Here is a 56841-nt window from a genome sequence, read left to right as displayed (position 1 = left end):
ACGTCGGCGGCGGTGATCGCCTTGAGCTGCCAGCCGTCCTCGGCGTGCTTGTTGAGCGTCTTCTCCAGCTTGTCGCTGTCGATCGCGTCCCCTATGAGCGACTCACGGAAGTTGACGACCTTGTACTCGTACATCGGTCAGGACCCCTCGTCGTGGCGGTGGTTGCCTTGCGGACGCAGGTTAACCCGCCACCGGGCGCACTGGTCCGGCCACCCGGTCGATCAGCGGGCCGTGTTCCACGTCGGCGGAGAGCAGGACCAGTTCCGCGCCCTCGAAGGGCGCCCCGAACAGCAGCGTGTCGCGCAGCCGGCTGTCGCCGGGCGCGTGGTCGTCGTCGGGGATCGCCGAACCGGGCCGCACGGGACAGGAGAAGACCGGCACGCGGCCCGCGGTGTCGTCGGCGGCGTAGACCCACACGCGGGTGTCCTCGTCCTCGCGGGACAGCACCCGCAGCACCGGCAGTTCGTCCCGGCGCAGTGCCGCGGCCCGCCGCATCGCCCGCAGCCCGGTGACCAGGAGGGTGAACCCGGCCAGGGCGACCGGGAGCAGGAACGGTACGGCGGCGGCCGCGCACAACGGCAGCCCGACGGCGGCCGGCACGAGCCCGCGGCGGCGCAGCGCGGGCACCGGCGCGGGCAGCCGAAGGCGTACGTCACCGGCGGCGTTGGCCGCGAGCAGCCGCCGGCGGCGCCGGACCGCGAGACGGTGGCGGGCGCCGGCCCAGCACACGGCGAGCGCCGCGCAGACCGGCAGGGCGGCCATGGGCTCCGCGAGCCACACCAGCAGCGCCACGGACAAGGGCGCCGACACCAAGGTGAGCTGAGGCAGCCGGAACAGCCAGTACACCTGGGCGGCCGCCAGCCAGCAGTGCGGTGCCGCGAGGGCCCCGGGGGCGAGGACGAGGACGGCGCCGACGGCCATGGCAAGCGCCAGGGCGCCCCACCACGGACGGGACCACACGGCCGGCCGGCAGGCCGCCCAGCGCCTGGTGTCGCGGGCACGCCACAAGGGCAGTTCGCCGGGGGCTCTGCGGTCACTCACGCCTGGAGTATGGACCGGCCGTCCGTGCGGCCGGTTACCAAAAGGTCAACGCGCCCCCGCGCCCAGCGGCACGGGGGCGCGTCGTCGGCGCCGTGCGATCAGCCCAGCAGGGCCGGGATCGTGTCCTCGTGCGCCGTGCGCAGTTCGTCCAGCCCGATCGTGAACTGGCCCTGCACCTCGACCGATTCGCCGTCCACGACACCGATGCGCGTCGCGGGCAGACCCCGCGCGCCGCACATGTCGGTGAAGCGGAGCTCCTCGCTGCGCGGGACCGAGACGACCGCCCGTCCGGCCGACTCGGAGAACAGGAACACGAACGGGTCCAGGCCGTCCGGCACCACGAGCCGCGCGCCGTTCCCGCCGCGCAGGCAGGACTCGACCACGGCCTGCACCAGACCGCCGTCCGACAGGTCGTGGGCGGCGTCGATCATGCCGTCCCGGGAGCCCGAGATCAGGATCTCGCCGAGCAGCCGCTCGCGCTCCAGGTCCACCTTCGGGGGCAGCCCGCCGAGGTGGTCGTGGACGACCTGGGACCAGGCCGAGCCGCCGAACTCCTCACGGGTGTCGCCGAGGAGGTAGAGCAGCTGCCCCGTCTCCGCGAACGCCACCGGCGTGCGGCGGGCGACGTCGTCGATGACACCGAGCACGGCGACCACCGGCGTCGGGTGGATGGCGACGTCCCCGGTCTGGTTGTACAGCGAGACGTTGCCGCCGGTCACCGGCGTGCCCAGCTGAAGGCAGCCGTCCGCGAGGCCGCGGACGGCCTCCGCGAACTGCCACATGACGGCGGGGTCCTCGGGCGAGCCGAAGTTCAGGCAGTCGGAGACGGCGAGCGGCTTGGCGCCGGTCGTCGCGACGTTGCGGTAGGCCTCGGCGAGCGCGAGCTGCGCGCCCGTGTACGGGTCGAGCTTCGCGTAGCGGCCGTTGCCGTCCGTGGCGATGGCGACGCCGAGCCCGGTCTCCTCGTCGACGCGGATCATGCCCGAGTCCTCGGGCATCGCCAGCACGGTGTTGCCCTGCACGAAGTGGTCGTACTGGGAGGTGATCCAGGACTTGGAGGCCTGGTTCGGGGAGGCGACCAGCCGCATGACCTGGTCGCGCAGCTCCTCGGCCGTCTCCGGGCGGGGCAGCTTGTTCGCGTCGTCGGCCTGGAGCGCGTCCTGCCACGACGGGCGGGCGTAGGGGCGCTCGTAGACCGGGCCCTCGTGGGCGACGGTGCGCGGGTCGACGTCGACGATCTTGCCGCCGTGCCAGAAGATCTCCAGCCGGTCGCCGTCGGTGACCTCACCGATGACGGTCGCGATGACGTCCCACTTCTCGCAGATCTCCAGGAACCGGGCGACCTTCTCCGGCTCGACGACCGCGCACATGCGCTCCTGCGACTCGCTCATGAGGATCTCCTCGGGCGAGAGCGTGGAGTCGCGCAGCGGTACGTCGTCGAGGGTGACGCGCATGCCGCCGGAGCCGTTGGAGGCGAGCTCGGAGGTGGCGCAGGACAGTCCGGCCGCGCCGAGGTCCTGGATGCCGACGACGAGCTTCTCCCGGAAGGCCTCCAGGGTGCACTCGATGAGCAGCTTCTCCTGGAAGGGGTCGCCGACCTGGACGGCGGGGCGCTTCGACGGCTTGGCGTCGTCGAAGGTCTCGGAGGCCAGGATCGAGGCACCGCCGATGCCGTCGCCGCCCGTGCGGGCACCGTAGAGGATGACCTTGTTGCCGGCGCCGGAGGCCTTCGCGAGGTGGATGTCCTCGTGCCGCATGACGCCGATCGCACCGGCGTTGACCAGCGGGTTGCCCTGGTAGCAGGCGTCGAAGACGACCTCGCCGCCGATGTTGGGCAGGCCCAGGCAGTTGCCGTAGCCGCCGATGCCCGCGACGACACCGGGCAGCACGCGCTTGGTGTCGGGGTGGTCGGCGGCGCCGAAGCGCAGCGGGTCGACGACCGCCACCGGCCGCGCGCCCATCGCGATGATGTCGCGCACGATGCCGCCCACGCCGGTGGCCGCGCCCTGGTAGGGCTCGACGTACGAGGGGTGGTTGTGCGACTCGACCTTGAAGGTGACCGCGTAGCCCTGGCCGACGTCGACGACACCGGCGTTCTCACCGATGCCGACGAGGAGGGCGTCCGACTGCGGGGCCTTCTCTCCGAACTGGCGGAGGTGGACCTTCGAGGACTTGTACGAGCAGTGCTCGGACCACATCACCGAGTACATGGCGAGTTCGGCGCCCGTGGGACGGCGGCCGAGGATCTCGACCACGCGCTCGTACTCGTCCTTCTTCAGTCCGAGTTCGGCCCAGGGCAGTTCGACGTCGGGGGTCACGGCCGCGTGCTCGACCGTGTCCAGAGGCGTGCGGCTCATGCGGTGACCAGCTTCTTGAGGATCGAGGTGAAGAATCCGAGGCCGTCGGTGCGCCCCGTCCCGATGAGGGACTCCACCGCGTGCTCGGGGTGCGGCATCAGGCCGACGACATTGCCTGCGGCGTTGGTGACGCCGGCGATGTCGCGCAGCGAGCCGTTGGGATTCAGGCCGGCGTAGCGGAACACCACGCGGCCTTCCGCCTCCAGCTCGTCCAGGACGTGCTCGTCGGCGACGTAGCGGCCGTCGATGTTCTTCAGCGGGATGCTGATCTCCTGGCCCTGCTCGTAATCCGCCGTCCAGGACGTCGTGTTGTTCTCGACGACCAGCTTCTGGTCCCGGCAGATGAAGTGCAGGTGATTGTTGCGCAACATCGCGCCCGGCAGGAGATGGGTCTCGGTGAGCACCTGGAAGCCGTTGCAGATACCCAGGACCGGAAGGCCGTCCTTGGCGCCCGCGATGATCGAGTCCATGACGGGCGAGAAGCGGGAAATCGCCCCCGCGCGCAGATAGTCGCCGTAACTGAATCCGCCCGGCAGGACGACGGCGTCGACCTGGTGCAGATCCTTGTCCCGGTGCCAGAGCGGGACCGCCTCGGCGCCGGCCAGGCGCACGGCGCGCTGCGTGTCCCGGTCGTCCAGCGTGCCGGGGAAGGTGACGACGCCGATGCGCGCCGTCACGACTCCACCTTCACGACGAAGTCCTCGATGACGGTGTTGGCGAGGAAGGTCTCGGCCATCTCGCGGATACGGGCGAGGGCGGCGTCGTCGACCGGACCCTCCAGTTCGAGCTCAAAACGCTTGCCCTGGCGGACGTCGGCGATTCCCTCGAACCCCAGGCGCGGCAGTGCACGCTGCACCGCCTGGCCCTGCGGGTCGAGGATCTCCGGCTTGAGCATGACGTCGACTACGACGCGTGCCACGGTCACTCCCGGTGGTGTGCTGCGGTGATGTCCCCAACCGTACCCTGCCAGAAAGTCTACGCGGGTAGATAAGCCGGAATGGTCCCGGAATATCGGGTGACCTGATTGCCCGGGCACAGCCGGAGAAATTCTCCGGGCGCGCTCCCGGGAAAAGATTTCCGCATATAAAAAGGGAAAGCATTGACCCCGGGCCGCCGACTTCGGTAGAACAACGGGGCCGAGGCAGGCTCCCAGCCTTCTCCACGAAAGGACCGGCATCCATGGCGCAGCGCGTAGTGGTCACCCTCTCCGACGACCTCGACGGCGGTGAAGCAGCGGAAACGGTCACTTTCGGCCTCGACGGGAAGTCGTACGAGATCGACCTCTCTTCCGGGAACGCCGAGGCGCTGCGCACCGCACTCGCGCCGTACGTCGAGGCCGGACGCCGCCACAGCCGGCTCGGCAAGACCTACAAGCACACCGCGCTGACCTCCGACCCGGCCACCGTCCGCGCCTGGGCGCGCTCCAACGGCTTCGACGTGCCGCCGCGCGGCCGCATTCCGAAGAAGGTCTACGAGGCGCACGCCGCCGCCAACTGATGTCCGCGAGCCGGCTCCCGGCTGAACGGATTGGACAGCCACCCCCGTTGATCCGCTAGAGTCAGAGGCGCGCCGAGGGCAGGGCCGAAAGGCCGGGCCCACGGATCACGCGGGTGTAGTTCAGTAGTAGAACATCCCTCTTCCAGGGGGAAGGCGCAGTGTGCGATCCCTGTCACCCGCTCTGACTGCTCGACCGGTCCTCACGATCGGGTAGAGTGGTCGCGTCCTGCGGACGTGGCTCAGTTGGTAGAGCATCACCTTGCCAAGGTGAGGGTCGCGAGTTCGAATCTCGTCGTCCGCTCAAGAAAAGAAGGCCCCGGTCATTCGACCGGGGCCTTCTTCGTGTGCGTTCGCCTTTTCCGTCGGCCGCGGCTTTGTGACCGTCCCCACATCGCGGCGGGCCTGGGCGCCGGTGCCGGGCCGCCGTCGCCGTGGCGGATCGCTCCCGTAACGGACCGAGACCGGTGCCGCGCCGGGGAATTGGGCTCCCGAGGCCGCGCGCGGGGCGGCGCCGCACCGGGCGCGCGGGCCGCTTGGACGGCCCGCGGCCCACGCCACGGCGAAAGGACAGGGCGTGGTGTGTGCCGAGCACTCCCCGGGTTGGCTATAGTGGATGACGCACCGCACGGGAACGCGCGGCGCATGCGGACGTAGCTCAGTTGGTAGAGCGCAACCTTGCCAAGGTTGAGGTCGCGAGTTCGAGCCTCGTCGTCCGCTCGTGAAAGAAGGCCCCGGTCGATCGACCGGGGTCTTCGGCGTTCCCGGGGCGATCCGGGAGGGGGACGCGGCGCCCCGCCCGAGCGTGTCGCCGCGCGGGCACCGGGGCGCGGCGCCGATCCTGACGGCACCACGCGGCGCGCGCCGCCCGCCCCGGCCGGGGTGCCCCATCAGGAGGTCCCCCATGCGCAAGTCCCTCCGGGCGGCTGCCCGCGAGGCCGTACGGGCCATGGGACGGATCCTCACCAGGGAACTGGTCGCGCTGGGCGAGCTGTACTTCGCGATCGACGGGCCGCAGCCCGTCCCGCCTGCCGCCCGCCGGGACGGGCTGCCGCCGGGGCATCCGGAACGCCTGTGCCCCGAGGTGCCGCTGAGTCCCCTGGAGCGGTCGCTCGCCCGCGAACTGCGGCTCGGACCGGCCCGCTGACACCCCACCCACCCGCGAAGGATGTACCGCTGACGCCGCGTCGGCCGCGCCCCGGCCCGCTGTCCACAGGCTGTGGACGGCGAATCGGCCCGGCCGGCGGAAGGACGGGGGAACGGCAGCGGGCCCCGGCCGGGAACGACCGGGGCCCGCGACGCAGCGAGGCAGGGACTACCAGCTCAGTCCCGTGAGGCGCTCGTAGGCCTCCAGGTACCGGGTGCGCGTGCGCTCCACGACGTGCGACGGCAGGGCCGGCGGGGGCTGCTCGCTGCGCCGGTCCCAGCCGGACTCGGCGGAGGTCAGCCAGTCGCGCACGATCTGCTTGTCGTAGCTGGGCTGGGCCCGGCCCGGCTCCCACTCCTCGGCGGGCCAGAAGCGGGACGAGTCGGGGGTCAGCACCTCGTCGGCGATGGTCAGCGTCTCGCCGTCGAAGCCGAACTCGAACTTGGTGTCGGCCAGGATGATGCCGCGCTCCCGGGCGATGTCGCGGGCCCGCGAGTAGACCGCGAGGGTCGCCTGGCGCAGCGCGGCGGCGGTGTCGGCGCCGACCTGGCGGGCGACCTCCTCGTAGCTGACGTTCTCGTCGTGCTCGCCGACCGCGGCCTTGGTGGCCGGGGTGAAGATCGCCGCGGGCAGCTCGGAGCCGTCGGTCAGGCCCTCGGGCAGCGCCAGCCCGCACACCGTGCGGTCGGCCCGGTACTCCAGCAGACCGGAACCGGTCAGGTAGCCGCGCGCGACGCACTCGACCGGGACCATGCTGAGCGACCTGCAGATCGTGGTGCGGCCCTCCCACTCGGCCGGGGCGCCCGCGGGGAGTTCGGTGGACAGCACATGGTTCGGGAGGAGGTCGGCGATCTTGTCGAACCACCACAGGGACAGCTGGGTCAGGACCCGGCCCTTGTCCGGGATCTCGGTGGGCAGCACCCAGTCGTACGCGGAGAGCCGGTCGCTGGCGACCATCACCAGCTCACCGGCCTCGTTCTGGTAGAGATCGCGCACCTTGCCGGTGTGCAGGTGCACGAGTCCCGGTACCTGCACGGGCTCGGGCTTCTCGACGAATCCGGACATGGGGGCCTCCCCGATCGGTGGTTCGGCTCCCGATTCTCCCGCACGCCACCCCGACGGGCGCGAGGCGGGGTGTCAGCCGTGTTTGCAGATGCGGTCCAGCAGATTGGCGGTGGCGCGCTGCACGCGCTCGTCGACATGGCCGGGGCGGTCCAGCGCGGGCGACCAGGCGAAGGTGCCGGAGGCGAAGACGTACGCCCCGGACGGCGCCCGGTACAGCGAGGTCTCCTGGTGCGCCCGGCGGCCGGCGGAGTCCTCGTACGGGGAGTGCGCGAGCAGGATGCGCTCGGAGTAGCCGGGCAGCGGGGTGCGCGGGAAGTAGCGGTCCGCCTCGCCCGCCACCAGGTCCTCGATCTCGTCGCCCTCGCCGGCCCCCGCGGCCTCCCACAGCCAGTGGTCGGCGTTGCGCACCACCAGCGGGGACGGCTCCGGCACCCGGCCGGCGTACTGCACGCCGATCACCACCTGCTCGGGCTCGCCCATGTCGCGCCACAGCGCGCTGCGGCCGGGCGGCGCATCCCTGCGCTTGCGGCAGCTGAGCAGCCGGTCGGGGTCACCGGCCGGGGACGGGCCCAGCTCGGTCTGCCAGTACATGGTGTTGGCGGAGAGGAAGACCAGCGAGGTGCCGCCGTCCCGGGCGGCCTCGACGGCGCGCCGCATGGGGACGGTCCAGTACTCGTCGTGGCCGGGGAAGACCATGCCCCGGTAGCGGGAAGGATCGATCCTGCCGGCGTGCAGGTCGCGGGCGTCGCCGTAGGCCAGGTCGTAGCCGTAGCGCTCGGCCCAGCGGATGAAGTCGTAGGCGTGGCCCACGTGCAGCGGGAGCCCGGCGCCCGCGAACGGCCGGTCGAAGGAGACCGTGACCGCGGCCTCCTCCTCGCCGAGCAGCCGGCCCTGCTCGTCCCAGGCGTGGTACAGGCTGGCGCCGGTCCTGCCGTTCTCGGGATAGAGGTTGTACGCCTGCCAGGTCACGTCCGGCAGCAGCAGGAGCAGATCGGCCGGGCGGTCGTCGCGCACGGTGAAGGGGATGTGGCTGCGGTAGCCGTCCTGCGTCGTCAGCACGGCGACATAGGCGCCGGGATTCCAGTAGGAGGGGACCTGCAGCCGCCAGGACTGCCACCAGTGATGGCAGGAGACCGTGCGGCCGGCGGTGAGCGGCGCCGGCTGCACGATGCCGGACAGCCGCGGGCTGGTGCCCACCTGGGCCGCGCCGTCGCCGCCGTAGTGGCCGATGCGGTAGACGTCGACGTTGTAGCTCTGCGGCGGGTCGACGGTGACGCGGAAGTCGATCGCGTCGCCCGGGGCCACGGAGGCGCCGGTGGCGAAGCCCTTGATCTGGCAGCGCACGTCGTCCGCGGAACGGGGTCCCGGGACGCGCGGCGCGCCGTGCGACTCGCCGCGGGAGGCCGTCAGATCGACGTACCAGGGAACGACCTGGCCGGTGTCGTCCAGATACTGCTCGGCCCCGCGCAGCCAGGGCACCGGGCCCTGCCCGAACGGGTCGGTGACGCCGTGCGCCAGCGCTCCGGACTGCCACCGGTGGACCTGCTCCCTCACCACGATTCTTCCCCTCCTCGCCGTCCCCCGAGGTGGTGTACGCGTGCCCAGGTCCAGGACATCACACAATGCGCTGTCCCGGTCACTGTTCGTGGCGTTTTATTGGAAGGGATTCACGCCGACGGGACATATCCGGTCAAGTTCCGGTCAGACGAGGCGTATCGGCTTCTCGGGGCGTACGCCCACCGCCGTGAGCCAGGAGCGCAGCGGTGCCGCGTCCCCGTTCTCCACGAGCCGGAGCACCGGCCAGGACAGGTCGCCCCGGCGCACCCCGCCGACCAGCAGGGCCGGGCCGTCCAGCCAGTCCAGGCCGGGGGCCGCGCCCGCGGTGTCCACGGCGGCGCAGCAGACCATCGCCGTGACGTGGTCGGTGAGCAGTTCCCGGCCGGTGCGGGGCGGCAGCAGGTGGTAGACGGGGGCGAACGCGCCGTCCACGGCGGCCTGGGCGGCGGCCTCCTCGCGGGTGGTCTCCTCCCGCTCGGCCTCCTCACGGGCGACGTGCCGGGTGATCCGGGCGGCCAGCTCCTCGCTGCCGCCCGCCGACAGCCGGTCCAGCACCCGGGCCAGGGTCGCGCGGCCGGGCTGGTCGGGGGTGCCGGACAGGCCCGCGGCCGCGCCCGTGGGGACGGACACACGACGGGGACCGAGCGCCCCGGCCGGTTCGTGCGCCTCGTCGAGAACGGTGATCAGGCGGGCCGCGTCGCTGCGCCAGATCCGGTCCACGACCTCTTCGGGATAGGTGTCCCACGCGACCGGCGACCAGTCGGGGCCCTGCTGCCGCGGGCCGCCGTGGAACAGCCGCGCCGCCAGCAGCGAGGCGGCCTCGTCGACCGTGCCCGGCTCCTCCAGCAGGTCGCAGGCGGGGCGCTCGCCCAGCCGCGACTCGAATCCCTCGGCCAGCCGGTCCCGCCGCGACAGCTCGGTCAGCGCCGCCACCACGCCCGCGTCCAGCCGGGACGGCCAGCGCCCCATCCGCCAGGCCGGCAGCGCCACCCGGGTCAGCAGCCGGTCCCAGCCCGCGTAGGCGAGGCCCACCTGCTCCTGGGCCACGATCCGCAGTCCGTAGTCGACCGCCTGGGCCCGCTCCGAGGCGGCGCCGGCCACCGCGCGCTCCATCTCGGCGGCATGCACGCGGCAGGCGCGGAGCAGCAGCTTGGCGACCCAGCCGAGGAAGGCGTAGGCGGGCCGGCGTATCCATCCGGTGAGCGAGGGCTCGTGGGCCGCGGTGGCCACACCGGCCGCCGCGTCCAGCCCGCGTACGAAGCGGCGGGCCGCGGCGATGTCCGGATCGGCCGCGGGACCCGTGCCCGCCACGACCGGGGCGAGCAGCGCCCGCAGCTCGGCGACCCGCATCCACCACATGAAGGGCGAGCCGATCACCAGGGCCGGGGCCTGCGGCGGTGCCTTGCGGCGCGTGCCGTGGGTGCGGTCCTCCAGCCAGCTGTCGCAGTCCGGGGTCAGTTCTATCGCGGAGGGCACGGGCACCTGGAGGCGCACCGCGAGGTCCCGGACCATGCGGTAGAGGTCCGGGGCGGACTTCTCGGCGACCGGGACCGTGGGGCTCACGGCCGGTCGCGCCCGGACGACGACGGCCGCGACGCCGCCCGCGAGCAGCAGCACCAGCAGCGCGCCCCCGACCACCAGCCAGCGCAGGATCTCCGAGGTCTCGCCGACGATCCGGCCCGTCGCGCCGCCGACCAGCAGCACGACCGCCAGCGCGGCGGGCAGCAGCACCACCGCCAGCGCGATGCTGCGAATCCGCAGGACGGCCAGCGCGCGTGCCCGCGCGGCTCCTTCACCTGCTTCCCCGGCCAACGGTGTGCTCACCCCCAAGCTGCTGACGCGACTGCATGCCCCCACTGTCGCACCGCCCACGGACACCGCAATGCCGGTAGGGCCGATTGTGCGGTGGTCGTGCGCTCTCGCAGTGCGCTTGCGCCGCACCCTAGTTGGGCCCCGGGCTCACGTCAGCAGGATGGGCAAGCCATCACCCCTTGGAGTGGCCTTGCCCAGGGTTCAGCCCCTGGCGGCCTTTTCCGCGATATCCGAACGATGGTGCGAGCCCTTCAGGCCGATCCGGGCCACCGCCCGGTACGCGCGCTCACGGGCCTTGGTGAGGTCCGCCCCGGTCGCGGTGACCGACAGGACGCGGCCCCCCGCGCTCACCACCCGCCCGTCGGCGTCCGCCTTGGTGCCCGCGTGCAGCACGTAGGCGTGCTCGTCCTCGGCGGCGACCTCGTCCAGACCGGTGATCGGGTCACCGGTCCGCGGCGTACCGGGGTAGTTCTCGGACGCGACCACGACGGTGACCGCGGCGCCCTCGCTCCAGCGCAGCGCGGGGAAGGCGGCCAGCCGGCCGGCCGCCGCGGCGCGCAGCAGCCCCGCCAGCGGGGTCTTGAGGCGGGCCAGCACGACCTGCGTCTCCGGGTCGCCGAAGCGCGCGTTGAACTCGATGACCCGCACACCGCGCGAGGTGATGGCCAGGCCCGCGTACAGCAGCCCGGAGAAGGGCGTGCCGCGGCGGCGCAGTTCGTCGACGGTCGGCTGGAGCACCGTGCGCTCCACCTCCTCGACCAGTCGCGGATCGGCCCACGGCAGCGGGCTGTACGCGCCCATGCCGCCGGTGTTGGGGCCCTCGTCCGCGTCGTGGGCGCGCTTGAAGTCCTGCGCGGGCTGGAGCGGCACGACGGTCTCGCCGTCGGTGACGGCGAAGAGCGAGACCTCCGGGCCGTCCAGGTACTCCTCGATCACGACCCGCTCGCAGGCGTTGGCGTGCGCCCGGGCGGCCTCCAGGTCGTCGGTCACCACGACGCCCTTGCCCGCGGCCAGGCCGTCGTCCTTGACGACGTACGGGGCGCCGAAGGCGTCCAGCGCCTCGTCGACCTCGGCGGGGGTGGTGCACACGTACGCGCGCGCGGTGGGCACCGCGGCCGCCGCCATCACGTCCTTGGCGAACGCCTTGGAGCCCTCCAGGGCCGCCGCCTCCCGCGAGGGGCCGAAGCAGTCGATGCCGCGGGCGCGCACCGCGTCCGCGACGCCCGCCACGAGCGGGGCCTCGGGGCCGACGATCACGAGGTCGGCCCCCAGCCGGGCCGCGAGGTCCGCGACCGCGTCCCCGTCCAGGGGATCCACCGCGTGCAGCCGCGCCACCTCGGCGATGCCGGCGTTCCCGGGGGCGCAGTGCAGCGCCGCCACGTCGGGGTCGAGGGACAGAGCGCGGCACAGGGCATGTTCGCGGGCACCGCCGCCGATGACAAGGACGTTCACGGCGCCAAGGGTATCGGCTGGCCACCGGCTCCCCCGTGCCCCTCCCGGCGCCTGCGGGCGTCACTCGTTCGGGTGCTGCCTGCGGGAGCCCATACCTGATCAAGCACCCCGTAAGGGCGGAATTACCGTCATCCACTTCGCAAGCTCAGCCGTTCGGCGGTAAGAAGGGGGCTCCGTCATCGACGTCACGAGGGAGCGTGCAGGTGAGCCAGCCGGACATGTATCCCGAGGAAGTACCTCGGGAGGAACCGAAACGGCGGGCGCTCCACCGGCAGCGGGAGGACCTGCGGGCACCCTCGTTCCCGCTGGGCGACTGGGGCGAGCCGGCGGAACGGCTGGAGGAGCTCTACCGCTGGGCCGAGGCGGAGGCGCTGCGCACGGTCGAGTGGTACCTCGCCGACCGCGTGCGCAAGCGGCTGTGGGCCAGGGGGCTGCGCGTCGCGGCCGCGCTGGCCGCGACCTCCGGCGCAGTCCTCGCCGTGACCGGCGCGGGGGTGCGCGACCGCTGGGCGTACGCCGCGCTGCTGCTGGCCGTCGTCTGCGTCGGCCTGGACCGCCATCTCGGCCTGACCGCCGGGTGGATGCGGGACGTGGCGACCGCCCAGGCCGTGCAGCGCCGTCTGGAGGCGCTGCGCTACGACTGGGCCTCGGAGTCCGTGCGCGAGGTGCTCGGCCCCACCGAGGGCACCGCGGCCGAGGCGGCCGAGCGCTGCCTGACGGTGCTGCGCCGCTTCTCCGAGGACGTCTCGGAGCTCGTACGGTCCGAGACCGCCGACTGGATGCTGGACTTCCGGGCCGGCGGCGCCCCCCTGCGCACGCAGTCCCTGACCTGGGGATGGGGCGCGCGGAGCCCGGAGGGCGGTACGCCCGGCACCGGCGGGCGGTTCCCGCTGCTGCCGGGCGGCCGGCCGAACATGCCGCGCCAGCGGCCCCCGGAGGGGCCGCGCGCCGGCTGAACCGCAGCCCTGGAACGGCTAACTGAAGACGATCATCGAGCCCTGGCCGAGCGACCGGGTGGCCGCCGCGTGCAGCCCCAGCCACACGTGCCGCTCCCGAGCGAAGGGGCCGCCGTCGCCGGAAGCGGGCGCGGCGGCCGGCTCCTCCAGCTCGGTGGGCCCGGCCGGCGGCAGGGGCGGGGGCGGCGGGTTGAGCGGGTCGATCCCGATGACCGGCGCGACGAAGTCCAGCTCGCGCAGCAGCCCGTGGGCCGAGCCCAAGGGGCCGCCGCCCTCCAGCAGTTCGTCGTTGACCAGCGGGAAGGGGAAGTCCAGCGGCACATAGGCGCCGGCGTGGTCGTAGTGCCACACCAGGTGCGACTGCTGGGCGGTGGTCTCGAACATCTCCAGCAACTGCTCGTAGTCCCCGCCGAGTTCGTCGACGGGCGTGACGGCCAGGCCCTGGATCTGCAGCAGGTACGCCCTGCGCAGGAAGTGCAGCGCGTCGTAGTCGAAACCGGCGACCGGCGCGACGTCGCCGGACAGGCCGGGCATGTAGCTGTAGACGGGCACCGGTGGCAGACCGGCGTCGCTCAGTGCCTTGTCGTAGCGGGCGATTTCCTCGGCGAACGGGTTGTCCGGGCTGTGGCAGAGCACGTCCACCAGGGGAACCAGCCACAAGTCGCAGGCCACAGGCGCTCCAAGTCCTTCCGTGCGTGGTCGGGCCAGCGTAGTCGGCTAGGGGGCGGGGGGCCGACGCATCAGCGCGAGAGAGTGGTCGTTGAATTCCTCCATGATCCGCTGGGCGGTCTCCGGATCGCGCTTCTCGACCGCGCCCACCAGCTCCACGTGGTCCGCCCAGCACACCCCCTCCAGGGAGGTGCGGGCGCGCAGGAAGGGCACCTCGTACGCCCAGGTCTGCATGCGGATGCGGTCCAGGAACTCGGCGACATGGGCGTTGCCGGCCAGCGCGGTCAGCTCGCGCCAGAAACGGATGTCGTGGCCGATGAGCACGTCCAGCTCACCGGCGCGGGCCGCCGGTGCGGCGGCCTCCGCGCGGCGGCGGACGGAGGCGAGCGCGGCCGGTTCGACCTCCCGCATGCCGCGTGTGGCGATCCGCCGGAAGATCCCCTCCACGACCAGGGTGCGGGCTCCCACCATGGAGCGGAACTCGGATTCGGTGAAGCGGCGCACCTGGAAGCCGCGATGGTGCTCGACCTCGAGCAGTCCCTGCGCGGCGAGGTCGACCAGCGCCTCGCGCACGGGCGTCGCGGAGACCCCGTACAGCTCGGCGATCTCCTTCACGGTGAAGTGGCGTCCGGCGACCATGCGGCCGGTGAGCACCTCGTCGCGCAGAGCGTCGGCGATCTGCTGGCGCAGACTGCTCCGTCTGACGGGGCGCCCTGCGTCTGCACCATCCCGCATGCCCGGTGCCTCCCTCGGATGTGCGTGCGCCTGAATGCGCTTCACCCTATGCGAGGCCCGGCCGCGGGTGGTCGGCGCCTGTGGCGTCGGTCACGCGCGGCCGGTCCGGTTCAGACCGTGTGCTCGTCGGCGACCGACAGGGCCGCGTCGAGGAGCGCGAGGCCCTCCTTGGCCTCGGCCTCGGTGATGTTGCAGGCGGGCACCACATGGGTGCGGTTCATGTTCACGAACGGCCACAGACCGCTCTTCTTGCAGGCCGCCGTGAAGGCCGCCATGGGGGCGTTCGCCTCACCCGCGGCGTTGTACGGCACCAGGGGCTCACGGGTCTCCCGGTCGCGCACCAGCTCCAGCGCCCAGAAGGCACCCAGGCCCCGCACCTCGCCGACCGACGGGTGGCGCCCGGCCAGTTCGCGCAGGCCGGGGCCGATGGTGTGCTCGCCGAGTTCGGCGGCCCTGGCGACCACGCCCTCGTCCTCCATCACGCCGATCGTGGCGACGGCCGCGGCGCAGGCCAGCGGATGGCCGGAGTAGGTCAGCCCGCCCGGGTAGGGGCGGGTGGCGAAGGTCGCGGCGATCTCCTCGCTGATGGCGACACCGCCGAGCGGCACGTAACCGGAGTTGACGCCCTTGGCGAAGGTCAGCAGGTCGGGGACGACATCGAACTGCTCCGCGGCGAACCAGCTGCCGGTGCGGCCGAAACCGGCCATGACCTCGTCGAGGACGAGGACGATGCCGTACCGGTCGCAGATCTCGCGGACGCCCGCCAGATAGCCGGGCGGCGGCACCATGATGCCCGCCGTGCCCGGCACCGTCTCCAGCACGATCGCGGCGACGGTCTGCGGCCCCTCGAAGACGATCGTGTCCTCCAGGTGCTGCAGCGCGCGGTCGCGCTCCTGCTCCTCGGTCTCCGCGTGGAACGGCGAGCGGTAGAGGAACGGCGCCCAGAAGTGCACGACACCGGCCGAGCCGCTGTCCGACGGCCAGCGGCGCGGGTCGCCGGTCAGGTTGATCGCGGCGGCGGTGGCACCGTGGTACGAGCGGTACGCGGAGAGCACCTTGGGGCGGCCGGTGTGCAGCCGGGCCATCCGCACCGCGTTCTCGACGGCCTCGGCGCCGCCGTTGGTGAAGAAGATCTTGTTCAGGTCGCCGGGGGTGCGCTCGGCGATCAGCCGGGCGGCCTCGGAGCGCGACTCCACGGCGAAGGCCGGTGCGAAGGTGACGAGCTTCGCGGCCTGCTCCTGGATCGCGGCGACGACCTTGGGGTGCTGGTACCCGATGTTGGTGAACACCAGGCCGCTGGTGAAGTCCAGGTAGCGGTTGCCGTCGTAGTCCCAGAAGTACGCGCCCTCCGCCCCGGCGACCGCGAGCGGGTCGATCAGGCCTTGCGCCGACCAGGAGTGGAAGACGTGCGCGCGGTCGGCGGCCTTCACGGCGGCGCCGGTCTCGGGGTCTGCGTAAAGGGGGGTCATGGCCCCAAGGCTAAGCAGACGCCCGGACGGGGCCCCATTGGCACCCTGTATCCCAGTGGGCGGGCGCGCCGACAGGTTGTACGGCGCGCCCGCCCCTTCGTCCGGTGGGACCGCCCCGCGGGCCCCGGTGCGGCTACAGGAAGGAGTTGATCTCGATCGTCTCGGTCCGGCCGGGGCCGACGCCGATGGCCGAGATCGGGGCGCCCGACATCTCCTCCAGCGCCTTCACGTACGCCTGCGCGTTCTTCGGCAGGTCGGCGAAGGTCTTGGCCTTGGTGATGTCCTCGCTCCAGCCGGGCAGCGTCTCGTAGACCGGCTTCGCGTGGTGGAAGTCGGTCTGGCTGAAGGGCAGTTCCTCGACGCGCTTGCCGTCGATCTCGTACGCGACGCAGACCGGGATGCGCTCCCAGCCGGTCAGCACGTCGAGCTTGGTGAGGAAGAAGTCCGTGAGGCCGTTGACCCGCGTCGCGTAGCGCGCGATCACCGCGTCGAACCAGCCGCAACGGCGGTCGCGGCCGGTGGTGACTCCCCGCTCGCCGCCGATACGGCGCAGCGCGTCGCCGTCCTCGTCGAACAGCTCGGTCGGGAACGGGCCCGCGCCGACGCGGGTGGTGTACGCCTTCAGGATGCCGATGACCCGGCTGATCTTGGTGGGGCCGATGCCCGAACCCGTGCAGGCACCGCCCGCGGTCGGGTTGGACGACGTCACGAAGGGATACGTGCCGTGGTCGACGTCCAGAAGGGTGCCCTGGCCGCCCTCCAGGAGCACGACCTTGCCCTCGTCGAGGGCGGAGTTCAGGAGGAACGTCGTGTCCGCGACGTAGCCCCCGATCTGCTCGGCGTAGCCCAGGTACTCCTCGACGACCTGGTCGACGCTGATCGCCCGCCGGTTGAAGATCTTGACCAGGACCTGGTTCTTGTCGTGCAGCGCGGCCTCGACCTTCTGCCGCAGGATCGACTCGTCGAAGAGGTCCTGCACCCGGATGCCCACGCGGTTGATCTTGTCCGCGTACGCCGGGCCGATACCGCGGCCCGTGGTGCCGATCCTGCGCTTGCCGAGGAAGCGTTCCGTCACCTTGTCCAGGGTCTGGTGGTACGGCGTGATCAGGTGCGCGTTGCCGCTGATGAGGAGCTTGGACGTGTCGACGCCGCGCTCGTTCAGCCCGCTCAGCTCGGAGAGCAGGACCGCCGGGTCGACGACGACGCCGTTGCCGATCACGGGGGTGCACCCGGGCGAGAGGATTCCGGAGGGCAGAAGGTGCAGCGCGTACTTCTGGTCACCGACCACCACCGTGTGGCCGGCGTTGTTGCCGCCCTGGTAGCGCACCACGTAGTCCACGGATCCACCGAGCAGGTCGGTGGCCTTCCCCTTGCCCTCGTCACCCCACTGAGCACCGAGCAGCACAAGTGCGGGCACAGGCGTACACCCCTTCCGGGCGGGGCATGTCCAACGTGGCTCCCCATGGCGGGGAGAGCGGTCGGACCGGTGCCCCGGAATAGACGAAGCCCCTGGCGCAAGGCAGCGCAAGGGGCTCTTGCACCGAGATGTTACCTGAGGAAGGACCAAGGTGTCGGCTCAGCGACCGGTCGGGCAACCCCTGCTCGTGGTCATCGACCCCGCCGCCCGTGTGATGGACGGCGAATCCGTACGCATCGCGAAGGATGTGCTGTGCGGGGGATCGCCCTCCGTGAAGATCGCACTTCCGGAGTCCGAGGAAGAGGCCGTACGGGTGTTGGAGCACCGGGGGCGGCGGCGCCCGGTCGTGGTCGGCGACGACGCGGCGCTGCTGCGGACCGTACGGGCCCTGCACGGGGCGCGGGCACTGGGCGAGGCGGTGGTCGGACTGGTCCCCGTCGGACGGAGCACCGCCCTGGCCCGCGCCCTGGGCGTGCCCGGCGGCGCGGTGAACGCAGCACGCGCCGTGCTCGACGGGGCCGAACGGGAACTTGACCTCCTGCTCGACGACAGCGGCGGCATCGTGCTGGGGGCCCTGCGCATCTCCTCCGCGACCCCGGCATGGCTGATGCCCGTCGAACGGCGCGCCCGCTCGCTCGCCCGCACGTTGAGCCTGCACGGCCACCCCGCGGGGCTCGCCATGCGCGGCGTGCAGCGGCTGCGCGTCGAGGCCGACGGGGTCGTCCTGGCCGACCTGGACGACTGCGTCGAGGAGGTGTCCGTCTCCATGGCCGCCCCCGGCATCGCCGAGGTCCTCGTCCGCCGCGACGGCGCCGCCCCGGCCGGCCCGGTGCACGCCCGCACGGTCACGGTCTCCGGGCGCGACTTCCGCTACACCGCGGACGCGGCGAGCGCGGGACCGGTCCGGCGACGCACCTGGACGGTGATGCCGGGCGCGTGGCGCCTGACGGTGCCGCGGGGTTTTTGATTGTGAAGGCTCGGTTCGCCTCCGGTTCGCCTTTTTGGAGGCTCGGTTCGCCTCCGGTCGCTCAGCCGGTGTCGACAGTCGACCGTGCTCGCCTACTCGTTCCTCGCAGGCTCCGCGCGCTCTCATTTTCGACACCGGCCGCTCCCTTCGGCTCACTCGCCGCGCACACATCGGCCCGCTCGCCGGAACAGCGTCCGAACGGGGCCCGTGCGCTTTCCTTGCGCCGCAGCCGTCGGCCGTGGGCTGATTCGGGCACGCGACCCGGGCGGCACCGGGGCTAGAGGAGGCCGCTTTCGCGGAGGTCGGACTTGTGCTCGCGCCAGCGGTCCATCAGGTCGACGATCTCCTTCTGGAGGAAGTCGAAGAAGGCGGCGGTCTCCGCGATGCGGCGGCCGGCGGGGGTGTCGGGGCCGACGGCCTCGATGCCGTCGCGGAGGGTGCCCTCCCAGCGGGCGAGGATGCGGTCGCGGCGGGTGAAGGTCTCGTACCACTGGTCGCTGTGCACGCGGTAACGCTCGCGCCGGGAGCCGGGCTCGCGTTCGCGGGTCAGCATGCCGACCTGGGAGAGGTAGCGGACCGCGCCGGAGACCGCGGCGGGGCTGGCCTGGAGGCGTTCGGCCAGTTCGGCGGCGCTGAGCATGCCGGTGTCGGAGGCGAGCAGCGCCGCGAAGACGCGGGCGGCCATGCGCTGCATGCCGGCCTCGACCAGTTCCGCCGCGAACCGTTCGACGAACGTCATCGGCTCGATGGATCGCTCTGCCACCTCTATCGCCTCCCGTCCGGAGTTTATACGGTTCCTTATCTTCACAAATTCGTGAAGCTACTGTACGTTCACAATCATGACGAAGGCAATCAGTGTGGCCGGACTCCACAAGTCCTTCGGCCGCACGCACGCACTGGACGGCCTGGACCTGGCCGTCGAGACGGGCGAGGTGCACGGCTTCCTCGGGCCCAACGGGGCGGGGAAGTCCACGACCATCCGGGTCCTGCTGGGGCTCCTGCGCGCGGACAGCGGGGGCGCCCGGCTGCTGGGCGGGGACCCGTGGCGGGACGCGGTGGCCCTGCACCGGCGGCTGGCCTACGTCCCCGGTGACGTCACGCTCTGGCGCAACCTCAGCGGCGGCGAGGTCATCGACCTGCTCGGGCGGCTGCGCGGCGGGCTGGACCAGGCACGCAGGGGTCAGCTGCTGGAGCGCTTCGAGCTGGACCCGACGAAGAAGGGCCGCGCCTACTCGAAGGGCAACCGGCAGAAAGTCGCGCTCGTCGCCGCGTTCGCCTCCGATGTGGAACTGCTGATACTCGACGAACCCACCTCCGGGCTGGACCCCCTGATGGAGGAGGTCTTCCGGGAGTGTGTCCGGGAGGAGCGCGACCGCGGGCGCACGGTGCTGCTGTCCAGTCACATCCTCAGCGAGGTCGAGGCGCTGTGCGACCGGGTGAGCATCATCCGCAAGGGACGCACCGTCGAGACCGGGAGCCTGGCCGAGTTGCGGCATCTCACCCGGACCTCGGTCACCGCCGAGCTCGCCGGGCCGGTCGCGGCCCTGGACGGGATGCCCGGCGTGCACGACCTGGACGTCCGGGGGAACCGGGTGAAGCTCCAGGTCGACGCGGGGGAACTCAACGCGGTGCTGCGGCGGTTGAGCGAGGCCGGGGTGCGCAGCCTGACCAGCACGCCGCCCACGCTGGAGGAGCTGTTCCTGCGGCACTACGAGACCGGCGACGGCGACACCGCGGGCATGGCGGAGGCGGCGCGGTGACGCGGCCGGACGCACTCGCCGGGACGGCGGTGCTCACGCGCCTCGCGCTCCGCCGCGACCGGATCATGATCCCGGCGTGGACGGTGCCGATCGCCCTGCTCGTCGTCTCCACCGCCTCGGCCTTCGGCTCGCTGTACGACACCGCCGCCAAGCGCGCCGAGGTCGCCGCGAGCACCGCGGGCAACGCCTCGCTGCGGGCCCTGTACGGACCCGTCTTCGACACCGGCATCGGCGGGCTGACGGCCTGGCGCATGATGGCCTTCGGCGCCGCCGCCACCGGGCTGATGGCCGTGCTCCTGGTCGTCCGGCACACGCGTGAGGAAGAGGAGGAGGGCCGGCTGGAACTCGTCGGCGCGGGGGCCGTGGGTCGCCGGGCGCCGCTGGCCGCCGCCCTGCTCACCGGTTGCGGGGCCTCCGTCGCGCTCGGCGTCCTGGTCACGCTGGGACTGCTCGGCCACGGCGCGCTCGGGGCCCTGGCCTTCGGAGGCGCCTTCGCGGGCGCGGGCTGCGCCTTCGCCGCCGTCGGCGCGGTCGCCGCGCAGCTCACCGAGAGCGCCCGCGCCGCGCGGGGCATCGGCGGCGCCGTGCTCGGGCTCGCCTTCCTGGTGCGCGCCGCGGGGGACGGCGGCTCCGGCACCCTGACCTGGCTCTCCCCGCTCGGCTGGGCCGAGAACATACGCCCCTACGGCGGCGAACGCTGGTGGGTGCTCGCGCTGTTCGCCGGGTGGGTCGCCGGGCTCGTCGCCCTCGCGTACGCCCTGGTGGCCCGACGGGACATCGACGCCTCCCTCATCCCGTCGCGTCCCGGACCCGCCGCGGCCGGTCCCCGGCTGCGCGGTGTGCAGGGCCTGGCCTGGCGGTTGCAGCGCGGCTCCCTGTGGGGCTGGGCGTTCGGCTTCGCCGTGGGCGGCGCCACGCTCGGCGCGCTGGCCGACGGGGCCACCGACCTGGTGCGCGGCAATGCGCAACTCGCCGACGTCATCCGGAAGATGGGCGGGGCGTCGGGCCTCGTCGACTCCTATCTCGCCTCGATGAGCGGCGTGATGGGCATGATCGCGGCCCTCTATGCCGTCCAGGCCGTCCTGCGGCTCCAGGGTGAGGAGAACTCCGGCCGCGCCGAACCCGTTCTCGCCACCGGGGTCGGCCGGGTCCGCTGGGCCGTGAGCCACACGCTGCTCGCCGCCGGCGGGTGCGTGCTACTCATGCTGGTCTCCGGGCTCACCATGGGCCTCGGCTACGGGGTGACCGCTGGGGACGCGGGCCGTCAGATGGTGCGGCTGACCGGCGCGGCGCTGGTGCAGCTGCCCGCCGTGTGGTGCGTGGCGGCGGTCGCGCTCCTGCTGTACGGCGCCGTTCCCAAGGCCGCGGTGGCGAGTTGGGGCGTGGCCTCGCTGACCCTGGGGATCGGGCTGTACGGACCGGCGCTGAAGCTGTCGCCCTGGGTGATGGACCTGTCGGTCTTCACGCACCTTCCCAAGGCGCCGTCCGCGGAGGTCACCGCGGGCCCGCTGGTGCTGCTCACCGTGCTGGCGCTCGCCCTGGGCGCGGCCGGACTCACGGCCCTGCGCCGCCGGGACCTCACCGCGTGACGTCACGGCGGCGGCGCACCCCCGCCGCCCGGGAGAACCGGGCGGCCGGGGGCGCGCCGGCGTTCAGCAGCTGACGCGCAGTTCCCGCAGGCCGCGGATGACATATCCCTCGTTCCAGGCCGGTTCCGCCACCAGTTCCAGCCGCGGCGCGCGCCGCAGGAGGGCCGAGAAGGACGCGGCGAGTTCGATGCGGGCCAGGGGTGCGCCGAGGCAGTAGTGAATCCCGGCGCCGAAGGTGATGTGCGGGTTGTCGGGCCGCGTCAGGTCCAGGCTGTCCGGGTCGGCGAACCGCTCGGGGTCGCGGTTGGCGGACCCGAACAGCAGGGCCACCTCGCTGCCGCGCGGGATAACGGTGCCGCCGACCTCGATGTCGTCCAGCACCCAGCGCTCGAACATCTGCAACGGGGTGTCGAAGCGCAGCAGTTCCTCGATCGCGGTCGGCAGCAGCTCCTCCGGCGCCGCGCGCAGCGCCGCCAGCTGCTCGGGGTGCCGGAACAGCGTCCACCAGCCGTTCCCGGTGGTGTTGACCGTCGCCTCGTGCCCGGCGTTCAGCAGCAGCACACAGGTGGAGATCATCTCCTGCTCGCTGAGCCGGTCCCCCTCGTCATGCGCCGCGATCAGCGCGCTGATCAGGTCCTCGCCGGGGGCCTTGCGCCGCTCGGCGATCAGTTCGCGCAGGTACTCGGAGAACTCCACGCTCGCCCGGACCGCCCGTCGGGCGGCCTCCTCGGTCGGGTTGAGCTCGAACATCCCGACGATGTCCGCGGACCACGGCCGCAGCAGATGCCGGTCGCGGGCCGGTATCCCGAGCATCTCGGCGATGACGGCGACCGGCAGCGGTTCGGCGACGGCGGCGATCAGGTCGCCGCCGCCCTCGGCGACCAGCCGCTCGACGAGTTCGCCGGCCAGCCGCTGGACGGTCGGGGTGAGGCGTTCGACGGTGCGCGGGGTGAAGGCCTTGGAGACCAGCCGCCGGATGCGGGTGTGGTCCGGGGCCTCCAGGTCCAGCAGGCCGTTGCCGTTGAGCACGGTGAAGGGCTCGTGCTCGGGCGGCGGCGGGGTGCGCCCGAAGTCCTCGTGGCTGAAGCGGTGCAGGTAGGTACGGCCGAGGCGGCGGTCCCGCAGCAGTGCGCTGACGTCCGCGTAGTGCGGGATCAGCCACTGGCCGCTGGGCTCGAACCAGTGCGCGCGGCCCTCCGCCCGAAGCCGGGAGTACGCCGGGTAGGGGTCGGCCACGAACTCGGCCGACCAGGGATCGAAGGCGGTCGCAGGGCTGCTCATGTGCGGAGACTACCCTCCGTCCCGTCAGCCGCCAGGGGTGACCAGCCGCGCCTCGTACGCGAAGACCGCCGCCTGGGTCCGATCCCGCAGCCCGAGCTTCACCAGTACCCGACTCACGTGGGTCTTCACCGTGGACTCCGCGACGACCAGGTGCCCGGCGATCTCCGCGTTGGACAGTCCCTGGGCGACCAGCACCAGCACCTCGGTCTCACGCTCCGTGAGGTCGCCGACGCGCTCCTGGGTCGGCGGCCGCGGTGTGCCGAGCCGGTTGAACTCGGTGATGAGCCGACGGGTGATCGCCGGGGCCAGCAGGGCGTCCCCGGCGGCGACGACCCGCACCCCGTCGGCGAGCTGGCGCGCGGAGGCGTCCTTGAGCAGGAAGCCCGACGCGCCCGCCCGCAGCGCCTGGTAGACGTACTCGTCCAGGTCGAAGGTGGTCAGTACGAGCACCTTGGCGTCGGCGTCCGCGGCGACGATCTCGCGGGTCGCCTCCAGCCCGTTCATCTCGGGCATGCGGATGTCCATCAGGACCACGTCCGGCCGCAGCGCGGCGACCTGCTCGACCGCCTGCCGGCCGTCGACCGCCTCGCCGACCACCTCGATGTCCGGCTGCGCGTTGAGCAGCACCGAGAACCCCTCGCGGACCATCATCTGGTCGTCCGCGATCAGCACCCGGATGGTCTTCCCGGTCATGCCCGCTCCCCGGGGACCGGGATGAAGACCGCGACCTCGTAGCCGCCGTCGTCGGTGGTCCCGTCGGTCATCTCGCCGCCGAGCATCGTCACCCGCTCCCGCATGCCGGTGATGCCGTGGCCGGCGCCCGGCGAGGGCTTGAGGAGGCCGCGCGGCGGCCCGTTGAGGACCCGCAGGCCGATCCCGCCGAGGACGTAGGAGATCTCGACCCGGGCGGCGGCGCCCGGCGCGTGCCGCAGCGTGTTGCTCAGCCCCTCCTGGATGATCCGGTACGCCGACAGCTCGACGCCCTGCGGCAGTTCGCGCACCGCGCCGGTGACCGTCTTCTCCACCTGGAGCCCTGCCTCGCGCACGTTGGCGATCAGCCGGTCGAGGTCGGCGAGGGTCGGCTGCGGCGCGTCCGGGGCCTGGTAGTCCTCCGCCCGTACGACACCGAGCACCCGGCGCAGTTCGGTGAGGGCGATGACGGCGTTCTCGCGGATGATCGCGAAGCTCTGGGTCAGCTCCTCGGGCGGGTTCTCGACGCGGTAGGGGGCGGCCTCCGCCTGGATGGCGATCACCGACATGTGGTGGGCGACGACGTCGTGCAGTTCGCGGGCGATGGTCGTGCGCTCCTCCAGCAGCGTGCGCCGGGTGCGCTCGACCTCGGTGACGGCGACCTGCGCGGCCACCTCCTTGCGGGAGTCGCGCAGCCCGCGCACCGCCGCCACGACGAACAGCACGACGCCGGACAGGAAGATCATGATGAACGGGTCGGCCCCGTACCAGTCCGCCCAGGAGCTGAAGGCGAGCGCCAGCAGCGCGGTGAGCAGCCACATCTCGGCGGCCACCCGCGGCCGGGTGCGCGCCGCCACCACCCCCATCACCACCAGGTGCGAGACGAACCCGGTGTCCGTCCACGGCCCTGTGGACGACCAGCCGGAGTACAGCAGCGCCGTCACGAACGTCGCCCCGAACGACAGCCACCAGGCGCCGATCGGCCGGAACATCGTCGTCAGCAGCGGCACCCCGGCGAGCAGCGCGGCCAGCACGCCGCCGAGCCCGGCGTAGCCCTCCGTCGCCGTCAGCATCAGCAGCACCGTGAAGCCGGTCAGCGTCGCGTGCGGCAGCCAGCGGGCGTAGCCCCGGAACCGGCGCGGCACCAGGCCGAGCAGGGGGTGCCCGTCACGGAGCGGCGCCATCGGATGGAAGGCGAAGGCGTCGGTTATCAGGTCCCGTCGCAGCCCCTGAAGGGCGCCCCGCGCCATGCGGAGCTCGGTCCGCAGCGTGGTCTGGCTTGTCTCGGTCACGTTCTCACCGTAGGGATCGCTCCGTTCGCCGTCGTCACCGCAGAAGATGACGTCCGGGCATCCGTCTCAAGTACGACACGGGCGTCACCAGGCCAGTTGCGCGATCTCCTCGGCGACCACGGCCGCCGCGTCGGCGTCCGGGTCGATGACCGGGAAGTGGCCCACGTCCGCCAGCAGCGTCAGCTGCGCCTCCTCGCCCGCCTTGGCCGTCGCGGTCACGAAGGCCTCCGCCACCCGCGGCGGCACCACGGTGTCGGCGCTGCCGTGCACGACGGCCACCGGGATGCCGGTGGGCAGCAGCGCGGCCGGGTCGGTCTCGGGGCCGCGCGACGCCAGCTGCTCCGGGCCGCCGAGCAGTTCCGCGACCGCGCCGGAGCACACGTCCAGCTCCACCGCCGTCGTGAAGTCCGCCAGGGGCGACAGCGCGACCACCCCGCGCAGCGGGGCGGGCGCCGGGCGGTGCCAGCGCGACTCCGGCGGCAGTACGTGCCGCGCCGCCGCCCACAGCGCGAGGTGGCCACCGGCGGAGTGCCCGGCGAGCACGATCCGCCGGGGGTCCACGGCCTGCGGGCCCAGGGCCGCCACGGCCAGGTCCGGCACGGCGTCCACGGCGGCGGCCACGTCGTCGAAGGTGTCCGGCCAGCGCCCTGCCGCCGAACCGCCGTTGCCCCGGCGGTACTCCACCGAGGCCACGGCGAAGCCGCGCCGCGCCAGGAACGCCGCGAGCGGCGAGACGTGCCTCCTGTCGTACGCGGTCCGCCAGGCGCCGCCGTGGAAGAACACCACGAGCGGCCCAGGCCGCCCCTCGGCGGCGCCGGCCGGACGGTGGAAGTCGATGATCTGGTCGGGGTGTTCGCCGTACGCGGCGGTGGCGTCCGGCGCCACGGGGGCGTGCCCCAGCGCCGACGCCTCCTCGGCGGCGTCCCGCAGCGCGGCCCCCTCCCCCGCCCCGGCGACGCCGGCCGCGGTGGACTCGCTCGGCCCGGAAGCCGTCTCCGGCCGGCCGGCGGAGACGGGGGGCGGGGTGGGGTCGTGCATGCTTACCGGCTTCCTTCGAGGACCTCGGCGAGGACCCGCGCCGCGCGCTCCGCGTCCGCGAACCTCGTGTACAGCGGGGTGAATCCGAAGCGGAGGATATCCGGCTCCCGGAAGTCCCCCACCACGCCCCGGGCGATGAGTTCGGTCATCACCGCGCCCGCGCCGGCGCACCGCAGGGCGACCTGGCTGCCGCGTTCGGCGTGCGCGGCCGGGGTCACCGCGGTGACAGCCCCCGCCGGGACGTACGCGGCCACGCACTCCAGGAAGAAGTCGGTCAGGGCCAGGCTCTTGGCCCGCACCGCGCCCAGCGACACGCCGTCCCAGACGTCGAGGGCCGTGTCCAGCGCCAGCAGCGACAGGATCTCCGGGGTGCCGACCCGGCCGCGGACGCTGCCGTCGGCGGGACGGTAGGCGGCCTCCATCGCGAACGGGTCGCGGTGGGAGTTCCAGCCCGGCAGCGGCGAGTCGAAGCGCGGTTGCAGGTCGCGGCGGACGTAGAGGTACGCGGGTGCGCCCGGGCCGCCGTTGAGGTACTTGTACGTGCAGCCGACCGCCAGGTCGACGCCGTGCTCGTCCAGGCCCACCGGCAGCGCCCCGGCCGTGTGGCACAGGTCCCAGACCACCAGCGCGCCGGCGGCGTGGACCGCGGCGGTGGTGCCCGGCAGGTCGTTGAGCCGGCCGGTGCGGTAGTCGACGTGGTTGACCAGGACGACGGCGGTGCGCGGGCCGGCCGCGGCGGCGATGCCGTCGGCGTCGACCGCGCGGATCGAGCAGCCGGTCATCCGGGCGGCGGACTCCGCGATGTAGCCGTCGGTGGGGAACGTCGTGGCGTCGACCAGCACCTCGGTGCGGGCCGGGTCGGCCTGCTGGGCCATCCGAACGGCACCCACGACGGCCTTGAAGACGTTGACGCTGGTGGAGTCGCCGACCACGACCTGGCCGGCGGCGGCGCCGACCAGCGCGCCGACACGGTCGCCGATCCGCTCGGGCGCCGTCCACCAGCCGCTCTCGTCCCACGAGCGGATGCGCAGCGCGCCCCACTCGCGCGCGATGACGTCCGCGATCCGGTCCGGCACCCCGGCGGGCAGCGCGCCCAGCGAGTTGCCGTCCAGGTAGATCACGTCGTCCATCACGAAGCGGTCGCGGACCTTGGCCAGTTCGTCGGCGGTGTCGAGGCGCAGCGCCTTCGCCGCCGGGGACTCGGAGTCGGACTCGGACTCGGGGAGGTGCGGATTGTCAGACATGGCTGCGGGCCGTCCAGAGCTCGGGGAACACGTTCTTCGTGGCGCGCTTCTCCAGCCAGGCGACCCCCGCGGAGCCGCCCGTGCCGGTCTTGGCACCCATCGCGCGGCGGGTGGCGACCAGGTGGTCGTTGCGCCAGCGCCAGACCAGTTCGGCGACCTCGGTCAGCGCCTCGCCGAGCCGCACCAGGTCGGCGTCCTGGTCGCCGGAGTAGATCTCCTGCCAGGCCCGCTCGACGGCCGGATCGCCCTCGTACCGCTGGGACAGGTCGTCCCGCGCCGGGATCGCGTGCCCGCGCCGCGCCAGCAGGCGCAGCACCTCGTCGTACAGGCTCGGCTCGTGGAGCGCCTTCTCCAGCTCGGCGTGGACGCGCGGCGAGCCGCGGTGCGGCACCAGCATGGAGGACGACTTCTCGCCGAGGAGGAACTCCATGCGCCGGTACATCGCGGACTGGAAGCCGGAACCCTCACCGAGCGCGGCGCGGTAGGCGTTGAACTGCGCCGGGGTGAGGTGCGCGATCGGCTCCCAGGAGGCGTTCAGCGACTCCAGTTCGTACGTGCTGCGCTTGAGCGCCGCCAGCGCCGTCGGCAGGTCGTCGGCGGCCAGCGCCCGGGAGGCGGTCTCCCACTCGTGCACGATGACGGTGAACCACAGCTCCATGACCTGGGTGGTCACCAGGAAGACCATCTCGCCGGGGTCGTCGGAGCGGGGCTGCTGGAGATGGGTGAGGACGTCCGCCTGGACGTAGTCCTCGTACGGGGTCGTTCCCTCGAAGTCCAGGTGCGGGGCCTCGGGGGCCGCCTGGGAAACATCGGGGTGGTGGGACATCGGTGTCTCCGTGAATACGAGCTACCGGGTAGCGGTCTGCCCCCCGCCGTACGACGGCGGGCCCCGGTCCCCTCGGGCCGGCGCTCACGCGCGTGCCGGACCCATCGCGCATCATGCGTGGTCGGGGCCCGGTCCGGCAAGCCCCTCCCACCTGCCGCGATGGTCCTGGCTCGGCCGTTCCGGGCCCCGCGGGCATCAGCCCAGGGTGTCCGCGGCGGTCGGGGAGGAGTCCCGCAGGAAGGTCGAGCAGCGCTCGTACTCCTCCTTCTCGCCGATCGACTGCGCGGCCCGCGCCAGCGCGTGCAGGGCGCGCAGGAAGCCGCGGTTGGGCTCGTGCTCCCAGGGCACCGGGCCGTGGCCCTTCCAGCCGTTGCGGCGCAGGGCGTCCAGGCCGCGGTGGTACCCGGTGCGCGCGTAGGCGTACGACTCGACGACCCGGCCGCCGGCGAAGGCATCGTCCGCCAGCTCGGCCCAGGCCAGGGAGGACGTCGGGTACTTCGCGGCGACATCCGCGGCGGCCGCCCCGGAGGCGAGCAGCTCGCGCGGCTCGGGGTCGTCGGGCAGGTGGGTCGGGGGCGGTCCCCCGAGCAGGTTCTCGTGAATGGCCATGGGCCCCAGTATGGCCGGGGCCCGGCCCCTCCTCGTGGAGGGACCGGGCCCGGTGGCGGTGCCGTGCGCGCGGGCGACGGCTACTTCATGCGGGTACCGGCGGAACGCAGGTCGCCGCAGGCCTCGACGACGCGGGCGGCCATGCCGGCCTCGGCCGACTTGCCCCAGGTGCGCGGGTCGTACTGCTTCTTGCTGCCGACCTCGCCGTCGACCTTCAGCACACCGTCGTAGTTGCGGAACATGTGCTCCACGACCGGGCGGGTGAAGGCGTACTGGGTGTCGGTGTCGATGTTCATCTTGACGACGCCGTTCTCCAGCGCCGTGGCGATCTCCTGCTTGGTGGAGCCGGAGCCGCCGTGGAAGACGAACCAGAACGGCTCCTGCTTGCCGTACTTGGCGCCCACGCCCGCCTGGAGGTCCTTCAGGAGCTCGGGGCGGAGCACGACGTTGCCCGGCTTGTAGACACCGTGCACGTTGCCGAAGGAGGCGGCGAGCAGGTAGCGGCCCTTCTCGCCCAGGCCGAGGGCCTCGGCGGTGCGCAGCGCGTCCTCGACGGTGGTGTAGAGCTCGTCGTTGATCTCGTGGGAGACGCCGTCCTCCTCACCGCCGGTGGGGGTGATCTCCACCTCGAGGATGATCTTCGCCTTGGCGGCCTCGGCCAGCAGCTCCTGCGCGATGGCGAGGTTGTGGTCGAGGGTCTCGGCGGAGCCGTCCCACATGTGCGACTGGAACAGCGGGTTGCGGCCGGCGGCCACGCGCTCCTGCGAGATCTTCAGCAGCGGGCGCACATAGCCGTCGAGCTTGTCCTTCGGGCAGTGGTCGGTGTGCAGCGCGACGTTGACCGGGTACTTCTCCGCGACGATGTGCGCGAACTCGGCGAGCGCCACCGAACCGGTGACCATGTCCTTGTTGTACTGGCCGCCGAGGAACTCGGCGCCGCCCGTGGAGATCTGGACGATGCCGTCGCTCTCCGCCTCCGCGAAGCCGCGCAGCGCGGCGTGCAGGGTCTGGGTCGAGGTCACGTTGATGGCCGGGTAGGCGAACCTGCCTGCCTTCGCCCGGTCGAGCATCTCGCTGTAGATCTCGGGGGTTGCGATGGGCATTGTGTCCGCTCCTTGTGATGTGCGGGTTGTTCGGTGAGTGACCCTGACCTGGGATCGACGTCATCGTCGCCCCCATCTTGGCAGACGACCGCATCAGCTCCACACTATGCGCACCGCGGACATACGTCAGGGGTCGGTGGTTTCACGTGAAACCACCGACCCCTGATGAAAACCCCAGCTCAGGACGGGAGTCAGGCCAGATCGAGGTCCTCGAGACCGAAGGCCTTGAGGTACGGAAGACCCGCCTCCGCGATGGCCGGCGCGGCGCCGCGCTCGACGATCACGGCGACCGCGACCACCTCGGCGCCGGCCTCGCGGGCGGCCTCCACGGCGGTCAGCGGGGAGCCGCCGGTGGTGGAGGTGTCCTCCACGACCAGCACCCGGCGGCCCGCGATGTCCGGGCCCTCGATGCGGCGCTGCATACCGTGCGCCTTCTGCGCCTTGCGGACCACGAACGCGTCCAGCTTCCGGCCGCGCGCGGCGGCGGCGTGCAGCATCGAGGTGGCGACCGGGTCGGCGCCCAGGGTGAGCCCGCCGACCGCGTCGAAGTCCAGGTCGGCGGTGGTGTCCAGCATGACCTGGCCGACCAGCGGGGCGGCCTCGGCGTCCAGCGTGATCCGGCGCAGGTCGATGTAGTAGTCGGCCTCGAGGCCCGACGACAGGGTCACCTTGCCGTGCACCACGGCCTTGTCCTTGATCTGCCGCAGCAGGGCTTCACGCGCGTCGCTCATGGTCGCGAGCCTATCCGAGCCGTTCCCAGGCCCAGGTCGCGCGCATCTCCAGCGGCTCGATCGGGGTCACCAGCCGCGGGTCGGTGTTGAGGCCGTTGGGCGGACCGGACTGCGGCTCGACGCAGACCGCCTCGGGCTGCTCGTCGTACAGCACCACCCACGGGGCCGGGCTGGTGACCCGCAGCAGCAGCTCACCCGGCCAGGTCAGCGTCACGTCCACACCGTCCGGCATGCCGAAGCAGTCGTCCCACGGGCGCGGCTTGGGGTCGACCCGGCGCCCGGTGGGCAGGTGGTCCTCGCCGCGCTCCTCCATCCAGCCGGGGGAGAACGCGATCTCAGCGTCCTGGCCGCCGCTGCCGAGGTTGCGCAGGAACCAGGGGTGCCAGCCGGCCTGGGCGGGGAAGGAGTCGCCGGTGGTCTCCACGCTCATGGTGAGCTCGGCGTGGTCCTCGGCGAGCACAAAACGCTGGGTGACCCGGCCCTTGTACGGCCAGGGCTCGGCCAGGTCGAAGTAGAAGCTGGCCTCGGTGGCGGTGCCGCCCGGTGCCTGCGCCCACGCGGTGTGCCGGCCGGTGCCGTGGATGGCGTGCGGGCCGGCGTCGCGGGGCAGCTGATGCAGCACGCCGCCGTTGCGGAACTGCCCGTCCCGGGTGCGGCCGCACCACGGCACCATCGGGAACGAGCCGAATTTCTCGCCCTGCCTGAGCAGCTCCACGCCGTCGACGGTCAGCGAGGCGACACGGCAGCCGCGATCCGGGTGGATCGTCAGCCGTGCCTGTCCTGCCTCGAGTTGGACTGCGTTCTCGTCGGTTCGCCCGTCATGGGTCTGGTCCGTGGCCACGCACCAGACCCTACGGGAACGACCGCCTGCGGCGCCTCAGCACGCGCCCCGCGACCACCGCCGACAGCAGCAGGGCTGCCGCGGCCGGGGCATAGCGGCGCAGCGACGCCGTGGCCGAACCGTTCTGCGGGGCCGGCACGGGGGCGTACCGGCCGCGCGGCGGGGCGTGGTCGACCTCCTCGGCACTGCGGCCGATGAGGGTGCGGCGCGCGTAGGCGGCCTCGGCGGGCAGATCGATCCCGGCGGGGTCCTCCGGGACGTCGGGGACCCGGCCGATGGGGCCGATGCCGTCGATGTCGTCGTCCTCGTCGTCGAGATCGCCCGCGAGGTCGTCGTCGAGCTGCTCGGCGGCGTCGCCGGGTTCCCCGGGCTCCCCGGGAGCGCGGGCGTCGCGGGTCTCGTGCACGTCGTGCACGGTGAACTCGTCGACCTGCGCGGGCAGGTCCTCCTCGGCGAGGTCCACCAGGCCCGCGACCTCCTCGATGCCCGCCCCGGCCGGCTCCAGGTCGGAGGTGAGGGCGGCGGCGAAACGGTCCAGCAGCCGTACCCCGGCGGCCGCCGCCACGGCGTCGTCGTACTCCGCGAGCCGCCCGTCGGCCTGCGCCCCGCCGGTGAAGGTCAGCAGCGTCCCGCCCGACACGGCGTCCACACCGACCTCCAGCGCCAGCTTGACCGTGCCGGCACCGCGGGCCTCCACCGCCTCGCCCTCGACGGACAGGCCGCCGCCGCGCGGGGCCAGCCGGAGGGTGCCGCGGTAGGTGATCGTCGAACCGCCGATGCGGAGCCTCAGCCGGCCGGCAAGGCCCTCGGCGGCACCTGCGTCGCGCTGGAGGCCGGGAACGCAGCGGGCGACGCGCTCCAGGTCGGCGAGCGCCTGGCGAATGGTTTCGGCCGGAAACGGAACGAACACCTCATGCGGCTCCATGCGGGCGAGCCTAATAGCCCCCGGCGCGATCCGTCGGGCGATCGGGCCGGGTTCGCGCCCCCGGGTGCCGCCCACGAGCGCCTGACGGCACACACCCGACCCGGGGCACCCCGCCTCACGCACCCGCGCGGCGGCCCGGGGCGGCTCGTACGCGGATGCGTCAACCTGCCGGCAGCAGATCACGCACGGCAGCCGCGAGCGACACTCACCCAACCCCGGTCGGCCCGCACGCGGACGCATCAACGCGGACGGCGGCAGATCACGCACCACGGACACGCCCGCCCGGCCCGGGTCAGTCTCTATGCGGATGCACCCATGTGGTTCGCGGCAGATCGCGGCACCGCAGACGCACCCGCACAGCGCGTGCCGGTCGCGAACGACACCCACCGGGCCCGGGGCAGCCCGCACGGAGACGCATCAGCCCGGCGCACGGCGGCAGCGGCGAGGCGCGCGACCGCCCAACCCCCGTCAGCCCGTGCGGGGATGCATCAACGTGGACGGCGGCAGGTCGGGTACCGCGGAGGCACCGGCGCGGCGGGCGGCTGCCGCGAGCGAGGCGGGGGACAGGGAGCGCAGGCGGGGGGCGTCGGCCGCCAGGCGCAGGGGCGGGGGGTGCCGGGCGGCGAGGACGAAGCCCCAGTCGCCGATCCAGTAGTCGGTGGTACGCAGGCCCGTCGCGCGCACCGTGGCGTCGACGGTCCAGAAGCCCTTCTGCGGCGCGCCCGCGTGCACGGCCAGCCGCCCGCCCGGGGCCAGCGCGCGCTCGGCAAGGCCGTAGAACTCCTGCGAGTACAGCTTCGCGCTGCGCGACATCCCCGGGTCGGGCAGATCGGCCAGCACGACGTCGTACGCACCCGGAGCCTGCGGCGACCGGCGCAGCCAGTCGAAGGCGTCCCCGGTCCGCACCCGTACCCGGGGGTCGCGGTAGGCGTGCCGGTTCAGCCGGGAGAGCTCCGGGTCGGTGCGGGCGAGCGCGACGAGTTCGGCGTCGAGGTCGACCAGCGTCACCGACCGGACGCCGGGGTAGCGCAGTACTTCCCGCAGCGCGAGGCCGTCGCCGCCGCCGAGGACGAGCACGCGGCGGTGCGGCCCTGCCATCGCGGGATGGACCAGGGCCTCGTGGTAGCGGTACTCGTCGCGGCCGGACACGCGCAGCCGCCCGTCGAGCCAGAGCCGCAGCGGCGAGCCGGTGAGCACGACCTCCTGGACCGCGGTCCGCTCGGCCAGCCGCACGTGGCCGCCGTACAGGGCCTCCCGCGCCGCCCGTTCGAAGGGCCCGGCCGCCCAGGCCGCCGCGGCCAGCACCGCGAGAACGGCGACATTGGCGGTGAGCAGCCGGGCACGCGCCCGGGGGGGCACGTCGGCGCGGAACAGCCACAGCACGACGATCCCGCCCGCGACCGCGTTGACCGCGCCGGTGAGCAGCGCGCCGGTCAACTGGCCCAGTAAGGGAAGGAGAAGGAAGGGGAAGGCGAGGCCGCCGACCAGGGCGCCCACGTAGTCCGCGGCGAAGAGGTCGGCGACGGCGCCCCCCGCTTCCTGCCTGCGGATCCGCTGGATCAGCGTCATCAGCAGCGGGACCTCGGCCCCGATGAGCACCCCGATCGCGAACGCGAGGCCCACCATGGCCGGACGGGACTGGCCGTACCAGGCGAAGCCCGCGTACAGCCCCATCACCGACAGCCCGCCGACGAGCGCCAGCGCGATCTCCACCGCGGCGAAGCCGACCGCCGGTGTGCAGGTGAGCCGCTTGGCGAGCAGGGAGCCCACGCCCATGGCGAAGACCATGACCGACAGCACGACGGACGCCTGCGTGACGGAGTCGCCCACCAGGTACGAGGCGAGGGCGACCAGTTCGAGCTCGTACACCAGCCCGCACGCGGCGCAGACGAAGACCACGGCCAGCACCAGTGCCCGCGCCTGCCCCGCCGGGACGGGCAGCCGCAGCCGGCCCGCCGGGGGCCGGGACCCGGCCGCGGTGGAGGTCGACTGGTCGATCATGTCTGAACGCTATGTCACGTGTACGGCGTCGGACGTCACCCACAGGGGTGCGACGGGTGGCACCCGGCGGCGCGTTGACGCCCCCGAGGTCGCCCGCCGTACCCACGCTCACGTCTGCGCGCTCAGCCTCGACCGGGTCGCGACCAACCGCCCCTCCTGGGGGTACGCGTGCCAGGTGCGCCACAGCACGCTCCCGGCGCTGTACTGCACGAGCATCGCGGTGAACGCGTGCGGATCACCCGGGAACGTGCCCGCGAGGCCGTTGGGGTGATCGGCCACGAGTGCGAGCAACTCCTGTGCGCGTCCGGCGAAACCGCCCCACGTCAGCGTCTCGATCCGCGCCGCGAACTCGTAGTCCCAGCCGGCCACCCGTCTGGCCACCCCGAAGGGCAGCGGCGTGCTGCTGCCCGGCATGCAGGCCACGGTCTCCGAGCACCGGCCGCTCGGGGAGTCCAGGAGGACCTGGTGGGACGCTCCGAGCAGCCGCAGCTGGACGTGGACCGCGGGCGCGGCGGCCGCCGCCGGGCCGATGCCAGGGAGTTCACGGTCGAGCACGGCCAGCGCCGGCAGCTCGTCCATTCCCAGACACCAGGCCAGGTCCCCAGCGCGGGTGTCGGTGTAGGCGGTCTGAAGGGTGGTGAGCATGGGATCGGCTCCGCAGGCGCATCGCGAGCAAGCAGGGAAGGGGGAAGAAGGCCGGGAAGGGAAAATTCACACGGAAGAAGGCGGGGCGACCCGCGACTGTGGGGAAATCGCCCGTCGGCATGCGCCCACGCAGGGGTCGGAGAATACGCAATCATGAAAGGCGCGCCGTCCTCAGCCTTTTTACCCATCTCCACCCGCTTTACATCCCCAAGGGCGTGTACGGGTTCAGGTGTTCACCACAAATGCGCCCGACGGGTGAGTAACCCACCGGGCGCATATGCGATTCGCCTCGGGCAATGCGCAATTTCGTGTCGTCAGCTTCCGCCGCCGCAGCCACCGCCGCCGCCGCCGCAGGAACTGCCCCCGCCGCAGGAGGAGTGGCCTCCGCCGCCGCACGAGTGGTGGCTTCCGTGGCCGCTGTCGCCTCCCCCGTGGTGACCGCCGTGGTGACTGCCGTGGTGACCCCCGCCTCCCCCGTGCGGCGACGGGCCGCTGTCCCCCGCCCACCAGGCGCCGACCGACGCCCCGCCCGCATCGGCGGCCGACGAGCCGAACCTGCTCCGGCCGCGGCCCCGCCCCCGATGGCCGCTCCGTACGGCCGCGACCACCAGTCCCACTACCAGACCGAACCCTATGAGGATCACCAGAATGACAACAAGAGGTCCCATCGGTACCACCCCCCGCTTTCCTTGCTTTCCGTTGTGCCACGGTGATGCCCTTGGCCCTCGCGGCCGAAAGCAGAGTTGAGGAAGTCCAGAGGTTTCCGGGTACGCGAAGGCCCCTGGTCTGCGTCAGGAGCAGAACCAGGGGCCGAGGGTGAACGACTGGGCCGTCCAAGGGCCGTGATCTTCAACATCAGGCAGGGCAAACGAGGGCGTGCCCTCCACCTGCTTGATCTGCCGCACCAAGTGCGGATTCCCCTGCCTCCTCAAGGCACCCGGCGTCGCTCACGCTCCCTGGTCGTGCTCGCCCAGGTGCCAACGACGTCAGATGACCAAGATGTTGCACGGTGGGTCAGAACCAGTGCAGGCAGTGCGGGGGGCGCTCGGCGCGGAAGAGAGTGTCGGCGAGGGTGGCAGCACCGGGGCGGTGGGCCCGAATGTGCCCGCCCCGCACGAGGGTGCTCGGGGTGGTGCCACCGAGGTAGACCGAGCCCAGGTGGCTCATGTCCAGCGACAGGTCGGGTTCCTGGTCCGTGGGGACACAGTCCGCCTTGCCGTCCCGGACTGTCAGCAGGTACCGGCCGTGCTCGCCGAGGAACGGGTCGTCGACGTCGAGGACGAGCTCGCCGTCCGTGAACCAGCCGCGCGCGGTCAGCGCACGCGGGACGTCCAGCAACCGCACCCAGAGCCAGTCGGTGTGGGTTGCCTGGCCGGCCCGGAAATCCGCAAACTGCCAGCGCAACGGGTGATCGGTCGTGACGTGCTTGAACACGACCTCAGTGACCAGGTCGTGGCCGAGCACGAACCGAGCCAGCGCTGTGAAGGCGGTGTCGGTGGTGGCGATGGTCTCGTCGACCGTCAGAGTGTCGGACTCTCCGAGGGAGTAGCTGGCGTACCCGTCCGGGACGCCGTCGGTGTCGCGGTGGACGGCAACGTAGCGCGGTGCCGGGGCGACGGGGGGCTGCCCTGCGCCCAGGGCCCACCAGCGGTGCGGCCGGGACAGCGCACCGGGCTGTGCGCGGCGGTACCGGTCGTAGACCTCTTCCAGGATCTCGCCGCACTCGGCTCGCGGCAGCAGCTCGACTGAGCCGGTCGCCGTGACGTCGGCCGATCCGCGCGCACGCGGTACGGCGAGGGCGGCCTTGTGGCGCGGCACGGTCAGCCGGCCCGTGTAGGTCGCCGGTCCGTAGCCGAACCTGCCGTAGATCGGGGCTTCGGAGGCCAGCAGTACGGAGAGGAACTCCCCTCGCTCCCGGAACTCCGTGAGTTGATGCCGCATCATGGCGCTGAGGACGCCTTGGCGCCGGTGTGAGGGCAGGACGCCGACGGCGCTGACCCCGGCGGCCGGGACGACGGCCTCACCGGGCAGGGTGAGCTCGAAGGAGTACGCGCCCGCGGTGCCGACGGGCCGCCCATCCGCCGTCGTGGCCAGCAGGTTGCGGTCCATTTCGAGCGCCGCCCACCAGACTCCGCCGCCGCCCTCGGTCGGGGTTTCCGGGAAGCGCCCGAACGCGGCATGGAGTGTGTCGACGAAAACGTCGCGGTCCTGGTCGGTCGTGGGACGGATCTTCATTGCTGCCGCTGCCTCCCCGCAATGCCGGCACCACGCTCATGGCGCCCGCCACAGTGCAGCGTCGAGCCGCGGCTGGGTCAAGCCAATTACGGCCGCCCGAAGCCGATGTTGCTCGGGCCGTCCGTGGGCCGTCCGAGGGCAGCCGACGACGCCGGACGACGCCGGCCTTCCCCTGGTCAGAGGTGGCGCGTTGGGCACCGCCGCAGGTGTTCACCCACGAAGCCACGTTGAGGAAGTCCGGAGGTTCGGCGGAGGATGGCGGGCATGACCTCCTCGCGACCCCCGCTCAACCGCGCACTCGCGGAGTTCGGCACCACCATCTTCGCCGAGATGTCGGCCCTCGCCGCCCGCACCGGCGCGATCAACCTCGGCCAGGGATTCCCCGACACCGACGGCCCCGAGGAGATCCGCGAGGCCGCCGTCCGGGCGCTGCGCGACGGCCGCGGCAACCAGTACCCGCCCGGGCCGGGCGTGCCCGAGCTGCGGCAGGCCGTCGCCGGTCACCAGGCGCGCTTCCACGGCCTGACGTACGACCCGGACACCGAGGTCCTGGTCACCGCGGGCGCCACCGAGGGCATCGCCGCCGCCATGCTCGGCCTGCTCGAACCGGGCGACGAGGTGATCGCCTTCGAGCCGTTCTACGACTCGTACGCCGCCTGCATCGCCATGGCCGGCGCCGTCCGCGTCCCGCTCACCCTGCGCGCCCCCGCCTTCCGCCCCGACCTCGACGCGCTGCGCGACGCGATCACCCCGCGCACCCGGCTGCTGCTGCTCAACAGCCCCCACAACCCCACCGGGACCGTGCTCAGCCGCGAGGAACTGACCGCCGTCGCGGAACTCGTGCTCGAACACGACCTGCTGGTCGTCACCGACGAGGTCTACGAGCACCTGACCTACGACAGCGAGCACATCCCGCTCGCCGCCCTGGCCGACCGCTTCCCGGGCCTGCGCGAGCGCGTCGTCACCATCTCCAGCGCGGGCAAGACGTTCTCGTTCACCGGCTGGAAGGTCGGCTGGGTCACCGCCGCCCCGCCCCTGGTGAGCGCGGTCCGCGCGGCCAAGCAGTACCTGACGTACGTGGCCTCGGGCCCGTTCCAGTACGCCGTCGCGGAAGCCCTCGCCCTGCCCGACGCCTACTTCCGCGACTTCCGCGACGGCATGCGGCGCAAGCGCGACCTGCTCGCCGACGGGCTGCGCGCGGCCGGATTCGAGGTCCACGAGCCGCAGGGCACGTACTTCATCACCACCGACATCACCCCCTTCGGCGAGAAGGACGCCCTCGCCTTCTGCCGCGCCCTCCCCGAACGCTGCGGCGTCGTCGCCGTCCCCAACTCCGTCTTCTACGACGACCCCGACGCGGGCCGCAGCCAGGTCCGCTTCGCGTTCTGCAAGCGCGACGACGTCCTCACCGAGGCGGCGACCCGTCTCCGCGAGGCGTTCACCGGTTGAGCGGGGGTGCGGGGGCGATGGCGAGCAGCGGCCCGAGCAGGGCGGCCGGGTCCGTGCCGTCGGCAAGATCGCTGACCTGTCCGTCGCCGACCTCGACGACGCGCCACGCGCCGTCGCTGCGCCGGGCGAGGTCGGTGGCGACGAACCGGCAGCCCAGCCTGCGCACCAGGGGACGGACGGGGTCGAGAGCCGGTGCGGGCCGCAGCCCGGGGGTGTCGGGGTGCCCGGTCGCCAGTACCGGTTCACCGTCGAGCCACCAGATCCGGGCCTCGCCGATGTCCCGCCGGAAGTCCTCGAAGGCGCGAAGGACGACTCCGCCCGCCAGAGAGTCCGCCTGCCGTTCGACGAAGCGGGACACCACGGCATGGACGGCGGAGGTGTCCGCGAGGTCGGGCAGGTAGCAGGCTTCGTCCCATTCGTGCTTGCGGGACTTCACGAAGTCCTTGACGATCCCCGGACCGTGCGGGAGATCCGCGGCGGCCCGTGCGAGCGCAGGCGGACCCGGCGGTCTTCCGGGTTCTCCGGGTATCCAGGCGCTCGCCGGTGTGACCTCGGCGAAGGTGGCGTACCAGCCGGGGAGTTCATGTGCCGTCCGGTACATCGGCGGCGTGGTCAGCAAGTGGGCGCCTCGTCCGGCCAGTGCCGCGTCGAGCTCGGCATAGACGTCGGTGGGGATCATCCAGCCGCGGTACCAGACCGCTCCCAGGCCGTGCGGCACGCGCCGCACGGCCTCGTCCGCGCGGCCGAGCAGCAGGGCGTCGTGATCCACCAGCGCCACCTCTGCCCCGGCCCGGCGGGCGGCATCCGCCTGCGGCGCGAAGTGCGGATCGCAGCGAGCCGGTCGAAGGGGGTCGTTGCACAGCAGCACGGAGACGGTCACCGCCCCACAGTAGGGGCCGGGTGACCGGCTGGGTCCGCTCCGGGCGGCGGCGCCGAAACGGCGGCAGCCCGGCCTCGCGCGGCCGCCGGGGGCGGTCGTGCGGGGCCGGGCTGCCGCGTTGGCCTGCGTCAGTCCTCGGTGTCGCCGTCGGCCTCACCGTCGGAGGAGTCGGCGTCCTTCTCCAGCCCCAGCGCCTCGAGGATCCACTTCTCGAACTCGATGGACGCGCGCACCCAGCTGACCGTGCTGGAGACGAAGTGCTCCAGGCCGACGCCGAGACCGATCAGCATCTGGGCCTCGCCGATCAGGCGGACGGTGCCGTCGTCGTGGGTGTGGGTGTAGACCTTCGGCCACAGCGTGCGGCGGTTCCAGTCGTCGAGCGCCTCGTGCAGCTGAGGCTTGTCCTCGATGCTGTACGGGCGGTCGTAGAAGGTCCGGACCGCGAAGATCTGCTGGTCCTCCTCCCCGCGGAACATGAAGTAGGTGCGGAACTCCTCCCACGGCGCGGCGAGGTCGCCCTCCTCGTCGACGACGTACTTGAGCTCCATCTGCTCCAGCAGCTGCTTGACCAGATCCTGGTCAGGAATGACCACGTTCCCGGCAGGGCCGGGCTGGGGGTCCGGCTGGCCCCCGAAATTCGGAATCGAGGACGGGTCGATGCTCACCTTGGAGTTCCCTTCGTACGGATAACACCATCCTCCCTCACGGCGGGCCGCGCTGTGCAAGCGCGGCCCGTCCTGCCGGCGACGCGTCGCCGGACTCAGAGAGTCTTTCCGGTGGCCGCCCCCACCAGCAGCTGGTCACCGACCCGGTCGACCCGCACCGTGTCGCCGTCCCTGACCTCGCCGGCCAGGATCTCGCGGGCGAGCTGGTCGCCGATCGCGGTCTGCACCAGGCGGCGCAGCGGCCGGGCGCCGTAGGCCGGGTCGTTGCCCTCCTCGGCCAGCCAGTCCAGCGCCTCGTCGGTGATGTCGAGGCCGATCCGGCGGTCGCGCAGCCGCCGGGCCAGGCGGTCGATCTGCAGCCGCGCGATGTGGCGCAGTTCGTCCTTGCCGAGGGCGGTGAAGACGACGATGTCGTCCAGCCGGTTCAGGAACTCCGGCTTGAAGGAGGTGCGGACCGTCTCCAGGACGCTCTCCTTCTTCTCCTCGTCGCTCAGCACCGGGTCGACCAGGTACTGGCTGCCCAGGTTGGAGGTGAGGACGAGGATGGTGTTGCGGAAGTCGACGGTGCGGCCCTGGCCGTCGGTGAGCCTGCCGTCGTCGAGCACCTGGAGCAGGACGTCGAAGACCTCGGGGTGCGCCTTCTCCACCTCGTCCAGCAGCACCACCGTGTACGGGCGGCGGCGCACGGCCTCGGTGAGCTGGCCGCCCTCCTCGTAGCCGACGTAGCCGGGAGGCGCGCCGACCAGGCGGGCGACGGAGTGCTTCTCGCCGTACTCGCTCATGTCGATGCGGACCATGGCCCGCTCGTCGTCGAAGAGGAAGTCGGCGAGCGCCTTGGCCAGCTCGGTCTTGCCGACGCCGGTCGGGCCGAGGAAGAGGAACGAGCCGGTGGGACGGTCCGGGTCGGCGATGCCGGAGCGGGAGCGGCGCACCGCGTCGGACACCGCGCGCACGGCCTCGGCCTGGCCGATCAGCCGCTTGCCGAGCTCCTCCTCCATGCGCAGCAGCTTCTGGGTCTCGCCCTCCATCAGGCGGCCGGCCGGGATGCCGGTCCAGGCGGCGACCACGTCGGCCACGTCGTCCGGGCCGACCTCCTCCTTGACCATCGTGCCGCGCTTGGCCACTTCCTCGGCCTCGGTGGCCTCGGCGAGCTCCGCCTCCAGCTTCGGCCTCTCGCCGTACATCAGCTTGGACGCGGCCTCGAAGTCGCCGTCGCGCTGGGCGCGCTCAATGCGGGTGGTCAGGTCGTCCAGGCGCTCCTTGAGCTCGCCGACCCGGTTCAGGCCCTCCTTCTCCTTCTCCCAGCGGGCGGTCAGGCCGCGCAGTTCCTCGTCCTTGTCGGCGAGGTCCTTGCGCAGCTTCTCCAGCCGCTGCTTGGAGGCGGGGTCGGTCTCCTTCTCCAGCGCCATCTCCTCCATGCGCAGCCGGTCCACGGAGCGCTGCAGCTCATCGATCTCGACGGGCGAGGAGTCGATCTCCATGCGCAGCCGCGAGGCGGCCTCGTCGACCAGGTCGATGGCCTTGTCGGGCAGGAAGCGCGCGGTGATGTAGCGGTCGGACAGGGTGGCGGAGGCGACGAGGGCGGCATCGGCGATCTGCACCTTGTGGTGCGCCTCGTAGCGGCCCTTGAGTCCGCGCAGGATCGCGATGGTGTCCTCGACACTGGGCTCGGCGACCAGCACCTGCTGGAAGCGGCGTTCCAGGGCGGGGTCCTTCTCGATGCGCTCGCGGTACTCGTCGAGCGTGGTCGCGCCGACCATGCGCAGCTCGCCGCGGGCCAGCATCGGCTTGAGCATGTTGCCCGCGTCCATGGCGGAGTCGCCGCCGGCACCCGCGCCGACGACCGTGTGCAGTTCGTCGATGAAGGTGACGATCCGGCCGTCGCTGGCCTTGATCTCCGCCAGGACCGCCTTCAGCCGCTCCTCGAACTCGCCGCGGTACTTCGCGCCGGCGACCATCGCGCCGAGGTCGAGGGCGACCAGGCGCTTGTTGCGCAGGCTCTCGGGCACGTCGCCCTTGACGATGCGCTGGGCCAGGCCCTCGACGACCGCGGTCTTGCCGACACCGGGCTCGCCGATGAGGACCGGGTTGTTCTTGGTGCGCCGGGACAGCACCTGCACCACGCGCCGGATCTCGTTGTCCCGGCCGATGACCGGGTCGAGCTTGCCCTCGCGGGCCGCGGCGGTGAAATCGGTGCCGTACTTCTCGAGCGCCTTGTACGTGCCCTCGGGATCGGGTGTCGTCACGCGCTGACCTCCCCTGATCTGCTCGAACGCGTCCTGCAGCTTCTTGCCTGTGGCACCGTACTGCGCCAGCAGCCCGCCGGCGGCCCCGCCCTTGAGGGCGATGCCGATCAGCAGATGCTCGGTGGACACATAGGCGTCCCCGAGTTCCTTCGCGCGTGCGGTGGCGTCCGCGATCACGGCGAGCAGCTCACGGCTCGCCTGCGGGGGCGCCACCGTGCTGCCCTGCACGCTGGGCAGTCCGGCCAGCAGCCGCTCGGTCCCGGTCCGCACCGCGGCGGCGTCGGCGCCGGTGGCGGCGAGCACGTCCAGCACGCTGTCGTTCTCAGGCTGCTCCAGCAGTGCGAGCAGCAGGTGCGCGGGAGTGAGGTCCGCGTGGCCCTCGGACACCGCCTTGGCGTTGGCGGCACCCACGGCCTCCCGGCTCTTGTTGGTCAGCTCGGCGTCCACGTCCGCGTACTCCTCCTTCTGAAGCCACTTCGAAGCTGCCTGGTTCAGCGTGAGACAAGTTGAGTCTATTCCACTCAAGTCTGTGAATGCCAGCTCCGGGGCCCGAAAAGCCCGGGCGTCCCGCCCACTGTCCGCGCCCCACCGCCGCCGCGCAGGCACCCGTGTCCGCTTCGAGGGCAATCCCGTGAGCGGCCGCCGGAAACGGGTGGGCAAGCCTCCGCGCCCGACTTCGCCGCCTCCAAGGAGAGGGCCGACGTCCCGTTCGCCCACGGACCCCCGCACCGCGGCCTCCGGCAACGGGGCCGAGCCGCCCGCGCCCAGGGCTCCATCGCCCTGGCGCCCACCGGGTGACATCCTTCCCGGTATGACCGTCGACCCGCGCGACCCCGACCCCGGCTACCTCGCCTTCTGGCAGGAGTACCTGATGAGCACGCTCACGACCCACCGGCCCGACGGCTCTCCGCACGTCGTGCCGGTGGGGGTGACGTACGACCCCGGGGCGGGGCTCGCGCGGGTGATCACCAACAAGGCGAGCCGCAAGGTCGCCAACATCCTGGCGGCCGGGCCGGAGGGGGCCAGGGTCGCGGTCTGCCAGGTCGCCAAGGGGCGCTGGGCGACGCTGGAGGGCGTGGCCCGGGTCAACACCGATCCGGAGGCCGTCGCGGACGCCGTGCGCCGCTACGCCGAGCGCTACGGGCGCACCCCCGCCCCGAACCCGGACCGGGTCGTCGTCGAGATCGCGCTGACCCGCGCCATGGGCCGCGCCTGAACCCCTTTGACCCCGTCAATCCCATCCCGTGAACACCCCTGCATGTTGCATGATTGACGCTCCGGCAGATTCGGGCGGCATGACGTACGGGGAGGTGCCCGGGGGTGGCACGGGTTGTGGGAATCGATCTCGGAACGACGTACTCCGCGGTGGCGGTGGCCGACCGGACCGGCACCGCGTCCATCGTCCGCAACCGTGAGGGGGAGAACATCACCCCGTCCGTGGTGATGTTCCAGGGCGACACCGTGGTCGTCGGCTCGCAGGCCAAGCGGTCCGCGGCGACCGCGCCGGACCACGTCGTGCAGTTCGTCAAGCGCTACATGGGCGAGCCCCATCCCGTCTACACCTCCGAGTCCGGCACGGCCTTCCGCCCCGAGGAGATCTCCGCGCTGATCCTCAAGCGGCTCAAGGAGGACGCCGAGATGATGCTCGGCGAGCCGGTGGAGCGCGCCGTGATCACCGTCCCCGCGTACTTCGACGACGCCCGCCGCAAGGCCACCCAGGACGCCGGCCGGATCGCCGGCCTGGAGGTGCTGCGGATCGTCAACGAGCCGACCGCCGCCGCGCTGGCCTACGGCGTCGACCAGGACGAGGACGAGCACGTCGGCACCGTCCTCGTCTACGACCTGGGCGGCGGCACCTTCGACGTGACCGTGATGAAGGTCGAGGACGGCGACTACGACGTCGTCGCCACCGACGGCGACCGCAACCTCGGCGGCTTCGACTGGGACGGCGCGCTCATGGAGCACCTCAACGGCGCCTTCATGGCGGCCGGCGGCCCCGACCTCACCGAGGACAGCGCCACCCTCGCCGAACTGCGCGACAAGGCCGAGATCGCCAAGCGCACGCTGTCCAACGCCCCGCAGGCCGTCGTCGTGCTCTCGGCGGGCGGCCGGCACGAGCAGATCCGCGTCACCCGCGAGCGGTTCGAGGAGCTCACCGCCGAACTCCTCGACCGCACCCGCATCCTCACCGAGGGCGTCCTGGAGGAGTCCGGCCTGGCCTGGGCCGACATCGACAAGGTGCTGCTGGTCGGGGGCTCCACGCGGATGCCCCAGGTGCCGGCACTGGTCGAGCGGCTGTCCGGGAAGAGCGCGGAACGCGGTGTCAACCAGGACGAGGTGGTGGCGCTGGGCGCCGCGCTGATCGCCCTGGACGCCGAGGTGCGCGCCGAGCAGGCCGCGGAACGCAAGAAGTACATCGGCAGCGGCGCCCACGTGGAGTCCGCCCCCGGCGACGGCCTGGCCCGGCTGACCAAGGGCAGGGTCAAGTCCATCAAGGACGTCACCTCGCAGTCGCTGGGCATGATCGCGGTGCACGCCGACGCGCCCGGCTCCCCCGAGTACAACGCGGTGATCATCGCGCACAACACCACCGTCCCGGCCAAGGAGAGCGACACCTTCTACACCGTCGCCGAACGGCAGACCGCGCTGCGCGTGCAGGTCACCGAGGGCGAGGGCGAGGACCTGGACTACGTGAAGGTCGTCGGCGAGAGCACCCTCAAGATCCCGCCGTACCCCAAGGGCGCCCCCTTCGAGGTCTTCTACGCCTATGACGTGGACGGCATCATCCACGTCGAGGTCAAGGACCTGACCTCGGGCACGTGGCTGGGCGAGTTCGAGGTCGAACGGCCCGACAACCTCGGCGCCGGGCAACTGGAGGAACTCAGCGACCGGGTGGCCCGTACCGCCGCCCTGTGACCGGAGCCGGAGGCGCCGCGCCATGACCGCGACCGAAGTCCCCGACTACTACACCGAGTTCGGGATCAGTACCAGCGCCACACCGGAGGAGATCAGCAAGCATCTCGACCGCGAGCACCGCAGTTGGGCGGGAAGGGCCGGCAAGGCCCCCTCCGCGGAGAAGCGGCGCGAGGCAGAGGACAAGGTGCGGCGCGTCCTGGACGCCCGCAAGGCGCTCACCGACCCCTCCGCCCGCACCCAGTACGACCAGCGGCTCGCCCGCGCCAAGCGGAGCGTGCCGCGGCAGCCGCCCCGCGCGGAACCGGTGCAGCCCACTCTCGGCGGCACCGTCCGCGACTGGGTCGGCACCGCCCAGCGGCTCCTCTCCGAGGGCGATCTGCAGGCCGCCGCCTACGAACTGCGCCAGGCCGTGCACCACGACGAGCGCAACGCCTTCGCCTGGCGGCTGCTCGGCGCCGTCCACAGCGACCTCGGCGAGTACCGGGACGCCCTCCAGGAGCACGCGCGGGCCCTGGACCTGGAGCCGGACAGCGCCGGCACGCACTACCTGGTCGGCGCCGTCCACACCGCTCTCGGCGATCACGGCACCGCGCTGAGCTGGTACATGAAGGCCGCCGCCCTCGCGCCCGGCGATCTGGACACCGAGATCGCCATCGGCGACGGGCTGTACGCCGCCTCGCGCTTCGACGAGGCCCTGAACTGGTACGAGCAGGCCCTGAGCCACAGCAGCCGCCACGCCGGGCTGCGCAACCAGATCGCCCGCATCTGGTCGCTGCGCGCCGAAGGCACGATGGTCACGCACCCGCTCACCCGGCGGCTGGTCGTCGCCTCCGCGGAGTCCGCCCTGCGGGTGCTGCACTGCGTCGACCAAGGGCTCGCCGTCGGCCCCGGCGACCCGGAACTGACGGGGCGGCTGGAGTTCTACGCCGGCCTCGCGCGGGACGCCCTGCGCAAGACGTGGAACTGGCGCGGCAGCATGGTCCTGATCGTCTTCGTCGGCCTGGTGCTGGCGTTCGCCGCCGGCCAGGGCAAGGTCAACCTCTACAGCGTGCTGGTGACGGCCGCCGTCGTCGTGTTCCTGGCCTGGTACGGCTACCGGCCCCGGTGGTTCCACACCCGCAAGTCCCTTCCCCGGCACGCCCGCGACCCGCAGCGACAGCCGCAGCCCTGGAGCACCGTATGAGCACTCCACCGCCCGTGCCGCCGGTCCCGTCCGCGCCGCCCCTGCCACCCGCGCTCCCGCTGCCGCCGGAGGCCGCCGCGGCGGAGCCGGCGCCGGTGCCCGCGCCTGCGGCGCCCTCCCCAGACCCGTTCGCGATCGTCGCCGACGCCGTGGACGGACTGCGGGAGGAAATGGCCTCGCTCGGCGACCAGTTCCGCCGCCGGCTGCTCAACGACCGTGAGGGCCGGCGCGGTCTGGACGAACTGCGCGCCGAACTGGACCACACCCGCAAGGCCGCCGAGGGCCGCCTCATGCAGCCCCTGCTGTACGACCTCGTACTCCTCCTGGACCGCATCGACCGCCACCCCGGCATCGACGGCGGTTTCGCCGACTCCGTGGGCGCCGAACTCCTCACCGTCCTGGAGAAGTACGGCATGACCCGCATCCCGGTCGCCGCCGGCCGTTTCGATCCCGCCCACCAGGAGGCCGTCGGCACCGTGCCCGCGCCCCGCCCCGAACTCGCGGGCGACGTCGCGGAAGTGGTCCGGCACGGCTACCGCGTCGGCGACCGCGTCGTCCGTCCCCAGCAGGTCCGCGTCCACACGGCCCCATGAAACCCCCGGGAGTGTCCGGCATGGCCACGGCACCGCGGTTGCAGTTGCGTACGTACACCATCAAGGAGGGGATGCTCGACGCCTGGCTCGGCCTGTTGCACGCCGAGATCGTGCCGCTGCGCCGCGCGCACGGCTTCGAGATCGGCCAGGCCTGGGTGGACCGGGAGCGCGGCCAGTTCGTCCGGCTGATCGGCTACGCGGGCGAGGACGGCTTCGCCGCGGCCAACGCCCGCTACTGGAACAGCCCCGAGCGCGAGCGGATGCCGCTCCAGCCGGAGGACTACCTCGTGCGCAGCGAGGTCCGCGACGTCGAACCGGCCTGAGCCGCGGCCCACGCCGCCACCGCCGCCCACAGCGGGAGCCAGGCGGCGGCCAGCAGCGCCCCGGCGCCGAGCGCCGCGCCCGCCACGGTCACCTCGCGGCGCCGGGCCCACACCGAGCCGACGCCGCCGACCGCGAGCAGCGCCACGACCACGGGGACCGGCACCAGGTCCGCGTAGCGCGGCACCCCCTCCAGCCCGTACGCCGCCACCCCGAGGCTCACCAGGACCAGCGCCAGGACGCCGGACACCCACCACGGCCCCTCGCGGTCCGAGGCGAGCCGCAGCGCGGCCCACATGGCCACCGTCGCCATCGCCACGTCCAGTCCCTCGGAGCGCCAGGCCAGCGCGTGCGGCACCGCCGCGGCCAGCATCCCGACGGACAGACCCGGCACCACACCGGTCCACAGCGCTTCACGTGACATGTCCCGCGTCTTCCCCGCCCCGCCCCCCACACGCCCCGCCCGGCCGCCCCCGCCACCCCTTCGGCCGACGGGGCCGCCCCGTGCGGGGGTGCGTCACGCCTCGGGGGCCGGACGGGGTTCGGGGAAGCGGCGGCGCGGGAACCGCGCGCCGAGGTCCGAGTAGGGCGTCCGCGCCGTGTAGACCGCGAGGTGCTCGAAGGAGCCCCAGAAGCCGCCGCCCTCCCGTGCGGCGAGGCGCTGCCGCTCGGCGCGTACGAAGGGCTCCAGGGCCCGCCATGTCTCCTTGATGCCGGTGTAGTGCATGGCCACGGCCTTGTCCTCGTCGATGACGCCGGTGACGACGAGGACCCCCAGCTCCTGGTAGAAGCCCCCGGCCCGGTGCGCGTGGTCGCGCGCCGGGCGCGGCAGCCCGGTGACGCCCGCGGCCGGGTCGTGGCCGCCCATGCGGTCGCGCACGTACTCCAGCGACTCGCGGAACTCGGGCGCACGGGCGGCGGCGCTGAGTTCGACGACGAACAGCAGGAGATTGGTCCTGCGCACGTCCTCCGCCTGCCGCCGGGCGCTGACGGCGGAGACGAGCAGGGCCAGCAGGGAGAAGGAGAGCGCGACGGCGTTGAAGACCGTGTTCATTGCGTTCATCGCATCCATGCGGCCAGTCTCACGGCGGGCCCGTGATCGTTCCCCGCGTTCGGGGGAAACCGGGGCGGCAGGACACGGCATGATCACGGGGTACGCGCGACGGCTGTGCACAGGCGTTCGGGAGTGTCAGTATTTTCCTCCTCAGGAGGAATCTTTGACCACGCCTATACGAACGGGCGCCACCGCGCTCGTCCTCGCCACGGCGGCCGCGGGACTCTCCCTGCCCGCCGGCACCGCCCACGCCGCCACCACCTGCTCCGCCGGGGTGTGGACGGCGGCCTACTACGCCAACACCACGTTCAAGGGCACCCCGAAGAAGACTGCCTGCGACACCTCGATCAACGAGAACTGGGGCACCGGCCACCCCGCCGGCATCGCACTCCCCAACGACAACTTCGGCGTGCGCTGGACGCTCAGCCGCGACTTCGGCTCCGGCGGCCCCTTCACCTTCACCGCCGCCGCCCGTGACGGCATCCGCGTCTACGTCGACTCCAGCCTCAAGATCAACCTCTGGAAGGACGTCTCCACCACCCAGACCAAGACCCTCAACCTCACCGTCCCCAAGGGCCGCCACACCCTCCGCGTCGACTTCGGCGCCTTCAAGAGCACCGCGAACGTCAAGTTCACGTACGCGCCGCGCACGACGGCGTCGGTCGACAAGGTGAAGCCCCTGACGCCGACCGGGCTGAAGGCCCCGGCCACCGGGCACGCGTTCACCCTCGCGTGGACCAAGAACGCGGAGATGGACCTCGCGGGGTACCGCGTCTACCGGCGCACGGGCTCGGGCACTTGGACCCGGCTCAGCGGCACGGCCCCGGTGACCGCGACGTCCTACCGGGACCTGCCGGCGTCCAACGGCGCCCGCTACTCGTACGCGGTCATGTCCGTCGACAAGGCCGGCAACGCCTCGGCGCTGTCGTCCGCGGTCACCGTCACCTCGATCGACGAGCAGGCCCCGGCCGCGCCGACCGGCCTGAAGGCCGTGGCCACCGCCGACGGCAAGGGCTACGCGCTCACCTGGAACGCGGTCGCGGACGCGACGAAGTACCAGGTGTACCGGGCGACGTCGGCGACCGGCCCGTGGACCGCCCTCGGCACCCCGTCGGGCGCGTCGTACACGGACACCACGGCCGCCGCCAGGACGGCGTACCTCTACGCCGTCGCCGCGCAGGACGCCGCGGGCAACGGCTCCGCCAGGTCGGCGACCGCGAGCGCGGCCCCGCTGGTGATCCGGCCGGACGCACCCCGTGACGTGGCGGCGACCCCCCTCGAGAACCTGCTCGGCGTCAAGCTGACGTGGAGCCTCCCCAGGGCGCAGGTCGTCGGGACGTTCACGGTGTACCGCTCGGCCACCTCGCCGGTGAACCCGGCCACCGCGACCCGCCTCAACTGCGCGATCGACTACGAGGGCAACCTCGGCGCGGACCCCGCCCGGTTCAGCTGCACCGACACCAGCATGGCCCTGCGCGGCGTGACCTACCACTACGCCGTCACCCAGACCGTCGACGGGCTCGCTTCGGCACCCTCGAACGAGGCGGCCTTCACCACGCCCGGCGACGAGGTCCCCCCGGCCCTGGTCTCCGGTCTGACCGCCGAGCCGACCGAGTACGGGGTGCGTCTGCACTGGAACCCCAACACCGAGCCGGACCTGGCCCGTTACACGGTCTACCGCGGCGAGCTCTACGAGGACGAAGGGGAGCGGGTCTGCTTCGGCCACGCGGTCGAGTGGCTGGGCCCGCACGCCACCGGATACCTCGCCGAGCGGCTGCCCGACGGCGAGCGGGGCTGCTACTTCGTCGACGCCGAGGACACCTGGGGCAACTCCCTCTTCCTGTGGGAGAACGAGGCCTCCGTGGTGGAGTTCACCGAACTCGACCTCACCCCCTCCGTCGGGACGCCCGAGGGCTCGCCCGTGCAGCTGACCGCCGAGGACGTGACCGACGGTGTGCGGCTGGGCTGGAACGAGGCGACCGGCGCCACCGGTTACCTCGTCTACCGCTGGGATCCTGTCGACGGCCGGTACGAGAGCCTGACGCCGGACCCGGTGACCGGCACGACCTGGAAGGACACCACCGCGCCCCGCGGCACCACCCACTACTACTGGGTGACCGCCGTGGACGCGGACGGCACGGAGTCCGCACCGGGCGGTGCCTACGCGGTTCTGGCGCCCTAGCAGCGCGACCGTAGGCGGGCCTTGCGATAATCGCAAGGCCCGCCTACGCTGTTTTCATGGACCCGTATGTCATCGAACGTGTACGCACCGTGATGGACGCGGCCGCGATGACCAAGGCCGCCTTCGCCCGGACGGTCGGGCTCACGCCCGACAAGCTGTCGAAGTCGCTCAGCGGCGTGCGCCGCTTCACCTCGCTGGACCTGGCGCTCATCGCCGAGGCCGGCGGCACGACCGTGGACTGGCTGCTCACCGGCAACGAGCCGCTGCGGCCCGCCCTCGCGGCCCGCACGCGCAGCGACACCGCGCCCGACCCGGCGGGGACGCGGGAGGTCACCGAGCGGTTCGCGGCCGCCTACGAGGTACTGGAACTGCTGGACCGGGCAGGAGAGCTGCCCGCCGTGCCGGAGCCGGACCCCGCGCTGGAGCGCTGGGCGGCGCAGGGCGAGCGGCTGGCGGAGGAGGCACGGGAGCGGCTGCCGGCGGCGGGGCTGGAGACGGACGAGCTGATCGCCGCGGTCGAGGAGCACTTCGGCGTGGACGTCGCCATCACCGGGCTTCCCCAGGCTGTGGACGGACTCGCCTGGCAGACCGACACGTTCCGCCTCGTGCTCCTCGCGCCCACCGATCTGTGGACACGGCAGCGCTTCACCCTGGCCCACGAGCTCTGCCACATCCTCGCCAAGGACGCCCGCAGTGTCGTGGTGGAGTCCCATGTCGCCCCCGGCCGGCAGAAGGACCTCGCCGAGGTGCGGGCCAATGTCTTCGCCTCGCATCTGCTGATGCCCGCCCGGGAGTTGACGCGGGCCGCCGCCGCGGAGGGGGAGCTGACGGACGCCGCCTTCGAGCGGCTGGTCGTCCGCTTCCGGGTGTCGCCGAGCGCGCTCGCCGCACGCCTGCACCAACTCGGCCTGATCGACGCCGGACGGCGCAAGCACCTGCGCGCCCTGACGACGGAGTCCTGCCATCTGCTGGCGGGCGCCGGCGACGAGTACCAGCGGCAGGCGTCGCGCGCCTTCGCCGAACGCTTCCCGCCGCGCCTGGCCTCGGAGTTGTACAAGGCCTATCTGGCGGGGGAGACGACGCTGCGCCCGCTCGCCGCACTGCTGGACACGGACGTGGAGCGGCTGCACGACCTGCTCGCCCCCGAGTCCGCGGCCGGCAACGGCACCGATCAACAGGACGCCGAAGAAGGGGACCTGGTCTTCCAGCCATGACCACCTGGTGGTTCCCGGACAACACCGTCCTGTGCAACTTCGCCGCCGTGGACCGGATGCTGCTGCTGGAGAAGGTGCTGGACGGCCGCGGCCGCTGGACCCAGGCCGTCGCCCACGAGGCCGCCCGCTCCGCGCGGTTCCTGCCGCGTCTGGCCGGGCTGGCCGAGGCCGGCTGGCTGGGCGAGCCCGTGGAGATCACCGAGAGCGCTGAGCTCCGGGAGGTCGACCGGCTGCGCCGCGCGGTCTTCGGCGGCCCGTCGAACGCGCCGACCCGGCATCTCGGGGAGGCCGAGACCTGCGTACTGATCACGCGGCGGCGGGAGTTCCGCGGCGCCGTCTGGATCACCGACGACCGCTCCGCCCGCAACTTCACCCGCCGGCGCGGGATCACCACGAAGGAGACCTTCGACCTGATGCGGGACGCGTGCGCCGACGGGCTCGTGCCCGCGGCGGAGGGTCACCGGCTGCTGCACGCCATGATCGCCTCGGGCCGCCATCTGCACCATGTGTCGCAGGGGCCCGCCGACCTGCTGCCGTGAAACGTTCCGCCGGGTCTACTCGGGCCGCTTGGCGGGCCGCCACACCACCAGCGCCGACGTCTGCTGCACGTCCTGGTACGGCACCAGGTCGCGCCGGTAGGAGGCGTGGACGGCCGCCTCGCGCTGCTGCATGGCGGCCGCGGCGCCCTCGACGGCGGCGGCCAGTTCGGCCACCCGCGACTGGAGGGCCGCGACCTGGTTCTCCAGTTCGATGATGCGCTTGATGCCCGCGAGGTTGATGCCCTCGTCCTGCGACAGACGCTGGACCTCGCGCAGCAGCTCGATGTCACGGGCCGAGTAGCGCCGGCCCCGCCCGGCCGTGCGGTCGGGCGAGACCAGGCCGAGCCGGTCGTACTGCCGGAGGGTCTGGGGGTGCAGACCGGAGAGCTGGGCCGCCACCGAGATGACGTAGACGGGGGATTCGTCCGTCAGCTCGTACGGGTTGCGACCCCGTCCGCCCCGCATGCCGCCGCCCATGCTCATCGGTTCAGTCTCCCTTCGCGGCCTTGAACAGCTCTGCCCGCGGATCGGTGTCCGCGGTCGCCTCCCGGTACGCCTCCAGGGCGTCCAGCGCCTTGCCCTCGGTGGCCGCCGGAACGGCGACCTCGACGGTGACCAGCAAGTCGCCGTGCGTACCGTCCTTGCGGACGGCACCCTTGCCACGCGCCCGCAGCGTACGCCCGTTGGGCGTACCCGGGGGCAACTTCAGGGTGACCGGGGGACCGCCGAGCGTCGGCACCTTGATCTCGCCGCCGAGGGCCGCCTCCGTGAAGGAGACCGGCACCACGACGGTGAGATTGTCGCCCTTGCGGCCGAAGACCGGGTGGGCGTCGACGTGCACGGTCACGTACAGGTCGCCGCCCGGGCCGCCGCGCTCGCCGGGGGCGCCCTTGCCGCGCAGCCGGATGCGCTGCCCGTCGGTGACGCCGGCCGGGATGCGCACCTGCATGGTGCGCGCCGAGCGGGCCCGGCCGCTGCCGTTGCAGACCTCGCAGGGGTCCTGCGCGATCAGGCCGCGGCCCTTGCAGTCCACGCAGGGGTCGGTGAGCGAGAAACCGCCACCGCCGCCGCGCGAGACCTGCCCGGTGCCGACGCAGGTCGGGCACACCCGGGGCGTGCCGTTCTTGTCGCCGGTGCCCGAACACGCCTTGCAGGGCGCCTGGCTGGTCATCTTCAGCGGGACCGTGGCACCGTCCACCGCCTCGGTGAACTTCAGCGTCACCTCGGTCTCGACGTCCTGGCCGCGCCGGGGCTGCGTACGGGTCGTGGCGCCGCCCCGGTTGAACAGGCCGCCGAACACGTCCCCGAGGCCGCCGCCGAAGCCGCCGCCCTGGGGGGTGCCGGCACCGCCGGCGGCGCCGCCGCCGAAGAGGTCGCCGAGGTCGAAGCCGAAGCCGCCCGCGCCGGCCGGGCCGCCGCGGAAGCCGCCGTTGCCGAAGAGGGCGCGGCCCTCGTCGTACTCCTTGCGGCGCTTGGCGTCCGACAGGACGTCATTGGCCTCGGAGATCTCCTTGAAGCGCTCCTCGGCCTTGGCGTCGCCCTTGTTGGCGTCCGGGTGGAACTCGCGGGCGAGCTTCCGGTACGCCTTCTTGATCTCCGCCTCGGTGGCGTCCTTCGGGACGCCGAGGACCTTGTAGAGATCCTTCTCGAACAAATCCCTGCTGATGCTCATCCCCGGCGTCCCTCCTTCCGTGCCTTCTGCGCGTGACTCACGTCAGCCCTGTTCCGGGCCACCGTTCTCCTCGTCGGCCGCGTCAGCGTTGCCCTGCGTTCCCTGCGTGCCCGGCTGGGGCTCGGCGACCGCCACCCGCGCGGGGCGGATGGTGCGCTCCCCGATGCGATACCCGGGCTGCAGGATCTGCACGCAGGTCGTCTGTGTGACGTCCGGCGAGTAGCTGTGCATCAGGGCCTCGTGCACCAGCGGGTCGAAGGGCTCGCCCTCCTTGCCGAACTGCTGGAGGCCCAGCTTGGCGGCCACCGTCTCCACGGACTCGCCGACCGACTTGAAGCCGCCGACCAGTTCCTTGTGGTCCCGGGCACGGCCGATGTCGTCGAGCACCGGAAGCAGTTCGGTGAGCAGATTGGCGACCGCGATCTCGCGGACCGCGATCCGGTCCCGCTCCACCCGGCGGCGGTAGTTCTGGTACTCCGCCTGGAGCCGCTGGAGGTCCGCCGTGCGCTCACCGAGCGCCGTACGCACCTGGTCCAGCTGCGCCTGCAGAGCGACCATGGCGTTCGCGTCCCCGGCCGGGGACGCCGGGGCCGCCTGCTCGGCGGACCCGGCACCCGGCGCCGTGTCGCCCGCGGAGTCCGCGGACGACGCGGAACCGGCCTCGGCAGAGGGGACGTCAGGCTCCTGCTCGAAGCCCGGGGTCTCCTCCGTCACGCGGCACCGTCCTTCTTGTCCTCGTCGACGATCTCGGCGTCGACGACGTCGTCGTCGGCCGGGGCACCGCCCGCGGCACCGGCGGCACCGGCCGCGCCACCCTCGGCCTGGGCGTTGGCGTAGAGCGCCTGGCCCAGCTTCTGGGAGGTGGCGGCGACCTTCTCGGTGGCCTCGCGGATGGCGGCGGAGTCCTCGCCCTTCAGCTTCTCCTTGAGGTCCTCGACAGCCGCCTCGACCTCGGTCTTGACGTCACCGGGGACCTTGTCCTCGTTGTCCTTGAGGAACTTCTCGGTCTGGTAGACGAGCCCCTCGGCCTGGTTGCGGGTCTCGGCGGACTCGCGGCGCTTGTGGTCCTCGTCCGCGTACTGCTCGGCCTCGCGCATCATGCGGTCGATGTCGTCCTTCGGCAGCGCGGAGCCACCGGTGACGGTCATGCGCTGCTCCTTGCCGGTACCGAGGTCCTTGGCGGAGACGTGCATGATGCCGTTGGCGTCGATGTCGAAGGCGACCTCGATCTGCGGGATGCCGCGCGGGGCCGGCGGCAGGCCCGTGAGCTCGAACATGCCGAGCTTCTTGTTGTACGCCGCGATCTCGCGCTCGCCCTGGTAGACCTGGATCTGCACCGACGGCTGGTTGTCCTCGGCCGTGGTGAAGATCTCCGAACGCTTCGTCGGGATCGTGGTGTTGCGCTCGATCAGCTTGGTCATGATGCCGCCCTTGGTCTCGATACCGAGGGACAGCGGGGTGACGTCGAGCAGCAGGACGTCCTTGACCTCGCCCTTGAGCACACCGGCCTGGAGCGCGGCGCCGATGGCCACGACCTCGTCCGGGTTCACGCCCTTGTTGGCGTCCTGACCGCCGGTCAGCTCCTTGACGAGCTCGGCGACGGCGGGCATGCGGGTGGAGCCACCGACGAGGACGACGTGGTCGATCTCGGAGAGCTGGATGCCCGCGTCCTTGATGACGTTGTGGAACGGGATCTTGCAGCGCTCCAGCAGGTCCGCGGACAGCTGCTGGAACTGGGCGCGGGTGAGGCGCTCGTCCAGGTGCAGCGGGCCCTCGGCGGACGCCGTGATGTAGGGCAGGTTGATCGAGGTCTCGGTGGACGAGGACAGCTCGATCTTCGCCTTCTCGGCGGCCTCGCGCAGACGCTGCAGCGCCATCTTGTCCTTGGACAGGTCCACGCCGTGACCCGAGGCGAACTGCTTCACCAGGTAGTCGACGATGCGCTGGTCCCAGTCGTCACCACCGAGGTGGTTGTCGCCGTTGGTGGCCTTCACCTCGACGACGCCGTCACCGATCTCCAGCAGCGAGACGTCGAAGGTGCCGCCACCGAGGTCGAAGACGAGGATGGTCTGGTCGTCCTTGTCCAGGCCGTACGCCAGGGCGGCGGCCGTGGGCTCGTTGACGATGCGCAGGACGTTGAGGCCCGCGATCTCGCCGGCCTCCTTGGTGGCCTGGCGCTCGGAGTCGTTGAAGTACGCCGGGACGGTGATGACCGCGTCGGTCACCTTCTCGCCCAGGTAGGCCTCGGCGTCACGCTTCAGCTTCTGCAGGATGAAGGCGCTCATCTGCTGCGGGTTGAAGTCCTTGCCGTCCAGGTTGATCCGCCAGTCGGTGCCCATGTGGCGCTTGACCGAGCGGACCGTCCTGTCGACGTTGGTGACAGCCTGGCGCTTGGCGACCTCGCCGACGAGCACCTCGCCGTTCTTCGCGAAGGCGACGACGGACGGCGTGGTCCTGGCACCCTCGGCGTTGGTGATGACGGTGGGCTCGCCGCCTTCGAGAACGCTGACGACGGAGTTAGTCGTGCCCAGGTCGATGCCGACCGCACGTGCCATGGTGAAACCCTCCAACTGCCTACTTGAGTGGAACTGACTCAAGAGTGCCGGACGGCGTCCTCCGTGTCAACAGACCTGAGTCGGTGCCGCTCAACTTTAGAGCCGCCCCTGCGCGCAGGGCCGTCGCGGCACGGCCGATCGGCCCCTCCGGCGACCCTCCGGCGGCGCCCCGGCCCGGGCAAGGCTGCCCTCAGCGACACAGATCACCGGCGGCGCGGCTGCACGCGTGCGCCGATACTGGGTACCCTCAGGAGAACTGCATAAGTTACTGCTTAGTAGACAGCCGGGCAGTCGGCCCGAGCCGCCGCTCTCGCAGGTCCGAGGAGCCCTGAAATGCAACTCGCCGCGATCATCGTGTCGCTGGTACTCGCCGTGGTCGGCGTGGCGCTGTTCAGCCGAGCCATCGCCCAGATCTACCGGTTCG

At 72.5% G+C, this 56841-nt stretch carries 52 protein-coding genes and 3 tRNA genes (1 of these 55 only partly in view); 18 read left to right on the top strand and 37 right to left on the bottom strand.

Features of this window, described 5'->3' with window-relative positions; all coding sequences use genetic code 11:
• From ACIP64_RS27795 to purS, 5 genes are all read right to left on the bottom strand, one after another.
• Positions 1-134, bottom strand: the 5' portion of a protein-coding gene (locus ACIP64_RS27795) for a DUF4177 domain-containing protein (protein ID WP_360900426.1). The gene continues 70 nt to the left of window position 1, outside the view; 134 of the gene's 204 nt are visible here — the first part of the coding sequence; the start codon lies at positions 132-134; its stop codon lies beyond the left edge, outside the window.
• Between the two features lie 46 nt (positions 135-180).
• The gene (locus tag ACIP64_RS27790) at positions 181-1041 is read right to left on the bottom strand and encodes a hypothetical protein (protein WP_401591901.1); all 861 of its coding nucleotides are present in this window, start codon (positions 1039-1041) and stop codon (positions 181-183) included.
• A 98-nt stretch (positions 1042-1139) separates the two neighbouring features.
• Entirely contained in the window at positions 1140-3398 is a 2259-nt protein-coding gene (gene purL / locus ACIP64_RS27785) for a phosphoribosylformylglycinamidine synthase subunit PurL (protein ID WP_401591899.1), read from the bottom strand.
• A complete protein-coding gene (gene purQ / locus ACIP64_RS27780) occupies positions 3395-4075 on the bottom strand; it encodes a phosphoribosylformylglycinamidine synthase subunit PurQ (RefSeq protein ID WP_360900417.1) in 681 nt (226 codons plus the stop codon). Before purQ ends, purL begins: the two co-directional genes overlap by 4 nt.
• Positions 4072-4317 (bottom strand): phosphoribosylformylglycinamidine synthase subunit PurS, encoded by a 246-nt coding sequence (purS, locus tag ACIP64_RS27775; RefSeq protein ID WP_360900414.1) that lies wholly within the window; start codon positions 4315-4317, stop codon positions 4072-4074. Before purS ends, purQ begins: the two co-directional genes overlap by 4 nt.
• A gap of 260 nt (positions 4318-4577) precedes the next feature.
• On the opposite strand from purS, the gene ACIP64_RS27770 reads away from it, so the two are divergent.
• From ACIP64_RS27770 to ACIP64_RS27750, 5 genes are all read left to right on the top strand, one after another.
• Complete coding sequence (locus tag ACIP64_RS27770; protein ID WP_360900411.1) at positions 4578-4895, top strand: Lsr2 family protein; 318 nt, start codon at positions 4578-4580, stop codon at positions 4893-4895.
• Positions 4896-5004: 109 nt separating this feature from the next.
• Positions 5005-5076: transfer RNA gene (locus tag ACIP64_RS27765), tRNA-Gly, on the top strand.
• Positions 5077-5123: 47 nt separating this feature from the next.
• A tRNA-Gly gene (locus ACIP64_RS27760) sits at positions 5124-5196 on the top strand.
• Between the two features lie 343 nt (positions 5197-5539).
• Positions 5540-5612: transfer RNA gene (locus ACIP64_RS27755), tRNA-Gly, on the top strand.
• Positions 5613-5796: 184 nt separating this feature from the next.
• Positions 5797-6039 carry a DUF6059 family protein gene (locus tag ACIP64_RS27750; RefSeq protein ID WP_401591896.1) on the top strand — a complete coding sequence of 81 codons (243 nt, stop codon included), beginning with the start codon at positions 5797-5799 and terminating at the stop codon, positions 6037-6039.
• A gap of 168 nt (positions 6040-6207) precedes the next feature.
• Here ACIP64_RS27750 and ACIP64_RS27745 read toward each other — a convergent pair whose 3' ends face one another.
• The 4 genes from ACIP64_RS27745 to purD all read right to left on the bottom strand — a co-directional run bounded on the left by ACIP64_RS27745 (position 6208) and on the right by purD (position 11925).
• Positions 6208-7104, bottom strand: a complete 897-nt coding sequence (locus ACIP64_RS27745; protein WP_401591894.1) for a phosphoribosylaminoimidazolesuccinocarboxamide synthase — start codon at positions 7102-7104, stop codon at positions 6208-6210.
• A gap of 72 nt (positions 7105-7176) precedes the next feature.
• Positions 7177-8661 carry a N,N-dimethylformamidase beta subunit family domain-containing protein gene (locus tag ACIP64_RS27740; protein WP_401591892.1) on the bottom strand — a complete coding sequence of 495 codons (1485 nt, stop codon included), beginning with the start codon at positions 8659-8661 and terminating at the stop codon, positions 7177-7179.
• Positions 8662-8805: 144 nt separating this feature from the next.
• Positions 8806-10485: a hypothetical protein gene (locus ACIP64_RS27735; RefSeq protein WP_401591890.1), complete on the bottom strand. Its 1680-nt coding sequence runs from the start codon at positions 10483-10485 to the stop codon at positions 8806-8808.
• Positions 10486-10674: 189 nt separating this feature from the next.
• Positions 10675-11925 (bottom strand): phosphoribosylamine--glycine ligase, encoded by a 1251-nt coding sequence (gene purD, locus ACIP64_RS27730; protein WP_401591888.1) that lies wholly within the window; start codon positions 11923-11925, stop codon positions 10675-10677.
• A 203-nt stretch (positions 11926-12128) separates the two neighbouring features.
• Here purD and ACIP64_RS27725 point away from each other — a divergent pair, with 203 nt between their 5' ends.
• A complete protein-coding gene (locus ACIP64_RS27725) occupies positions 12129-12881 on the top strand; it encodes an SLATT domain-containing protein (RefSeq protein WP_401591886.1) in 753 nt (250 codons plus the stop codon).
• An 18-nt stretch (positions 12882-12899) separates the two neighbouring features.
• Here the strand turns inward: ACIP64_RS27725 and ACIP64_RS27720 are convergent, their stop codons facing one another.
• From ACIP64_RS27720 to ACIP64_RS27705, 4 genes are all read right to left on the bottom strand, one after another.
• The gene (locus tag ACIP64_RS27720; protein ID WP_360900390.1) at positions 12900-13553 is read right to left on the bottom strand and encodes a hypothetical protein; all 654 of its coding nucleotides are present in this window, start codon (positions 13551-13553) and stop codon (positions 12900-12902) included.
• A 45-nt stretch (positions 13554-13598) separates the two neighbouring features.
• Entirely contained in the window at positions 13599-14285 is a 687-nt protein-coding gene (locus tag ACIP64_RS27715; RefSeq protein ID WP_401591884.1) for a GntR family transcriptional regulator, read from the bottom strand.
• 110 nt (positions 14286-14395) lie between these two features.
• Positions 14396-15754 (bottom strand): aspartate aminotransferase family protein, encoded by a 1359-nt coding sequence (locus tag ACIP64_RS27710; RefSeq protein WP_401591882.1) that lies wholly within the window; start codon positions 15752-15754, stop codon positions 14396-14398.
• Between the two features lie 133 nt (positions 15755-15887).
• Positions 15888-17171, bottom strand: a complete 1284-nt coding sequence (locus ACIP64_RS27705) for an adenylosuccinate synthase (protein ID WP_401591880.1) — start codon at positions 17169-17171, stop codon at positions 15888-15890.
• Positions 17172-17358: 187 nt separating this feature from the next.
• Here ACIP64_RS27705 and ACIP64_RS27700 point away from each other — a divergent pair, with 187 nt between their 5' ends.
• Entirely contained in the window at positions 17359-18138 is a 780-nt protein-coding gene (locus tag ACIP64_RS27700; protein ID WP_401592099.1) for a diacylglycerol kinase, read from the top strand.
• Positions 18139-18415: 277 nt separating this feature from the next.
• Here the strand turns inward: ACIP64_RS27700 and ACIP64_RS27695 are convergent, their stop codons facing one another.
• The gene (locus tag ACIP64_RS27695; protein ID WP_401592097.1) at positions 18416-18877 is read right to left on the bottom strand and encodes a GbsR/MarR family transcriptional regulator; all 462 of its coding nucleotides are present in this window, start codon (positions 18875-18877) and stop codon (positions 18416-18418) included.
• A 100-nt stretch (positions 18878-18977) separates the two neighbouring features.
• Here ACIP64_RS27695 and ACIP64_RS27690 point away from each other — a divergent pair, with 100 nt between their 5' ends.
• A complete protein-coding gene (locus ACIP64_RS27690; RefSeq protein WP_401591878.1) occupies positions 18978-19898 on the top strand; it encodes an ATP-binding cassette domain-containing protein in 921 nt (306 codons plus the stop codon).
• Positions 19895-21487: an ABC transporter permease gene (locus ACIP64_RS27685; protein WP_401591876.1), complete on the top strand. Its 1593-nt coding sequence runs from the start codon at positions 19895-19897 to the stop codon at positions 21485-21487. The genes ACIP64_RS27690 and ACIP64_RS27685 overlap by 4 nt, the downstream gene beginning before the upstream one ends.
• A 63-nt stretch (positions 21488-21550) precedes the next feature.
• On the opposite strand, the gene ACIP64_RS27680 is transcribed toward ACIP64_RS27685, so the two are convergent.
• The 14 genes from ACIP64_RS27680 to ACIP64_RS27615 all read right to left on the bottom strand — a co-directional run bounded on the left by ACIP64_RS27680 (position 21551) and on the right by ACIP64_RS27615 (position 36948).
• Positions 21551-22768 (bottom strand): cytochrome P450, encoded by a 1218-nt coding sequence (locus ACIP64_RS27680; RefSeq protein WP_401591874.1) that lies wholly within the window; start codon positions 22766-22768, stop codon positions 21551-21553.
• A 24-nt stretch (positions 22769-22792) separates the two neighbouring features.
• Positions 22793-23461 (bottom strand): response regulator, encoded by a 669-nt coding sequence (locus ACIP64_RS27675; protein WP_401591872.1) that lies wholly within the window; start codon positions 23459-23461, stop codon positions 22793-22795.
• Positions 23458-24750 (bottom strand): sensor histidine kinase, encoded by a 1293-nt coding sequence (locus ACIP64_RS27670; protein WP_401591870.1) that lies wholly within the window; start codon positions 24748-24750, stop codon positions 23458-23460. The genes ACIP64_RS27675 and ACIP64_RS27670 overlap by 4 nt, the downstream gene beginning before the upstream one ends.
• A gap of 84 nt (positions 24751-24834) precedes the next feature.
• Positions 24835-25788 carry an alpha/beta hydrolase family protein gene (locus ACIP64_RS27665; RefSeq protein WP_401591868.1) on the bottom strand — a complete coding sequence of 318 codons (954 nt, stop codon included), beginning with the start codon at positions 25786-25788 and terminating at the stop codon, positions 24835-24837.
• A 2-nt stretch (positions 25789-25790) separates the two neighbouring features.
• Positions 25791-27032 carry a kynureninase gene (kynU, locus tag ACIP64_RS27660; RefSeq protein ID WP_401591866.1) on the bottom strand — a complete coding sequence of 414 codons (1242 nt, stop codon included), beginning with the start codon at positions 27030-27032 and terminating at the stop codon, positions 25791-25793.
• Positions 27025-27858, bottom strand: coding sequence for a tryptophan 2,3-dioxygenase family protein (locus ACIP64_RS27655; protein WP_401591864.1), 834 nt, complete (start codon positions 27856-27858; stop codon positions 27025-27027). The genes kynU and ACIP64_RS27655 overlap by 8 nt, the downstream gene beginning before the upstream one ends.
• 195 nt (positions 27859-28053) lie before the next feature.
• Complete coding sequence (locus tag ACIP64_RS27650; RefSeq protein ID WP_401591862.1) at positions 28054-28467, bottom strand: DUF3151 domain-containing protein; 414 nt, start codon at positions 28465-28467, stop codon at positions 28054-28056.
• 80 nt (positions 28468-28547) lie between these two features.
• Positions 28548-29570 (bottom strand): class II fructose-bisphosphate aldolase, encoded by a 1023-nt coding sequence (gene fbaA, locus ACIP64_RS27645; RefSeq protein WP_401591860.1) that lies wholly within the window; start codon positions 29568-29570, stop codon positions 28548-28550.
• A 191-nt stretch (positions 29571-29761) separates the two neighbouring features.
• On the bottom strand, positions 29762-30301 hold the full coding sequence (pyrE, locus tag ACIP64_RS27640) for an orotate phosphoribosyltransferase (RefSeq protein ID WP_360900354.1): 540 nt from the start codon (positions 30299-30301) through the stop codon (positions 29762-29764).
• A 10-nt stretch (positions 30302-30311) separates the two neighbouring features.
• Entirely contained in the window at positions 30312-31142 is an 831-nt protein-coding gene (locus ACIP64_RS27635) for an aldose 1-epimerase (RefSeq protein ID WP_401591858.1), read from the bottom strand.
• Positions 31143-31152: 10 nt separating this feature from the next.
• Positions 31153-32067, bottom strand: a complete 915-nt coding sequence (locus ACIP64_RS27630; RefSeq protein ID WP_401591856.1) for an SRPBCC domain-containing protein — start codon at positions 32065-32067, stop codon at positions 31153-31155.
• Between the two features lie 468 nt (positions 32068-32535).
• On the bottom strand, positions 32536-34068 hold the full coding sequence (locus ACIP64_RS27625) for a polyamine aminopropyltransferase (RefSeq protein ID WP_401591854.1): 1533 nt from the start codon (positions 34066-34068) through the stop codon (positions 32536-32538).
• Positions 34069-34176: 108 nt separating this feature from the next.
• Positions 34177-34713, bottom strand: coding sequence for a DUF2617 family protein (locus ACIP64_RS27620; protein ID WP_401591852.1), 537 nt, complete (start codon positions 34711-34713; stop codon positions 34177-34179).
• Positions 34714-35727: 1014 nt separating this feature from the next.
• Positions 35728-36948 (bottom strand): GNAT family N-acetyltransferase, encoded by a 1221-nt coding sequence (locus ACIP64_RS27615; protein WP_401591850.1) that lies wholly within the window; start codon positions 36946-36948, stop codon positions 35728-35730.
• Between the two features lie 255 nt (positions 36949-37203).
• Here ACIP64_RS27615 and ACIP64_RS27610 point away from each other — a divergent pair, with 255 nt between their 5' ends.
• Positions 37204-38397 (top strand): pyridoxal phosphate-dependent aminotransferase, encoded by a 1194-nt coding sequence (locus ACIP64_RS27610; protein ID WP_401591848.1) that lies wholly within the window; start codon positions 37204-37206, stop codon positions 38395-38397.
• Here the strand turns inward: ACIP64_RS27610 and ACIP64_RS27605 are convergent.
• The 3 genes from ACIP64_RS27605 to clpB form a co-directional block, all read right to left on the bottom strand.
• Complete coding sequence (locus tag ACIP64_RS27605; protein ID WP_401591846.1) at positions 38387-39277, bottom strand: ATP-grasp domain-containing protein; 891 nt, start codon at positions 39275-39277, stop codon at positions 38387-38389. The genes ACIP64_RS27610 and ACIP64_RS27605 overlap by 11 nt on opposite strands.
• 128 nt (positions 39278-39405) lie before the next feature.
• Positions 39406-39942, bottom strand: a complete 537-nt coding sequence (locus tag ACIP64_RS27600) for a YbjN domain-containing protein (protein ID WP_401591844.1) — start codon at positions 39940-39942, stop codon at positions 39406-39408.
• Positions 39943-40037: 95 nt separating this feature from the next.
• A complete protein-coding gene (gene clpB / locus ACIP64_RS27595; protein ID WP_401591842.1) occupies positions 40038-42635 on the bottom strand; it encodes an ATP-dependent chaperone ClpB in 2598 nt (865 codons plus the stop codon).
• A 364-nt stretch (positions 42636-42999) separates the two neighbouring features.
• On the opposite strand from clpB, the gene ACIP64_RS27590 reads away from it, so the two are divergent.
• The 5 genes from ACIP64_RS27590 to ACIP64_RS27570 all read left to right on the top strand — a co-directional run bounded on the left by ACIP64_RS27590 (position 43000) and on the right by ACIP64_RS27570 (position 47203).
• Entirely contained in the window at positions 43000-43404 is a 405-nt protein-coding gene (locus ACIP64_RS27590; RefSeq protein ID WP_401591840.1) for a pyridoxamine 5'-phosphate oxidase family protein, read from the top strand.
• Positions 43405-43520: 116 nt separating this feature from the next.
• Positions 43521-45104 carry an Hsp70 family protein gene (locus ACIP64_RS27585; protein ID WP_401591838.1) on the top strand — a complete coding sequence of 528 codons (1584 nt, stop codon included), beginning with the start codon at positions 43521-43523 and terminating at the stop codon, positions 45102-45104.
• A 22-nt stretch (positions 45105-45126) separates the two neighbouring features.
• A complete protein-coding gene (locus tag ACIP64_RS27580) occupies positions 45127-46287 on the top strand; it encodes a tetratricopeptide repeat protein (RefSeq protein ID WP_401591836.1) in 1161 nt (386 codons plus the stop codon).
• Positions 46284-46880, top strand: coding sequence for a nucleotide exchange factor GrpE (grpE, locus tag ACIP64_RS27575; protein ID WP_401591834.1), 597 nt, complete (start codon positions 46284-46286; stop codon positions 46878-46880). Before ACIP64_RS27580 ends, grpE (ACIP64_RS27575) begins: the two co-directional genes overlap by 4 nt.
• 20 nt (positions 46881-46900) lie before the next feature.
• Positions 46901-47203: an NIPSNAP family protein gene (locus tag ACIP64_RS27570; protein WP_401591832.1), complete on the top strand. Its 303-nt coding sequence runs from the start codon at positions 46901-46903 to the stop codon at positions 47201-47203.
• On the opposite strand, the gene ACIP64_RS27565 is transcribed toward ACIP64_RS27570, so the two are convergent.
• Positions 47161-47625, bottom strand: coding sequence for a hypothetical protein (locus ACIP64_RS27565; protein ID WP_401591830.1), 465 nt, complete (start codon positions 47623-47625; stop codon positions 47161-47163). The two genes, ACIP64_RS27570 and ACIP64_RS27565, sit on opposite strands and share 43 nt — an antisense overlap.
• 93 nt (positions 47626-47718) lie before the next feature.
• On the bottom strand, positions 47719-48273 hold the full coding sequence (locus tag ACIP64_RS27560; protein WP_401591828.1) for a hypothetical protein: 555 nt from the start codon (positions 48271-48273) through the stop codon (positions 47719-47721).
• Between the two features lie 145 nt (positions 48274-48418).
• Between ACIP64_RS27560 and ACIP64_RS27555 the strand changes: the two genes are divergently transcribed.
• From ACIP64_RS27555 to ACIP64_RS27545, 3 genes are read left to right on the top strand one after another with little or no spacing between them, the layout of a single operon-like run.
• Positions 48419-50437: a PA14 domain-containing protein gene (locus ACIP64_RS27555; RefSeq protein ID WP_401591826.1), complete on the top strand. Its 2019-nt coding sequence runs from the start codon at positions 48419-48421 to the stop codon at positions 50435-50437.
• A 56-nt stretch (positions 50438-50493) separates the two neighbouring features.
• A complete protein-coding gene (locus ACIP64_RS27550; protein ID WP_401591824.1) occupies positions 50494-51651 on the top strand; it encodes an ImmA/IrrE family metallo-endopeptidase in 1158 nt (385 codons plus the stop codon).
• Positions 51648-52190 (top strand): hypothetical protein, encoded by a 543-nt coding sequence (locus tag ACIP64_RS27545; RefSeq protein ID WP_401591822.1) that lies wholly within the window; start codon positions 51648-51650, stop codon positions 52188-52190. Before ACIP64_RS27550 ends, ACIP64_RS27545 begins: the two co-directional genes overlap by 4 nt.
• Before the next feature lie 15 nt (positions 52191-52205).
• On the opposite strand, the gene ACIP64_RS27540 is transcribed toward ACIP64_RS27545, so the two are convergent.
• From ACIP64_RS27540 to dnaK, 4 genes are read right to left on the bottom strand one after another with little or no spacing between them, the layout of a single operon-like run.
• On the bottom strand, positions 52206-52673 hold the full coding sequence (locus ACIP64_RS27540) for a heat shock protein transcriptional repressor HspR (RefSeq protein WP_360900298.1): 468 nt from the start codon (positions 52671-52673) through the stop codon (positions 52206-52208).
• A 4-nt stretch (positions 52674-52677) separates the two neighbouring features.
• On the bottom strand, positions 52678-53862 hold the full coding sequence (gene dnaJ / locus ACIP64_RS27535) for a molecular chaperone DnaJ (RefSeq protein WP_401591819.1): 1185 nt from the start codon (positions 53860-53862) through the stop codon (positions 52678-52680).
• A gap of 42 nt (positions 53863-53904) precedes the next feature.
• On the bottom strand, positions 53905-54576 hold the full coding sequence (gene grpE / locus ACIP64_RS27530) for a nucleotide exchange factor GrpE (RefSeq protein ID WP_360900292.1): 672 nt from the start codon (positions 54574-54576) through the stop codon (positions 53905-53907).
• The gene (dnaK, locus tag ACIP64_RS27525) at positions 54573-56417 is read right to left on the bottom strand and encodes a molecular chaperone DnaK (RefSeq protein ID WP_401591817.1); all 1845 of its coding nucleotides are present in this window, start codon (positions 56415-56417) and stop codon (positions 54573-54575) included. Before dnaK ends, grpE (ACIP64_RS27530) begins: the two co-directional genes overlap by 4 nt.
• Positions 56418-56841 lie beyond the last annotated feature (424 nt).

Source organism: Streptomyces sp. NPDC088733 (genome assembly GCF_044751185.1).
Classification (GTDB): domain Bacteria; phylum Actinomycetota; class Actinomycetes; order Streptomycetales; family Streptomycetaceae; genus Actinacidiphila.
The sequence above is the reverse complement of the archived record's forward strand: the minus strand, read 5'-3'. Positions and strand labels throughout refer to the sequence as shown.

Bases quoted from the DNA above. Each gene is read 5' to 3' on its own strand.
- ACIP64_RS27550 (WP_401591824.1), top strand. From the start codon at position 50,494: ATGGACCCGTATGTCATCGAACGTGTACGCACCGTGATGGACGCGGCC.
- ACIP64_RS27665 (WP_401591868.1), bottom strand. From the start codon at position 25,788: ATGCACGACCCCACCCCGCCCCCCGTCTCCGCCGGCCGGCCGGAGACG.
- ACIP64_RS27625 (WP_401591854.1), bottom strand. From the start codon at position 34,068: ATGATCGACCAGTCGACCTCCACCGCGGCCGGGTCCCGGCCCCCGGCG.
- ACIP64_RS27750 (WP_401591896.1), top strand. From the start codon at position 5,797: ATGCGCAAGTCCCTCCGGGCGGCTGCCCGCGAGGCCGTACGGGCCATG.
- ACIP64_RS27610 (WP_401591848.1), top strand. From the start codon at position 37,204: ATGGCGGGCATGACCTCCTCGCGACCCCCGCTCAACCGCGCACTCGCG.
- ACIP64_RS27590 (WP_401591840.1), top strand. From the start codon at position 43,000: ATGACCGTCGACCCGCGCGACCCCGACCCCGGCTACCTCGCCTTCTGG.
- ACIP64_RS27655 (WP_401591864.1), bottom strand. From the start codon at position 27,858: ATGTCCCACCACCCCGATGTTTCCCAGGCGGCCCCCGAGGCCCCGCAC.
- ACIP64_RS27570 (WP_401591832.1), top strand. From the start codon at position 46,901: ATGGCCACGGCACCGCGGTTGCAGTTGCGTACGTACACCATCAAGGAG.
- ACIP64_RS27680 (WP_401591874.1), bottom strand. From the start codon at position 22,768: ATGAGCAGCCCTGCGACCGCCTTCGATCCCTGGTCGGCCGAGTTCGTG.
- pyrE (WP_360900354.1), bottom strand. From the start codon at position 30,301: ATGAGCGACGCGCGTGAAGCCCTGCTGCGGCAGATCAAGGACAAGGCC.
- ACIP64_RS27690 (WP_401591878.1), top strand. From the start codon at position 18,978: ATGACGAAGGCAATCAGTGTGGCCGGACTCCACAAGTCCTTCGGCCGC.
- ACIP64_RS27715 (WP_401591884.1), bottom strand. From the start codon at position 14,285: ATGCGGGATGGTGCAGACGCAGGGCGCCCCGTCAGACGGAGCAGTCTG.
- dnaK (WP_401591817.1), bottom strand. From the start codon at position 56,417: ATGGCACGTGCGGTCGGCATCGACCTGGGCACGACTAACTCCGTCGTC.
- kynU (WP_401591866.1), bottom strand. From the start codon at position 27,032: ATGTCTGACAATCCGCACCTCCCCGAGTCCGAGTCCGACTCCGAGTCC.
- ACIP64_RS27580 (WP_401591836.1), top strand. From the start codon at position 45,127: ATGACCGCGACCGAAGTCCCCGACTACTACACCGAGTTCGGGATCAGT.
- ACIP64_RS27695 (WP_401592097.1), bottom strand. From the start codon at position 18,877: ATGACGTTCGTCGAACGGTTCGCGGCGGAACTGGTCGAGGCCGGCATG.
- ACIP64_RS27770 (WP_360900411.1), top strand. From the start codon at position 4,578: ATGGCGCAGCGCGTAGTGGTCACCCTCTCCGACGACCTCGACGGCGGT.
- ACIP64_RS27615 (WP_401591850.1), bottom strand. From the start codon at position 36,948: ATGAAGATCCGTCCCACGACCGACCAGGACCGCGACGTTTTCGTCGAC.
- purL (WP_401591899.1), bottom strand. From the start codon at position 3,398: ATGAGCCGCACGCCTCTGGACACGGTCGAGCACGCGGCCGTGACCCCC.
- ACIP64_RS27745 (WP_401591894.1), bottom strand. From the start codon at position 7,104: ATGTCCGGATTCGTCGAGAAGCCCGAGCCCGTGCAGGTACCGGGACTC.
- fbaA (WP_401591860.1), bottom strand. From the start codon at position 29,570: ATGCCCATCGCAACCCCCGAGATCTACAGCGAGATGCTCGACCGGGCG.
- ACIP64_RS27540 (WP_360900298.1), bottom strand. From the start codon at position 52,673: ATGAGCATGGGCGGCGGCATGCGGGGCGGACGGGGTCGCAACCCGTAC.
- ACIP64_RS27710 (WP_401591882.1), bottom strand. From the start codon at position 15,754: ATGACCCCCCTTTACGCAGACCCCGAGACCGGCGCCGCCGTGAAGGCC.
- ACIP64_RS27630 (WP_401591856.1), bottom strand. From the start codon at position 32,067: ATGGAGCCGCATGAGGTGTTCGTTCCGTTTCCGGCCGAAACCATTCGC.
- dnaJ (WP_401591819.1), bottom strand. From the start codon at position 53,862: ATGAGCATCAGCAGGGATTTGTTCGAGAAGGATCTCTACAAGGTCCTC.
- ACIP64_RS27620 (WP_401591852.1), bottom strand. From the start codon at position 34,713: ATGCTCACCACCCTTCAGACCGCCTACACCGACACCCGCGCTGGGGAC.
- ACIP64_RS27545 (WP_401591822.1), top strand. From the start codon at position 51,648: ATGACCACCTGGTGGTTCCCGGACAACACCGTCCTGTGCAACTTCGCC.
- ACIP64_RS27650 (WP_401591862.1), bottom strand. From the start codon at position 28,467: ATGGCCATTCACGAGAACCTGCTCGGGGGACCGCCCCCGACCCACCTG.
- ACIP64_RS27675 (WP_401591872.1), bottom strand. From the start codon at position 23,461: ATGACCGGGAAGACCATCCGGGTGCTGATCGCGGACGACCAGATGATG.
- grpE (WP_401591834.1), top strand. From the start codon at position 46,284: ATGAGCACTCCACCGCCCGTGCCGCCGGTCCCGTCCGCGCCGCCCCTG.
- ACIP64_RS27560 (WP_401591828.1), bottom strand. From the start codon at position 48,273: ATGGATGCGATGAACGCAATGAACACGGTCTTCAACGCCGTCGCGCTC.
- ACIP64_RS27565 (WP_401591830.1), bottom strand. From the start codon at position 47,625: ATGTCACGTGAAGCGCTGTGGACCGGTGTGGTGCCGGGTCTGTCCGTC.